The organism is Geodermatophilus telluris (assembly GCF_900102745.1).
Lineage (GTDB): Bacteria > Actinomycetota > Actinomycetes > Mycobacteriales > Geodermatophilaceae > Geodermatophilus > Geodermatophilus telluris.
In genome coordinates, this window is record NZ_FMZF01000002.1 from 1 (window position 1) to 56958 (window position 56958).

A 56958-nucleotide genomic window follows, 5' to 3' on the forward strand; every position below is an offset into this window, starting at 1 on the left:
CCGGAAGTGGAAGCACCGCGAGGTGTGGAGCTGACCGGTACTAACAGGCCGAGGGCTTGACCACACATCCCCACCCGTCAAGCAACCAAGAAGAAGTCTCGCGTCCACTGTGCGGTTCTGAACGCACCCAACCCACCCTCCGAGCAGGCCTCGGCGGGGCCGGTGTGGGTACATGTTCACAGTGTTACGGCGGTCATGGCGAGAGGGAAACGCCCGGTCCCATTCCGAACCCGGAAGCTAAGCCTCTCAGCGCCGATGGTACTGCCCCGGGAACGGGGTGGGAGAGTAGGACACCGCCGGACAACCATTTCCGGAAGGGCCTCCACCACACGGTGGAGGCCCTTCCGCATTCCTCCACCCCGTGCACTGTCCCGGGTGACGGCCGCGTCGCTACGGTGACGCCGTGGACGACGCCGTCAGGCCCTTCACCGTCGACGTGCCGCAGGACGACATCGCGGACCTGCGACGCCGGCTGCGTGCCGCGCGCTGGCCGGAGCCGGCGACCGTCGACGACTGGTCGCAGGGCGTCCCGGTGGCCTGGCTGCGCGAGGTCTGCCGCTACTGGGCGGAGGACTACGACTGGACCGTCGTCCAGTCCCGGCTGAACGCGGTGCCGCAGGCGACCACGGTGGTCGACGGCCTGTCCGTCCACTTCCTGCACGTGCGGTCCCCGCACGAGGGCGCGCTGCCGCTGGTGCTGACCCACGGCTGGCCGGGTTCGGTCCTCGAGTTCCTCGACGTCCTGGGGCCGCTCACCGACCCCGAGGACCCCCGCGACGCCTTCTCCGTCGTCGTCCCGTCGCTGCCCGGTTACGGGTGGAGCGGGAAGCCGACCACCCCGGGCTGGGGGCCGGCGCGCACCGCCGACGCCTGGGCCGAGCTCATGAGCCGGCTCGGGTACGAGCGATTCGGCGCGCAGGGCGGGGACATCGGCTCCTTCGTGTCGGCCAACCTGGGTGCCCGCCACCCCGACCGGCTCGTCGGCGTGCACCTCAACATGGTGGTGACCGGCCCCCCGGAGGGGCAGACGCAGTTCGACGAGCGCGAGCAGCACGCGCTGGACCGGCTGCGCACCTTCCGTACCGAGGGCTCCTCCTACAGCCAGCAGCACCGGACCCGGCCGCAGACCCTCGGCTACGGGCTCACCGACTCGCCGGTCGGTCAGGCCGCCTGGATCCTCGAGAAGTTCGCCGCCTGGACCGACTGCGACGGGGACCCGGTGACCGCCCTCGGCATCGACCGCCTGCTCGACGACGTCTCCGTCTACTGGTTCACGCGGACGGCGACGTCGTCGGCGCGGATGTACTGGGAGATGGCGCGGGCACCGCAGGAGCGCGAGCCGCAGGTCGGGGTGCCGACGGGTGTCTCGATGTTCCCGCACGAGATCTTCCAGCCGCCCCGCGCCTGGGTGCAGCGCCAGCTCACCGACCTGCGCGCTTGGCGCGAACACGACAGCGGCGGTCACTTCGCCGCCCTGGAGCGCCCGGCGGAGCTGGTGGCCGACGTCCGGGAGTTCTTCCGGCCGCTCCGGTAACCGCCGTGACACATCCGGCGCATAGCGTCGGGCTCCGCTGACCCCCGGAGGACCACGCGTGCACCTCTCCCCGCACGAGCAGGAACGGCTGCTGCTGTCCTACGCCGCCGAGCTGGCACGACGACGGCGCGCGCGGGGACTGCGGCTGAACCTGCCCGAGGCGACGGCGATCGTCACCGACCACGTGCTCGAGGGCGCCCGCGACGGCGTGCTGGTCGCCGAGCTCATGCAGTCCGGGCGCACGGTGCTCACCCGCGACGACGTGATGGACGGCGTCCCCGAGCTGCTGGAGGAGGTGCAGGTGGAGGCGACCTTCCCCGACGGGACCAAGCTCGTGACCGTCCACCAACCGATCCCGTGATCCCCGGCGAGGTGATCCCCGCGGAGGGGACGATCGAGACCCGGGAGGGCGTGCCGCGGGCCGAGCTCGAGGTGACCAACACCGGCGACCGGCCGGTGCAGGTGGGCTCGCACGTCCACTTCGCGCAGACCAACCGGGCGCTGGCCTTCGACCGGGCGGCCGCCCGCGGGCACCGGCTCGACGTCGCCGCCGGGACCGCCGTCCGCTTCGAGCCCGGCATCACCCGCACGGTGATGCTCGTGCCGCTGGCCGGCGCCCGCGTCGTCCCGGGCCTCACCGCCGAAGGAGGCCTGCGCTAGTGGTGCAGCTGTCCCGCGAGCGCTACGCCCAGCTGTACGGCCCCACCACCGGCGACCGGGTCCGGCTGGCCGACACCGACCTGCTGATCGAGGTCGAGGAGGACCGCTGCGGCGGCCCCGGCCGGGCCGGCGAGGAGGCGGTGTTCGGCGGCGGCAAGGTGATCCGCGAGTCGATGGGCCAGGGGCGCGCCACCCGCGCCCAGGGCGCGCCCGACCTGGTGATCACCGGCGCGGTCGTCCTGGACCACTGGGGCGTCGTCAAGGCCGACGTCGGCGTCCGCGACGGGCGGATCGTGGCGCTGGGCAAGGCCGGCAACCCCGACACGATGGACGGCGTCCACCCCGACCTGGTGATCGGCCCGGGCACCGAGGTGATGGCCGGCAACGGCAGGATCCTCACCGCCGGCGGCATCGACTGCCACGTCCACCTCATCTGCCCGCAGATCGTCCCCACGGCGCTCGGCTCCGGGGTCACCACCCTCATCGGCGGCGGCACCGGCCCGGCGGAGGGCTCGAAGGCCACCACGATCACCCCGGGCGACTGGTACCTGGCCCGCGTGCTCGAGGCCATGGACGCGTTCCCGGTGAACGTCGCGCTGCTGGGCAAGGGCAACACCGTCTCGCAGGAGTCGATGGAGGAGCAGCTCCGCGGCGGGGCGAGCGGCTTCAAGCTGCACGAGGACTGGGGCTCGACGCCCGCGGCGATCGACGTCTGTCTCACGGTCGCCGGGCGGCACGGGGTCCCGGTGGCCCTGCACTCGGACACCCTCAACGAGACCGGCTTCGTCGAGGACACCCTCGCCGCCATCGCCGGGCGGAGCATCCACGCGTACCACACCGAGGGCGCCGGGGGCGGTCACGCGCCGGACATCATCACCGTCGCCGGGCACCCGAACGTGCTCCCCAGCAGCACGAACCCGACCCGCCCGCACACGGTGAACACCCTCGACGAGCACCTCGACATGCTGGTGGTCTGCCACCACCTGGATTCTTCGGTGCCGGAGGACCTGGCCTTCGCGGAGAGCCGGATCCGGCCGACGACGATCGCCGCCGAGGACCTGCTGCACGACCTCGGCGCCATCTCGATGATCGGCTCCGACGCCCAGGCGATGGGCCGGGTGGGCGAGGTCGTGCTGCGCACCTGGCAGACGGCGCACGTGATGAAGGGCAAGCGCGGGTCCCTGGCCGGCGACGGCGCCGCGGACAACCTGCGCGCCCGCCGCTACGTCGCCAAGTACACGATCTGCCCGGCGGTGGCGCACGGCATCGACGCCGAGGTGGGCTCGGTGGAGCCGGGCAAGCTCGCCGACCTGGTGCTGTGGGACCCGCGGTTCTTCGGCGTCCGCCCGCACGCGGTGCTCAAGGGCGGCATGGTCGCGTGGGCGCAGATGGGCGACGCGAACGCCTCCATCCCGACGCCGCAGCCGGTGCTGCCGCGGCCGATGTTCGGCGCGTACGGGAAGGTGCCGGCGCGGACGTCGCTGCACTTCGTCGCGCCCGCCGCGCTGGAGGCGGGACTCGCGGACCGCCTCGCCGTCGACCGGCGGCTGGCCGCGGTCACCGACACCACCCGGTTGACCAAGGCCGACCTGCCGGAGAACACCGCGCTGCCGGAGATCCGCGTCGACCCGGACACCTTCACGGTGACCGTGGACGGCGAGGTGTGGGAGCCCGAGCCCGTGCGCGAGCTGCCGATGGCGCAGCGGTACTTCCTGTTCTGATGACGGCCTCCCTGCTGACGCTGGCCGACTCGCGGCTCCCCGCGGGTGGGCACGCGCACTCCGGCGGGGTGGAGCAGGCGGTCGCGGCCGGGCTCGTGCGCGACCCGGCGTCCCTGGCGGCCTTCCTGCTCCGCCGGCTGCAGACCGCCGGTGCCGTGGCGGCCGGGCTCGCGGCGGCCGCGACGACACTGTCGTCCTCCGGACGACACCGCGGCCAGGTGCCGTCCCCGGTGGCGCCGAGCCCGACCAGCCCCTCCTCGGAGGAGCCTCCGGCCCCGTCCTCGTCGGGACTCGTCGCTGCGCTCCTGGCACTGGACGCGGAGGCCGACGCGCGGACGCCGTCGCCGGCGCTGCGGGCCGCGTCCCGGCAGCAGGGGCGCGGGCTGGTGCGGGTGGGCCGCCGCGCCTGGCCCTCGCCGCCGTGGGACGCGCTGCCGGCCGCACCGCACCACCCGGTCGCGCTCGGTGTCGCCGCGGCCGCCGGTGGGCTGACGCCCCGCGACGCCGCCGCAGCCGCGGCCTACCTGTCGGTCAGCGGCCCGGCGACGGCGGCGCAGCGGCTGCTCGCGATGGACCCGCTCACCGTCGCCGCCGTCACCGCGCGGCTGGCCCCGGAGATCGACGCCGTCGCCGACGCGGCGGTCCGGGAGGGGCTGCCCGCCGACACCGACCCGCTCCTCGACCTGCTCGCCGAGGTGCACGTCGTACGGAAGGGCAGGTTCTTCGCGTCATGACCACCACCGGGAGCGCACGTGCCACCTGACCACGACCTGCAGGACTACGTCGACGCGGAGGCCCCGCACCGGCACGGCGGGCCGCTGCGCGTCGGCCTGGGCGGCCCGGTCGGCTCGGGCAAGACCGCGCTGGCCGCGGCGTTGTGCCGCACGCTGGGCGGCGAGTACGACCTCGCCGTCGTCACCAACGACATCTACACGACCGAGGACGCCGACTTCCTGCGCCGCCACGCCGTCCTCCCCGACGACCGGATCGAGGCGGTGCAGACCGGCTGCTGCCCGCACACCGCCATCCGCGACGACATCACCGCCAACCTCGACGCCGTCGAGCTGCTCGAGGCCCGCCACCCCGGGCTGGAGCTGGTGCTCGTCGAGTCCGGGGGCGACAACCTGACGGCGAGCTTCAGCTACGGGCTGGTCGACGTGCAGGTGTTCGTCGTCGACGTCGCCGGCGGGGACAAGGTGCCGCGCAAGGGCGGGCCCGGGGTCACCGCGAGCGACCTGCTGGTGGTGAACAAGACCGACCTCGCGCCGCTGGTGGGCGCCGACCTCGACGTCATGCGGCGCGACTCGGCCCTCGTCCGGGGGGACAAGCCGACTCTGTTGATCTCGCTGCGCGAGGACCCGGCCGCCACCGAGGTGGCCGCGTGGGTGCGCGAACGGATCAGGGTGCGCGCGGCCGCGTGATCACCCGGGTCGAGGTCGTCGCGCGGCGGGGGCCCGGCGGGCGCACCGTGCTGCCGGTGGTCCGCAGCTGCGGGCAGCTGGCGGTGCGCCGGACCGGTCCGTCCACGGTCCACCTGGTGGCGACGGCGTTCGGCCCGCTCGGTGGCGACGACGCCGAGATCCGGCTGGTGGTCGAGGAGGGCGCCACGCTGGCGGTCCGCACGGTCGCGGCCGCCATCGCGCTGCCCGACCGCGCCGGCGACCGGCCCTCGGCGCAACGGGTGGTCGCCGAGGTGGCCGGGGAGCTCGACCTGCGGCCGGAGCCCACCGTGGTGACCGCCCGCGCCGACCACCGGGCCTCGGTGACGGCCACGCTGGCGCCCGGCGCCGTCCTCACCGCCACCGAGCAGGTGCTGCTCGGCCGCACCGGCGAGGAGCCCGGCCGGTGGACCGGCACGACGCGCGTGGTCGTCGGCGGGCGACCGCTGCTGCACACGACCGTCGGCCTGGGGCCGGGGGCGCCGGCCTGGCTGCCGCCGGTCGCGCCGCGCGCCTGGGCGTCCACCGTGCACGTGGGGCAGGCTGCCGGGGTGCGCACCGCCGAGGACGCCGTCCGCCTGCCGCTGGAGAACGGCTGGGTGGCCACCGCGTGGGGCGCCGAGCTGCACACCGTGGTGCGCGCGGTGGAGGCGGTCGCGTGAGCCTCGTCGTCCGGGCGCGGCGGGTGGTGCTGCCCGACGGGGAGCGGGCCGCCGCCGTGCACACCGACGGAGGCGTGGTCACCGCGGTCACCGGCTTCGACGACGTCCCGGCCGGCGCGGTCACGCTGGCCGACGACGAGGTGCTGCTGCCGGGGCTGGTCGACAGCCACGTGCACGTCAACGAGCCGGGCCGCACGGAGTGGGAGGGGTTCGCCACCGCCACCCGCGCCGCGGCCGCCGGCGGGATCACCACGATCGTGGACATGCCGCTGAACTCCGTGCCGGCCACTACCACGCTCGAGGCGCTGCGGGCCAAGCGGGCGGTCGCGGCCGGGCAGGTCGCCGTCGACGTGGCGTTCTGGGGCGGCGCGGTACCGGGCAACGCCGGCGAGCTGCGGGGCATGCACGAGGCCGGCGTCGTCGGGTTCAAGTGCTTCCTGCTCGACTCCGGCGTCCCGGAGTTCCCGCCGCTGGACGACGCCGGGCTGCGCGCCGCGCTCGCCGAGCTCGCGGCGTTCGACGGGCTGCTGATCGCGCACGCCGAGGACGCCACGGTGATCGACGCGGCGCCGGAGCCCGCGGGGGCCAGCTACGCGGCCTTCCTCGCCTCCCGGCCGCCCGCGGCGGAGGAGACGGCGATCGGCCGGCTGGTCGCGGCCACGCGGGACACCGGCGCGCGCAGCCACGTCGTCCACCTGGCCGACGGCGACGCGCTGCCGCTGCTGCGCGCCGCCCGGGCGTCCGGGGTGCGGGTCACCGCGGAGACCTGCCCGCACTACCTGACCTTCGCCGCCGAGGACGTCCCCGACGGCGACACCGCGTACAAGTGCTGCCCGCCGATCCGCGAGGCGGCGCACCGGGAGGCGCTGTGGGCCGCGCTGACGGCCGGCGACGTCGACCTGGTGGTCAGCGACCACTCGCCGTGCACGCCCGAGCTCAAGCGGCCCGACGTCGGCGACTTCGGGCTGGCGTGGGGCGGCATCGCGGGCCTGCAGGTGACGCTGCCCGCGGTGTGGACCGGGGCACGGGCGCGGGGGATCGGGCTGGCCGAGGTGGTGCGCTGGACGGCGGCGGCGCCGGCGCGGCTGGCGGGGCTCCGGGACAAGGGCGTGATCGCGGTGGGGAAGGACGCCGACCTGGTCGCGTTCGCGCCCGACGAGCGGTTCACGGTCGGCCGGCTCGAGCACCGCAACCCGGGAACGCCCTACGCGGGGCGGGAGCTCACCGGCGTCGTCCGGCGGACCTGGCTGCGCGGGCGGGAGGCCGACGGCAGCCCCCTCGGCCGGCTGCTGCGCCGAGGGGGCCGCTGACGGTCAGGAGTCCCGCTCCTCCTCGGCGGCCTGGTCCATGACCTTCGGGTCGTCGGTGGAGCCGCCGGCGGGATCGGCGTTGCCCAGCGCGGTCTCGGCGGGCATCTGCTGCACGTGCTGGCGGGCGCGCTCCCGCAGGTCGTCGGTCGGCTCGGACACGGGTCCTCCTCGGGGTGGGCGTGAGACGCGGGACCCCTACCCCGGGCGTGCGACAGTGACCCCCGCGACCGAGCTCGCGAGGTCGCGCACGGACACAGCAGCGCTGTCGGTCACGACGCCGACGAGCGCCAGCGAGGAGGAGTCGTGAGCGACCCGTTCGACCTGCCCGACCTCGCCGTCCGCACGCAGGGCGGCGCCGTGGTGGCCGCCAACGACGAGTTCTTCGCCGGCAAGGAGAACCTCGTGCTGCCCGGTCCGGCACGGGCCCGCGACGACTTCGGGGCGCGCGGCAAGGAGTACGACGGCTGGGAGACCCGCCGCCGCCGCGAGCCCGGGCACGACTGGGCGGTCGTGCGGCTCGGCATGCCGGGCGTGGTGCACGCCGTCGTCGTCGACACCGCGTTCTTCCTCGGCAACTACCCGCCGCGAGCGTCGCTGGAGGGCGCCTCGGTGGAGGGGCACCCGCCGGCGTCCGCCCTGGCCGACGTCGACTGGGCGCCGCTGCTGCCGCTGTCGGACCTCGCGGGCGGCACGGCCAACCGGTTCACCGTCGAGCCGGGGCCGCGGGTCACCCACGTGCGGCTGTCCATCCACCCCGACGGCGGCGTCGCCCGGCTGCGGGTGCACGGCGAGGTCGTGCCCGACCCGCGGCTGCTCGACGCCGGCCCGTGCGACCTGGCCGCGCTGGAGAACGGCGGCCGGGTGACCGGGGTGAGCAACGCCTTCTACGGCAGCCCGCACCAGCTGATCGGCCGCGGCGAGGCCCGCTCGATGGGCGAGGGCTGGGAGAACGCCCGGCGCCGCGACGACGGCAACGACTGGGTCGAGGTGACGCTGGGCTGCGAGGGCACGGTGACCCTCGCCGAGCTGGACACCTCGTGGTTCCTCGGCAACGCGCCCGGAGCGGCCTCGCTCACCGGCACGACGGCGGACGGCACGGAGGTGGAGCTGCTGCCGGTGACGCCGCTGCAGCCCGACACCCGCCACCGGTTCCGGCTGCCCGGGGACGCCGCGGTGACCGCGGTGCGGGTGGACGTCCTCCCCGACGGCGGCATGGCCCGGCTGCGGCTGTGGGGCCGCCCGACCGAGGCCGGCCGGGCCGCCCTGCAGCAGCGGTGGGAGGCCACGGCGCGCGGGTAGGGGCCGTCGGTGGCGACGATCGCGATCACAGGGTCCACCGACGGCATCGGCCGGGCGGCCGCACGGCAGCTGCTCGGCGACGGGCACACCGTCGTCCTGCACGCGCGCAGCGTGGTGCGGGGCGAGCCGGTCGCCGAGGAGCTGGGCCGGCTCGGCGACGTCCGGCTGGTCACCGGCGACCTGGCCGACCTCGACGAGGTGCGCGCCCTGGCCGACCGGCTCGGCGACGTGGACGCCCTCGTGCACAACGCCGGCGTGTGGCCGTCGGCGGGGGCGGCGCCCAGCGCGCAGGGCCACGAGATCGCGTTCGCCGTCAACGCGCTCGCCCCGCACCTGCTCACCGCGCTGGTGCACGAGCGGGTGCGTGGGCGGCTGGTGTTCCTCGGCAGCGGCATGGTCGGCTCCGGGCGCGTCGACCCGGACGACCTCGGCACGCCCCGCGAGCCGCGGCGCGCGTACGCCGACTCCAAGGCGCTCGACGTCGTCCTCTCGCTCGGCTGGGCCCGCCGCCTGCCCGCCCTGCGCGTGGGCGCCGTCGACCCGGGCTGGGTGCGCACCAAGCTGGCCTCCGCGGGCGCGCCCGGTGACGTCGAGGACGGCGGTGCGCGGGTGGCGCTGGCCGCGGCCGGGGACTGGCCGGGCGGCTACACGGCCGGCCGCCGCCCGGCGCGCACCCCGCGCGCGCTGGAGGACACCGGCCTGCAGGACCGGGTGCTCGCCGCGATGGACGAGCTCGCCGGGATCCGGGACTGAGCGCTGTTCGGCCCCCTGCAGGGTCCCGCCGCGAGCCTGCGAGTGGCGGGGGGCAGGGGGTCCTTCGTCACGTCCCGGTGATGTGCTCCGGGCGGACCGGGACGCGGGTCAGCGGCAGGCCGGTGGCCTGGCGGATCGCGGCCAGCACCGCCGGGCCCGACGAGATGTTGGGCGCCTCGCCGACGCCGCGCAGGCCGTAGGGCGCGTGCGGGTCGGCGTACTCCAGCACCTCGATCCGCATCGGCGGCACGTCGAGCACCGTGGGGATGAGGTAGTCGGTGAACGAGGGGTTCTGCACCCGGCCGTCGCGCACCAGGACCTCCTCCATCACCGCCAGCCCGAGCCCCTGCGCGGTGCCGCCCTGGATCTGGCCGACCACCGCCTGCGGGTTGATCGCCTTGCCCACGTCCTGGGTGCAGGCCATCTCCACGACCTTGAGCAGGCCGAGCTCGGTGTCGACGTCGACCACGGCGCGGTGCGCGGAGAAGGCGTACTGCACGTGCGCGAAGCCCTGGCCGGTCTCCGGGTCGAGGGCCTGGGTGGGCCGGTGCCGCCACTCGAGGGTCTCCTCGACCGCGTCGTCGCCGAGCACCTCGGCCAGCGGCAGCTCCAGGCCCTCCGCCACGACGGTGCCGTCGAACAGCCGCAGGTCGCCCACCGGCCGGCCGGTCAGCCCCGCGGCCCGCTCCAGCACCCGCGCCCGCACCGCCTCGCACGCGGCCTTGACCGCCCCGCCGGTGACGTAGGTCTGCCGGGACGCCGACGTGGAGCCGGCCGACCCGACGTCGGTGTCCTTCGGGTGGATGACGACCCGGTCGACGCCGAGCTCGGTGCGGGCGATCTGCTGCTCGACGGTGACCAGGCCCTGGCCCACCTCGGCCGCCGCGGTGTGCACCGTGACGGTCGGCTCGCCACCGACCACCTCCAGCCGCACGCGGGCGGTGGAGTGGTCGTCGAAGCCCTCGGAGAAGGCGACGTTCTTGTAGGCCACCGCGTAGCCGACCCCGCGGCGCACGCCCTCGCCGTGGGTGGTGTTGGAGACCCCGCCGGGCACCTCCCGCAGGTCGAGGGTGCCGGGCGGTTCGGGCAGCGGCATGGCCGCCAGCCGGCGCAGCAGCTCGGCCACCGGCGCCGGGCTGTCGACGACCTGGCCGGTGGGCGTCGGCGAGCCCTGCTCCATCGCGTTGCGGCAGCGCAGCTCGACCGGGTCCATGCCGAGCTCCGCGGCCAGGGCGTCCATCTGCGCCTCGTAGGCGAAGGCGGTCTGCACCGAGCCGAACCCGCGCATCGCGCCGCACGGCGGGTTGTTGGTGTAGGCGCCGTAGCAGTCGACGTGCACGTTGGGGACGACGTAGGGGCCGATGCCCATCGTCCCGGCGTTGCCGACGACGGCCGGGGTGCTCGAGGCGTAGGCGCCGCCGTCGAGGTGGATCTGCGCCCTCACGTAGACCAGGTCGCCGTCGCGGGTGGCGCCGTGCTCGTAGCGCATGGTCGCCGGGTGCCGGTGCACGTGGCCGAAGAAGGACTCCTCGCGGTTGTAGGACATCTTCACCGGCTTGCCGGTGCGCAGCGCCAGCAGGCAGGCGTGCACGTGCATCGAGAGGTCCTCGCGGCCACCGAAGGCGCCGCCGACCCCGGCGAGGGTCAGCCGCACCCGCTCGGGCGGCAGGCCCAGCGCCGCGCACACCTGCCGCTGGTCGACGTGCAGCCACTGGGTGGCGACGTGCAGCTCCACGCCGCCGTCCTCGGCCGGCACCGCCAGCCCGGACTCGGGACCCAGGAAGGCCTGGTCCTGCATGCCGACCTCGTACTCGCCGGTGACGACGACGTCGGCGGTGGCGTGGGGGTCGCCCTTGCGCACCTTCAGGTGGCGCACCAGGTTGCCCTGCGGGTGCAGGTGGGCGCTCTCCCGGCTCAGCTCGGTGACCGGCGCCTCCGTCTCGTGCACCTGGTTCCAGGTGGGGTGGCCCAGCGCCTCGCGGGCGTCGGTGACCGGCTCCCACACCTCGTAGTCGACGACGATCCGCGCCGCGGCCCGGCGGGCGGTCTCGGGGTGGTCGGCGGCGACCAGCGCCACCGGCTCGCCCTGGTAGCGGACGACGTCGACCGCCAGCACCGGCTGGTCGGCGAGCTCCAGGCCGTAGGTCTTGGAGCCGGGCACGTCGTCGGAGGTGAGCACGGCGTGCACGCCGGGGACGGCCAGCGCCGGGCCGACGTCGACCGAGCGGATGCGGGCGTAGGGGTGCGGGCTGCGCAGGGTGACCCCCCACAGCATGTCGTCCATCCACAGGTCGCTGCCGTAGGCGAACTCGCCGCGCACCTTGAGGACGCCGTCGGGGCGCGCGGCGTCGTCGCCGACCCGCCCACTGCCGGGGCCGGTGAGGTGTGCGGGCGCGCCACTGGGGGTGCGGGTGGGGGCGCTCACCGGGCGTCCCCCGCCGTGCGGTCGGCGGCCAGCCGGACGGCGTCGAGGATCTTCTCGTAGCCGGTGCAGCGGCACAGGTTGCCGGCGAGGGCCTCGCGGATCTCGGCGTCGGCCGGTGTGCGGCCCTCGGCCCGCGCGCGGGCGAGGAGGTCGTCGGTGGCCACCAGCAGCCCGGGCGTGCAGAAGCCGCACTGGACGGCGCCGGCGTCGAGGAAGGCCTGCTGCACCGGGTGCAGCTCGCCGGGCGCGGCCAGCCCCTCCACGGTGCCGACCTCGCGGCCCTCCGCCTGCCCGGCGGCGACCAGGCAGGCGCAGACCGGCAGCCCGTCGAGGTAGACGGTGCACGAGCCGCACTCGCCCTGCTCGCAGGCGTTCTTCGAGCCGGGCAGGCCCATCCGCTCGCGCAGCACGTAGAGCAGGCTCTCGCCCTCCCAGACGTCGTCGACCTGCTGCTCGGTGCCGTTGACGGTGCACGTCAGGCGCACGTCGTCGCCTCCTTCCGGTAGTCGGCCCACGCCCACGTGAGGGTGCGGCGGGCCATGACCGACAGCGCGTGGACGCGGTAGCGGGCGGTGCCGCGGACGTCGTCGATCGGGGCGGCGGCCGCGGACACCAGCTCGCCGAAGCGGGTGGCGGTGCTCGCGGGCAGCTCGCCGCGGGAGTCCCAGAGCCCGTCGAGCTCGCCGGCGAGGAACTCCTCGGCCTCCGGGGCCCGGCGCGGGGTGGGTGCGGCCGACCCGATGCCGGTGCCGACGGCGCGGCGGTCGGGGTGCAGCGCCAGGCCGAAGGCGGCGACGGCGATGACCATCGCGTTGCGGGTGCCGATCTTGCTGTACTGCTGCGGGCCGCTCGGCGGGCGGATGCGGATCGCCGCGATCAGCTCGTCGTCGGCCAGCGCGGAGCGCTTGACGCCGGTGTAGAAGCCGGTGACCGGGATGCGACGGGTGCCGCGGACGCTCGCCACCTCGACCTCGGCGTCGGCGGCCAGCAGCGCGGGGTGGGCGTCGCCGGCGGGGGAGGCGGTGGCCAGGTTGCCGCCGACGGTGCCGCGGTTGCGGATCTGCGGCGAGCCGATGGTGCGGGCGGCCATCGCCAGGCCGGGCAGCCGGTCGCCGAGCTCGGTGATCACCCGGGCGTAGGGGACGCCGGCGCCCAGCCGCACCACGCCGTCCTCGGTGTCCCACTGCTGCAGCTCGGGGACGCGGGTGAGGTCGAGGAGCAGCGACGGGCGCAGCCGGCCGAAGTTCACCGCGACCATCACGTCGGTGCCCCCGGCGACGGGGACGGCGTCGCGGGAGGCGGCCTTCGCCTCCAGCGCCTCCGCCCACGTCGCGGGCTGCAGGAACTCCATGGGCACTCCTCGGGCGGTGTGGGGACGGCCACGGTAACGCCGCCGCGTCACGGGGAGGTCGCACCTCGCGGCGGGCAGGATGCGCCCGTGGAGACGACTGCCGACCTGCTGGTGCACGACGCCGACCTGGTGGCCACCGTCGACGACGGCCGCCGCGAGATCGCCGGGGGCTGGGTGGCCGTCACCGGCGGGGTGGTCAGCGGGGTGGGCGGGCCGGGCGACCCGCGTCCGGCGGCGGCGCGGGCGGTCGACGCGCGCGGCTGCCTGGTGACGCCGGGGCTGGTCAACACCCACCACCACCTGTACCAGAACCTCACCCGCTCCTACGCCCCGGCGCTGACCGGCGGGCTGTTCGACTGGCTGGTGACCCTCTACCCGCTGTGGGCGCGGCTGGACGAGGAGGCCGCCTACGTGTCGGCCTACGTGGGGCTCACCGAGCTCGCGCTGGCCGGGTGCACCACCTCCACCGACCACCTCTACGTGCACCCGCGCGGCGCCGGCGACCTGATCGGCGCCGAGGTGCGGGCCGCGCAGGACCTGGGGGTGCGGTCGCACTTCACGCGCGGGTCGATGTCGCTGTCGGAGAAGGACGGCGGGCTGCCGCCGGACTCCGTCGTCCAGGACGACGACGAGGTGCTCGCCGAGTCCGAGCGCCTGGTGGCGGCCCACCACGACCGCTCCCCGCACGCGCTGACCCGCATCGCGCTGGCGCCGTGCTCGCCGTTCAGCGTGTCGACGTCGCTGATGACGCGGACCGCGGAGCTCGCCGAGCGGCTCGACGTCCGGCTGCACACCCACCTGGCCGAGACGCAGGACGAGGACGCGTTCTGCCTGGAGCGCTTCGGCCGCCGCCCGGTCGACCACCTCGCCGACGTCGGCTGGATGACCGACCGGACGTGGCTGGCGCACGTCGTGTGGCCCTCCGCCGACGAGGTGGCCCGGCTGGGCGCGGCGCGGGTGGGGGCGGCGCACTGCCCGTCGTCGAACATGGTGCTGGGCAGCGGGCTGGCCCCGGTGGCCGAGCTGCGGGCGGCGGGGGCGCCGGTCGGGCTGGGCGTGGACGGGTCGGCGTCGGCCGACGCGGCCTCGCTGTGGCTGGAGGCCCGCACCGCGATGCTGCAGGGCAAGCTGCGGCACGGCGCGGCGTCCTTCAGCGCCCGCGACGCGCTGGAGCTGGCCACCCGCGGCGGCGCGGCCTGCCTCGGGCGCACCGGCGAGATCGGGCAGCTGTCGGTGGGCGCCTGCGGCGACCTGGCGGTGTGGCCGCTGACCGGACCCGCGTTCGCCGGGGCGCTGTCGGACCCGGTGGAGGCGTGGCTGCGGTGCGGGCCGGTGGCGGCGCGGCACACCGTCGTCGGCGGGCGGTTCGTCGTCGAGGACGGCGTCCCGGTGCACCCGGGCCTCGACGCGCAGCTCGCCGTCCACCGACGGGTGTCCGAGCGCGTGCAGGCGCCCCGCTGACCGTGCACATCTGCGGAAGTGGACGACTAGAGGGCGGCGGCGAGGGCCTCGAGGTCGTCGACGGTGGCGTCCAGGTGCGGGGACACCCGCAGGACGGGTGAGGTCATCTCCTCCGGCGCCCGCTCGGGCAGCGCGGCGGTGGTGACGATGCCGTGCTCGGTGAGCAGCCGCGCCCGGGTGGCGACGACGTCGACGCCGTCGGGCGGGCGCAGCGTGGTGGTGGCGGTCGGCTCGTCGAGGGGCTCGACCACCCGCCAGCCCGCCGCGCCGTCGAGCAGCTCCCGCGAGACCCGGCCCAGCGCCGCCAGCCGGGCGCGCACCCGGTCGGGCCCGGCCGCCAGGTGCTCCCCGACGGCCAGCACCAGCCCGACGCGGCCGGCCACGTGCGCCTCGCCGCTCTCCAGCGCGCGCAGCGGCGGCAGGTCGGCCGGCGCGGGCAGCACCGGCCGCAGCTCGGCGGTCACCGGCGGCCGCACGCACAGCACCCCCACCCCGCGGGGCCCGGCCAGCCACTTGCGGGAGGTCGAGTAGACGACGTCGGCGCCGAGGTCGACGTCGAGGTGCCCGAGCGACTGCGCGGCGTCGAGCACCAGCGGCACGCCGTGCGCCCGGCACAGCGCGGCCACCTCCGCGGCCGGCTGGACGACGCCGCGGTGGCTGGCCACGTGGGTCAGGTGCACGAACCGCGGCGGGTCGCCGGCCAGCAGCCGCTCCAGCGCGGCCAGGTCGGCCCGGCCGTCGCCGTCCACGGCCAGCGGCACGGTCTGCAGGCCGGCGTCGCGCAGCATCGCCGCGTTGGGCGCGTACTCGCCGGGCAGCCGGGCCACCCGGGAGCCGGCGGGCAGCCGCCAGGCCGCGAGCAGGGCCGCGAGCGCCGCCTGCGCGGACTCGACGAACACCACGTCGGCCGCGGCCATCCCGGCGAGGCCGCCGAGGACGCTGCGGCCCTGCTGGAGCAGGTCGGCGGCGGTGGCCTCGGCGACGTACCCGCCCAGCTCGGCCTCGTGCCGCGCGTGGTGGGCCACCGCCTCGAGCACCCGGTTGCTCTGGCGGCTGCACGCCGCGGTGTCCAGGTGCCGCCCGGCCGGCCGCGGGCGCGCGGCCCGCCAGGAGTCGCCGAGGTCCTCGTGCGGGAGCAGCAGGTCGAGCGCGGTCACGACCCGACGCTAGGCCAGCTGGCCGCGGGCCACCGAGACGCCGGAGTGCGTCGGGTCGCCGTCGAGCTGCTCGATCGAGACGTCGACCACCGGGTACTCGCCGAGGTCGAGGCCGGCGGGCAGCTCGAACTGCTCGGAGCCGGTGCGCACCACGCCGAGCGGGATCAGCCCGGAGACCGACTCGGTGAGCAGCCACGCCTCGTAGTAGCCCTCGGCCGGGGCCCCGGCGGCCAGGTCCACCTCGAGCACCAGCGTGCCGTCGGCCCGCTCGACCACCTCCGCCCGGCCCGACGCGTCGCTCTCGGCGAGCGGGTCGAGGGTGGCGGCGGCCACCGGGACGCCGCTGCCCCCGGCGTCGTCGCCGCCGCGGAGGGCGACCGCGCCGGCCCCGATGGCCAGCCCGGCCACCAGCGCGGCGGCCGCGGCCAGCAGCACCCGGGAGCGGCGGGGCCGCAGCGGCACGACCGGGGCGAGCGGGGGGTCGGCGGGCGGCGGGACGGGACCGGCGCCCACCGGCAGCGGCGGGCTGTCGGGCACCCCGGCGGGCGGCGCGGAGGCGGCGACGACGTGGGCCCGGGGCGCGACACCGACGCCGGTGGCCGCGGCGATGCCCGCCCACAGCCCCGGCGGTGGCGCCACCGGCGGGCCGGGCGCGGCGAGCTCGGGGACGGCGAGTGCCTCGACGCCGCGGCGCAGCGCGGCCACCTCGTCGCCGCACCGGGCGCAGCCGGCCAGGTGCGCGGCCTCGTCGGCGGGCAGCGGCTCACCCAGCGCCGCCAGCCCCAGGTCCTCAGGCGTGCAGTGCCGCACCGTCCACCTCCAACCGGTCCCTCAGGCGCTCCAGCGTGCGCCGGATGTGGCTCTTGACCGTCCCCAGCGGCAGCCCGGTGCGCTCGGCGATCTGGGTGTGCGTGAGGTCGGCGAAGAACGCCAGCTCGATGATGCCGCGCTGGGGCTGGCCCAGGCGGTCCAGCTCGCCGAGCAGCAGCACGCGGTCGGCGACGGCGGAGTCCACCGGCGCCGGGCCGACGGCCGGCAGGCGCTGCGCCTCGGCCGCGGCGGCCTCCGCGGCGCGGCGCTGGCGGTCCCGCCGCGCCCACGTGTCGGCGATCTTGTGCCGGGCCACACCGACCAGCCAGGCCGGCAGCGGACCCTGCTCGGGGCGGAACCCGCTGCGGCCGGTCCAGGCGGAGACGAAGGTCTGCTGGGTGACGTCCTCCGCGTCGGGGCCGGGGCCGAAGGCGCGCACCGCCATGCCGTGCACCTGGGCGGCCCAGCGCTCGTAGGCCCAGGCGAGCGCCTGCTCGTCGCCCGCGGCGAAGCGCCGGCCGACCTCGGCGTCGTCCGGGCCGGAGGCGTCCGGCGCGGCCGGCGTCGCCTCGGTCGTCACCCACCCGACAGTACGGGGCCGCTGGGAGGTGCGGGGCCCGAGCAGGTCAGTCATGACGGGCCGGCTCGGCGACGACGACCACGTTGTCGCGGTAGCCGCCGACCTCGGGGAGGAACGGTCCACCGCAGGTGACCAGGGTCAGCCGCGGCGGCCCGTCGCGCCGGAACAGGGCGTCCACCGGCAGCGCCTGCTTGTCCAGCAGCTCTCGGCCGACGACGACCCAGCGGGTCACCGTCCCGGCGGCGTCGGTCACCAGCACCTCGTCGCCGGGCCCGGTCTCCCGCAGCGGCGCGAGCGCCCCGAGACCCTGCTCGACGTCGTCGACGTGCCCGGCGACCACCGCCGAGCCGGGTGCGCCGGGCGCCGGGCCGAACCGGTACCAGCCGGCGCGGTCGACGTCGCCGGGCAGCTCCATCTGGCCGTCGCCGGTGACCCCCGTGGCGTCGACCGGCGCGTCGATGCCCCGGGCCGGCACCTCGAGCCGCACCGGCGGGACCACCTCGGCGGGCGGGGCCGGCGCGGCGTCACGGGCGGCCACCGTCGGGCCCGTGGGAGGGGCTGGGGGCGGCGTGCCCAGGGCCTCCTCGACGGGGGCGCCCGCCGCCGCGGCGGGCCGGGTCAGCTCCCACGCGGTGGGCACGCCCACGGCGAGGGCCAGGCCCAGGGCCACGCCGGCGGCGGCGGGTCGCACCGTCGTCCTCCCGTCAGGCGCGGGTCGTGGCCAGCCGGCGGGCGGCCAGGCCGGCACCGAGCAGGCCGAGGGCGGACACACCGAGCAGCGGCAGCGGCAGGCCCTCGTCGGCGGCGCCGTCGACGAGGCCGGCGGTGCCGCCGGGGACGCCGGAGGGCGCCGAGCCCGGGCCGCCGATCGTCTGGACGGCGAGCTGGTAGCCGGCGTCCTGCGAGCCCCACGCGTAGACGACGGTGGTGGCGCCCTCGGTCACCGTCAGGTCGGCCGGGCCGATCGCGACGGTGTCGGTCCCGGCGAGGACGACGTCGGCGCTCACCGTGCCGGCCGGGACGGTCAGTGCCGCCTCGTTCGGGTTGGTCAGGCCCGGCGCGACCACCTGGCCGCCGGCGCGGACGTCGACCGCCGGCGCGGCCGCCGTGTGCCGGACGACGACCCGGCCCTCGCCCGCGGCCACCGCCGAGGTGTCGTTGACGAACGGCGTGAGCACCGGCTGGCCGGACTCGGTCAGGTGCGCGGCCACCGTGGCGTTCGCGCCCGCGGGCACCTGCACGCCGTCGGCCGAGACCAGCGGCGTGCCCGAGCCGTCGGCGGCGTCGGCCGGGAACAGCGCGAGGTCGTAGCTGCCGGCGGGCAGCTGCAGCGGGTCGGTGAGCGTGCCGGGCTGGAAGTCGTCGATCAGCCGCTCGCCGTTGGCGTACACGTCGACCGGGGTGTCCGGTACGGCGTGCAGGACGGAGACGGTGGCGGTGTCGGCCGCGCTGGCGGGGGCCACGCCGAGCGCGAGCAGCGCGCCGGCGCCGACGACGGCGGTGGTGCCGAGGGTGCGGGTCCTGGTCACGGGGTCCTCCGGGGTCTCGGGGGTTGCTGACACCCCCTCTTCCGCAGGACCCCCGCGACCGGATGCAGGCGGGTCAGGCGGGCCCGGAGAGGGAGACGCCGAAGTCGCCGTCGGGGTCGGTCCACCAGTGCGTCATCCGCAGGCCGGCGTCGGCGAGCTCGGCCTCGACCCCCTCGCGGCGGAACTTGGCCGACACCTCCGTCCGCAGCTCCTCGCCCGCGGCGAAGCGCACCGCCAGGTCGAGCGCCGGCACCCGCACCACCTGGTCGGTGCGCGAGCGCAGCCGCATCTCGATCCACTCGTCGGCCGCGTCCCACAGGGCGACGTGGTCGAAGGCGTCGGGGTCGACGTCGGCGCCGAGCTCGCGCCGGAGCACCCACAGCACGTTGCGGTTGAACTCCGCGGTGACGCCGGCCGCGTCGTCGTAGGCCCGCACCAGCCGGTCGGGGTCCTTGACCAGGTCGGTGCCGAGCAGCAGCGAGTCGCCGGGCTGCAGGCCGGCGGCCAGGTCGCGGAGGAAGGCCGCCCGCGGCCGCGGCTCCAGGTTGCCGATCGTCGAGCCGAGGAAGGCCACCAGCCGCCGCCCGGAGCGGGGCAGCAGCCCCAGGTGCCGGGTGAAGTCGCCGACGACGGCGTCGACGCCGACCCCCGGGTACTCGGCCGTGATCGCCGCGCCGGCCGCGTCGAGCACCGACGGGTCGACGTCGACCGGCACGAACCGGCGCAGCGTGCCCGCGTCGCGCAGCGCGTCGAGCAGCAGCCGGGTCTTCTCCGAGGTGCCGCTGCCCAGCTCCACGAGCACGTCGGCACCCGACACCGCGGCCATCTCCCCGGCGTGCGCCTCGAGCACCGCCCGCTCGGCGCGGGTGGGGTAGTACTCGGGCAGCCGGGTGATCTCGTCGAAGAGCGCGCTGCCGCGGGCGTCGTAGAACCAGCGCGGCGGCAGCGTCTTCGGCGTCGCGGTCAGCCCGGCGAGGACGTCGGCGCGCAGTGCGGCCGCGGTGTCGTCGGGGGCCAGGTGGCGGGTCAGCGAGTCGGTCACGGAGCTCCTCTGCTCGGCGTCGGCGCCAGTGCGGTGACGGTCAGGCCGTCGGGGGTCACCTCGACCAGCGAGCGGTCGGGCAGGTCGGTCCAGGCGGGGTCGTCGTCCCAGGGCTCGCTGGCCAGCGCCGTCCCCTCGTCGGTGACCAGCGCCGAGAGGGTGTCGCCCCAGGTGGTGGCCAGCAGCCGGGTGCCGTCGGCGGCCAGCAGGTTGAGCCGGGCGGCGGGGTCGGCGGCGCCCACCTCGCGGACGACGTCGCCGAGCGCGTCGGCACCCCGGTCGAAGACCAGCGCCGCCAGCAGAGCGCTGTCGACGGTGGACTCGGCGTCGCGCACCGCGGGCAGCACCGCGCGGTCGACCCGGCCGTTGTGCGACAGCAGCCAGCGGCCGTCGGTGAACGGGGCGACGGCGCTCTCCTCCAGCGGCATGCCGACCGTGGCCGAGCGGACGGCGGCGACCACGCAGCCCGACGACAGCACCGGCGCCACCGAGGCGAACGACGGGTCGCCCCACAGCGGCCGCGCCGAGCGCCACCGGGCCGGCTGCGGGCGGCCCGGCGCGAAGAAGCCCACGCCCCAGCCGTCGGCGTTCACCTTGCCGTACCGCTGCCGCCGCGGCGCCCAGGACTGCACCAGCAGCGACGACGGCGGCTCGAGCACCAGCTGCGCCAGCGTGCGCGGCCGGCCCAGCCAGGCGAGGTGGCGGCACACCGCTACGCGTCCCAGGCCAGCCGGAAGCCGCTGAAGACCTGCCGGCGCACCGGGTGGTCCCAGTTGCGGAAGCCCGGCCGCAGGATCGACGACGCCACCGACCACGCGCCGCCGCGCAGGACCCGGTAGTCGCCGCCGAAGAACGGCGCGGAGTAGTCGGCGTAGAGCATCGGCGTGAAGCCCGGCCACGGGGCGAAGCCCGACGACGTCCACTCCCAGACGTCGCCGACCAGCTGCTCGGCGCCGTAGGCCGACGCCCCGGCCGGGTAGGCGCCCACCGGGGCCGGCCGCAGCGCGGTGCCGTCGAGGTTGGCCAGCGCCGGCGTCGGGTCGGCGTCGCCCCACGGCCAGCGGCGCCGCCGCCCGGTGACCGGGTCCCAGGTGGCGGCCTTCTCCCACTCGGCCTCGGTGGGCAGCCGCGCCCCGGCCCAGGCGGCGTACGCCTCGGTCTCGAAGAACGTCACGTGCTGCACCGGCTCGTCGCCCGGGATCTCCTCCAGGACGCCGAAGCGGGTCCGCACGGTGCCCTCGGGGCTCCAGTACAGCGGCCGCTGCAGCCCGGCCTCCTGCCGGTGCGCCCACCCGCGCGCCGACCACCACCGGGGGGTGTCGTAGCCGCCGTCGGCGACGAAGGCGGCGTACTCGGCGTTGGTCACCGGCACCCGGCCGAGGCGGAAGGCGGGCAGGTCGACGACGTGCGCCGGCCGCTCGTTGTCCAGGGAGAACGGCTCGTCCGCGGCGTCGACGCCGAGCACGAACGGCCCGCCGGGCACCGGGACCGACGTGCCGGCCACCCCCGGCCGGCCCGGCGGCAGCGGCGTGCCCGCGCCGAGCAGCGGCGGTCCGGTGCGGATGGCCAGCGCCTGCAGCATCGTCTCGTCGTGCTGCTGCTCGTGGCTGACGACCATCGCGAAGTCGAACGGGTCGCCGTCGTCGTCCCGGCCGAGCCGCTCGAGCCGGTCGAGCACCCGGCCGCGCACCTCCCGGCCGAAGGCGCGGGCCTCCACCGGCGGCAGCAGCGGCAGCCGGGCGCGCACCGCCCGCGGCTGGGCGAACGCGTCGTAGAGCGCCTCCACCGCCGGCGGCAGCAGCCCGGGACGGCGGGCGTCGCCGCGGCGCAGCAGCCAGAGGTCCTCCTGCTGGGCGACGTGCGCGAGGTCCCAGACCAGGGGGCTGAGCAGCGGGGTGTGCTGGCGCAGCAGCTCGGGCTCGTCGTGGTCGGTGAGCAGCAGGGTGCGCGCCCGGGCGGTCTCCAGGTCGCGGGCGAGCCGGTCGCGGGTGTCGGTCACCGGGGGGCCTCCGTGGCGGCGAGCAGGGCGGCGGCCGGCCCGCCGGTGCGCGCCGCGTCGAGCAGCGCGTCGCCCGGGCAGCGGCCGCGCCGGGCCAGCTCGGCGAGCGCGGTGACGTCGTCGCGCAGGGACGGGTCGACGGCGGGCAGCGCCGCGGTCAGGCAGCGCAGCGCGGCGGTCCGCAGCTCCGGGTCGGCCAGCCCGTCGCGGGCGGCGCGGTCCCAGGCGCCGGCCACGGGGGCGGTGGCGTCGGCCGCGGCGTCGGCGGCGGCGGGGTCGTCGAGGAGGGCGGCGGTGACCGCGGCCAGCGCCGGCCACCAGGGCTCGGGCGCGGCGTCGAGGTAGCGGATCTCCAGGTAGCCGCGGGGGTGCACCGGCGGGAACAGCGTGGAGAGGTGGTAGTCGAGGTCGGCAGCCGTCGGCCGGCGCCCGCCCAGGGGAGCCGCCCCGGTGACCCAGTCGGCGAAGCGGGTGCGGCCGGGCACCGGCTCGGCGTCGCCGGTGACGGGGTCGCGCACCAGCATCACCGGGGCGGCCAGCGCGTACGCGGCCCACTCGCCGGCCGGGTCGGCGCCGCCGAGCAGCGGTCCGCAGCGGGCCTGGTCCAGCGCACCCCACACCTGCTGCCGGGAGGAGCGCCAGCCCGTGGCGCGCCCGGCGAGCAGCGGGGAGCAGGCGGAGACGGCGACCAGCACCGGGCCGAGCTGGTGGGCCAGCGCCACCCGGCGGCTCCACCCGGTGGTGGGGCCGGCGTCCACGTTGACCTGCAGCGACGCGGTGGCGGTCATCATCGCCGTCCCCGGGTCGCCGCAGCCGACGGCGGTGAAGTGCCGCTCCATGGCGCGGTACCGGGGCGCCGGGCACACCCGGGCCGGGTGCCGCAGCGGGTCGCTGCCCACCGGCGCCAGGCCCAGCCGGAGCGCGGCGAGCGCCCGGGCCAGCACGGCGCGGTCGGCCCGCAGCGCGGCGACCGCCGTCCCCGCGCCGGGTGCGGGCGGACCGGAGAGCTCGACCTGCCCTCCGGGCTCCACCGTGAGCCGGCTGCCGCCGGGCAGCGCCGGGACGGTGGCGAGCGCGGCGGTCACCCGGCCCCACGGCACCCGCGCGGCGGGGCGGTCGAGGTCGACGAGGTGGGCCTCGAGCTCCAGGCCCACCCTGCCGAGCGGTCCCGGCCGCAGCGCGGCACCGCTGACGTGCGCGACGGCGGCGTCCAGGTCGAGCGCCGTGCGCTCCTGCACCACGGGCGTCACGGGTCCACCCCCCTCCAGGTCCGGACCGGTCGACGGGCGACCGCGGGTCGGTGCGGGGGCGGCCTCTCGCGGCCGTCCTCGACTCCCATCCACGCACGCTCCGGAGCCGGTGACAACCCCTCCGGGCGGCCGCTCCCGTGCCGGGTGACGGCGTCCGCGGGACGATGCCCCGGTGGAGGGACCCCGGGACCGGGACACCGAGGGGCGCGCCCGCAACGCCCGGCCGCGCGACGCCCTGGGCCGCCCGCTGCCCCGCGGGGCGCAGGGGGAGGAGCGCGCGCCCGAGGGGGTGCCGCGGACGCCGGACGAGGCGCTGGCCGAGGCCCAGCGGCTGCTCGACGCCGGCCGCCCCTTCCACGCCCACGAGGTGCTCGAGGACGCCTGGAAGGCCGCGCCCGAGGCCGAGCGGCAGCTGTGGCGCGGCCTGGCCCAGCTGGCCGTGGGGCTCACCCACGCCGCCCGCGGCAACGACCGCGGGGCCGGGCGGCTGCTGGAGCGCGGTGCGGGCAACGTGGCGGCCTACGCCGGGGCGCCGCCGCACGGGGTCGACGTCGCCGGGCTGGTCGCCTGGGCCCGCGCGCTGGCCGCCGCCCCGTCGTCGCCGGGCAGCGCCGTCCCCGGCCCGCGGCTGCGCGTGGCGGACCCGCGGGGCCGGGTAGGAGGAGGGGCGTGACCGGTACCCGACGCGCGGACGGCGCGCGCGCCGCGGCGGCGGTGGTGACGGCGGCCCTGGTCGTCCGGGCGGCCGGCCGGCGCGAGCGCGGCGCGCTGCTGGTCGGCTGACCCTCGGCTCTCGACCCGTGACGGCGACCCGGGCATCGTGGTCGTCGGGCATCGTGGTACCCGACACCGACCGGCAGGCGAGGGCCGGGTGAGGAGGAAGCCGTGAGGAGCTACGAGGCGGTCACCCGCATCGACGCGGGCCCGGACGAGGTCTGGCGGCACCTGGTCGACGTCGGCAGCTGGCGGGACTGGGACTCCGGCGTCGACCGGGTCGAGGGCCGGGTCGCCCTCGGCGAGCGGCTCACGCTGTACGCGACCATGATCCGCAGCCGCCCGTTCGGCGTCACGGTCACCGAGCTCCGGCCGCGGGAGGCCATGCGCTGGCGCGGCGGGCTGCCCCTCGGCCTGGCGGTCATCGAGCGGACCTACGGCCTGGACGCGCAGGACGACGGCACGACCGTGCTCACCGTCCGCGAGGACCAGACCGGCCCGCTGGCGTGGGTGACCGAGCGCGCGACACCGGACCTCAACCCCTCGTTCCGCCAGTTCTGCGCCGGTCTCAAGGCCCGCGCCGAGGCGGCCACCCGCGCCTCGGGCTGAGGAGCGCGCCCGGCCGGGGCGAACTCTGTGACCGCAACGACGCCCCACCCCGGCCTCCGGTGCAGGATGGGGAGCCGTGAGCAGCGTCACGCAGACCGGATCCGGACCGCAGCCCGCCACCGGCGACGCGTCGCCCGGTGAGCCCGCCGCCGTGCCCCGCGGGCCGGTCACCTCGGCGTCCTACTCGATCACCGTCCGGCTCACCGCCGACGGCGACCCGGCCTCGATCGGCCGGATCGCCACCGCGGTGGGCCAGGCCGGCGGCGCGGTGACCGCCATCGACGTCGTCGAGTCCCGGTCCGACGGGCTCACCGTCGACGTCACCTGCTCGGCGGCCGACGCCGCGCACTCCGAGGAGATGGTCGACGCGCTGCGCGCCGTCCCCGGCGTGACGGTGCGCAAGGTCAGCGACCGCACGTTCCTGCTGCACCTGGGCGGCAAGCTCGAGATCGCCTCGCGGGTGCCGCTGAAGACCCGCGACGACCTCTCGATGGCCTACACGCCGGGGGTCGCGCGGGTCTGCCTGGCGCTGGCCGAGCACCCCGAGGACGTGCGCCGGCTGACCATCAAGGGCAACACGGTCGCCGTCGTCACCGACGGCTCGGCGGTCCTCGGGCTCGGCGACCTGGGCCCGGGCGCGGCGCTGCCGGTGATGGAGGGCAAGGCCGCGCTGTTCAAGCGGTTCGCCGACATCGACGCCTGGCCGATCTGCCTCGACACCCAGGACGTCGACGAGATCGTGCGCGCCGTCGAGCTGATCGCCCCGGGCTTCGGCGGCATCAACCTCGAGGACATCGCCGCGCCGCGCTGCTTCGAGATCGAGGCCCGGCTGCGCGCCAAGCTCGACATCCCGGTGTTCCACGACGACCAGCACGGGACGGCGATCGTCGCCCTGGCCGCGCTGCGCAACGCCCTGCGCGTGGTGGACAAGCAGCTGCCCGACGTCCGCATCGTCGTCGCGGGGGCCGGGGCGGCCGGGTCGGCGATCGTGCACCTGCTGCTGGAGGCCGGTGCCGGCCAGGTGCTGGTGTGGGACCGCGAGGGCATCCTCTCGCCCGACGACGACCGGCTCTCCCCGGCCAAGCGGTCGCTGGCCGAGCAGACCAACCCCGCGTGCACCCGCGGGGAGCTGCCCGACGCGCTGGCCGGCGCCGACGTCTTCATCGGGGTGAGCGCGGGCAACGTGCTGCCGGTGGAGGCGCTCGCCGGGATGGCCGAGCGCGCGGTGGTCTTCCCGATGGCCAACCCGACGCCGGAGGTCGACCCGGTGCGGGCGCGCCAGCACGCCGCCGTCGTCGCCTCGGGCCGGTCGGACCTGCCCAACCAGATCAACAACGTGCTGGCCTTCCCCGGCGTCTTCCGCGGGCTGCTCGACGCCCGCGCCACCGAGATCAGCGACGGGATGCTGCTGGCCGCGGCCGAGGCGCTCGCGGCGGTGGTGCGCGACGACCAGCTCAACGCCAACTACATCATCCCGAGCGTGTTCGACCCCGCGGTGACCCCGGCCGTCGCGGCCGCCGTCGCCGAGCAGGCCCGCACCGAGCCCGGCGCCACCGCGCCGGTCACCGACCGCACCAGCCTGACCGGCTGACCCGGGCACTTCCGCGGAAGTGCCCGGTGCGACTCCGCGGAAGTGCACCCGGACGGGGACGACGGACGGCGGCGACGGCGGGGATCATGACGGGGTGCCCGAGTTGCCCGAGGTGGAGGCGCTGGCCGCGTTCCTCCGCGAGAACGCCGTCGGCCGCGTCGTCGCCCGCGTGGACCTGGCCGGCCTGCAGGCGCTGAAGACCTTCGACCCGCCGCTGTCGGCGCTGGCGGGGCTGGAGGTCACCGGCGCCGCGCGGCACGGCAAGTTCCTCGACCTCGACGTCTCCGGCCTGCACCTCGTCGTGCACCTCGCCCGCGCGGGGTGGCTGCACTGGCGCACCGGCCTGCCCGCCGCGCCGCCCAAGCCGGGCAAGGGGCCGCTCGCGCTGCGGGTGCACCTCGATGACGGCAACGGCTTCGACCTCACCGAGCAGGGCACCCGCAAGGGCCTGGCCGTCCACGTCGTCCGCTCGCCGGCGGAGGTGCCCGGCGTCGCCCGGCTGGGCCCCGACGCCCTCGAGGTCGACCGCGACACGTTCGCCCGGCTGATGGCCGGCCGGTCCGGGCAGCTCAAGGGCGCGCTCACCGACCAGACGGTGCTCGCCGGCATCGGCAACGCCTACTCCGACGAGATCCTGCACACCGCCCGGCTCTCGCCGTTCAAGATGGCCGACAAGCTCACCGACGACGAGGTGCTCCGCCTGCACGACGCCGTCCGCGCCACGCTCACCGACGCGCTGCAGCGCCAGGTCGGGCAGCGGGCGGCCACGCTCAAGGGCGAGAAGCGCTCCGGCCTGCAGGTGCACGCCCGCACCGGCCTGCCCTGCCCGGTGTGCGGCGACACCGTCCGCGAGGTGAGCTTCGCCGACACCTCGCTGCAGTACTGCCCGACCTGCCAGACCGGCGGCAAGCCCCTGGCCGACCGCCGGATGTCGAAGCTGCTGCGCTAGTCGGGGAGCAGCGAGACCAGGCGGGAGAGCGTGCGGGCCAGGGCCGCGCTGGCCAGGCCGCCGTCGCCGTGCGGGTGCGGCCGGTCGGCCGCCGAGCCCACCGCCGTCCACCAGTCGGTGAGCGGCGGCGGGGCCAGCACGTCGACCCGCTCGCCGGGCCGGGGGACGACGACCTGCACGCCCCGGGCCGCCGCCGCGACCAGCGTGCGCTGCACCGGCTCGGCCCAGCGGTGGAACGCCAGGTTGAACGTGGCCCAGTGGATGGGCAGCAGCACCCGGCCGCCGAGGTCACCGTGCGCGCGCAGCGCCTCCTCGGGGTCCATGTGGATCGAGTGCCAGGCGTCGTTGTAGGCGCCGACCGGCAGCAGGGTGAGGTCGAAGGGGCCCAGCTGCGCCCCGATCCGGCCGAACGCCGGGTGGTAGCCGGTGTCGCCGCCGAAGAACACCCGGTGCCGCGGGCCGGTCACCGCCCACGACGCCCACAGCGTGGTGTCGCGGTAGAAGTAGCGCCCCGAGAAGTGCCGGGCCTCGGTGCAGGTGAGCGTCAGCTCGCCGACCGTCGTGCTGCCGTGCCAGTCCAGCTCGACGATGCGCTCCTCCGGCACGCCCCACCGGCGCAGGTGCTCCCCGATGCCCAGCGGGACGACGAACGGCGCCGCCTGCTCCTCGACCAGCGCGCGCACGGTCGGCAGGTCGAGGTGGTCGTAGTGGTCGTGGGAGATGACGACGGCGTCGACGGGCGGCAGCTCGGCCAGCGGGACCGGCGGCTCGTGCAGCCGGGTGGGCCCGATCAGCGGGGACGGCGAGACGCGGTGGCCCCACACCGGGTCGAACAGCACCCGGGCGCCGTCGACCTCCACCAGCGCGCTGGCGTGCCCGAACCAGGTGACGGCGAGCTCGGCGGCCGCGGCGGGCAGCTGCGCGTGCGCCAGCGGGATGGGGCCGCCGGGCAGCCCGACGTGCCGCTCCTCGTGCCACTGCCGCATCAGGCCGTCGCGGGTGTTGGCCGGCGCGAGCGCGGGCGTCTCGAGCGTGTTGTGGAACTTGCCGTCGGAGAACTGCGGCGAGGCGGCGACCACCGGCCGCAGCCGGCGGCGGTGCGCGCCCAGCGCGGTCGGCAGCCCCCACGCGGCGCGGGCCACCCAGGCGGCCGGGACGGCGAGGACGGCGGCGGTGAGGGCGGTGCGGCGGCGGGCTCGGCTGCGGGGTGGCACGCCCTCCAGCATCCCAGCCGTCCGCGGGCGGGGGCGCGGGTGCCGGGGGTCAGGGCGTGGGGTCCTCGGCCGGGTCGGCGAAGTCGAACGGCGGCGTGGGGTCCTGACCCTCCGCGGCGACGACGGCGTCGACGGTGACCGCGCCGGCCTGCGCGAAGACGAACGTCAGCGGGATCGACTGCGACGAGCGCAGCGACTCCGCCAACCCGGTCAGCGTGATCGACGGCGCGCCCTCGGCGCCGACGTAGACGTTGTCGTCCTCGGGCACGGCGACGGCGAACTCCCCGCCGTCGCCGTCGACCGCGTCGGCGAACGGGCCGGTCACGTCGACGAGCACGTCGGGGGTGTCCCCGCTGTTGGCGATCCCGAGGAACAGCCGGGCGTCCTCGCCCTCCTCGTAGACGCCGTCGAGCGGGTACTCGAGCTGGACCTGCAGCACCGACAGGTCGTCGCTGAGCCGCTGGTCGGGGCCGACCGCGCCGCCGCGGACCTCCGGTCCGGGCACGGACAGCGGCTCCTCGGCGCTGCAGGCGGGCAGCGCGACCGCCAGCAGGGGCGCGGCCAACCAGGCGCGACGACGGCGGGGGGTGCTGGACACGGGCGTCCTCCTCGACATCGGGGTGCGGTGCCGTACGGTTACCCGGCACCGGTGGAGGGACGCCAACTGTTGCCGTAATGCAACATCGGAGGGCACGTGGACGCCGCGGACGAGGTGCTCGTCGGTCTGGCCCGCACGGTCGTCGGGATCTCCACCCGCGCCGCGGCCGAGCTCGGCGGGGTGTCACTGGTGCAGCTGCGGGCGCTGACCGTGCTGGCCGAGCTCCCCGACGCGCCGCTCGCCGACCTGGCCCGCGGCGTCGGCGGCAGCGTGTCGACCACCAGCCGGCTGGTGGACCGGCTGGTCTCCGCGGGGCTGGTCGACCGCCGCCCCTCCACCGCCAGCCGCCGCTCGATCAGCCTGCGCCTGACGCCCGAGGGGGCGCAGCTGCTCGACCGCTACGACCGGCTGCGGCTCACCGAGCTGCGCGCGGGGCTGGCCGGGGTGCCCACCGGCCGGCGCGAGGCCGTGCTGGGCGCGCTCGCGGAGTTCGCGTCGGCCGCGAGCGGAACCGCCTCCCCGGAGCGGCGGGACGAGGGCGGGGAGTCCGCGTGCTTCCTGCACCTGGTCTGTCCCGAGTGCGGCCGGGTGGCCGACGAGGCCCCGCCCACCCGCTGTCCCGGGTGCGCCGCCGAGCTGACCGGCGACTGACCCGCGCCCCGACGTCCTCCCGCACCGCAGCGCGTCCTACCCGACGGTGGGCGGTCAGGGAGGACGCGCGGTGATCAGGTGACCTGATCACCGCCACCCCCCACCGCGGTCGCGCCCCGTGCCGGGCCCCGGCACCCCCGCGGGGCCACGCCGTTCGCCCGGTCAGGTCACGTTCTCGTCCCGTTGCGCACAATCGGACGGAGTCGATCGCTATGGTGAGCGCGCTCACACCCGTGGCGACACGTCGACCACGGTCCACGACGACGAGGGAGCGACCCGTGACCCCACCCGCCGAACGGCGGTTGCTGACACCGGAGGAGTACCGGCAGGCGCAGGACTCCCCGGAGTTCACCGAGCTGCGGCGGCGGTTCCGCCGCTTCGCCTTCCCGATGACGGTGGCCTTCCTGGCCTGGTACCTGCTCTACGTCCTGCTCTCCACGTACGCGCCGGACTTCATGGCGACGCCGGTCTTCGGCAACGTCAACGTCGGCATCCTGCTCGGGCTGGGGCAGTTCGTCTCGACCTTCGTGATCACCCACCTGTACGTGGCGCACGCCGACCGGCGGACCGACCCGATCGCCGACGAGATGCGCGAGCGGCTCGAGCACCACGACTACGCCCCCGGCGCCCGCGGCACGACCGGCGGCACCGATCTGAGCAAGGGCGGTGCCACCCGTGGCTAGCGTGATCGCGGCCGACGGCGGCGCGACGGGGACCATCGGCAGCCCCGCGATCAACATCTCCATCTTCGGCGTCTTCGTGCTGATCACGCTGGTGATCACCTTCCGGGCCAGCCGGAACAACACCAGCGCGGCCGACTACTACGCCGCCGGCCGCAACATCAGCGGCACCCAGAACGGCCTGGCCATCGCCGGCGACTACCTCTCGGCGGCGTCCTTCCTGGGCATCGCCGGCGCCATCGCCGTCTACGGCTACGACGGGTTCCTCTACTCGATCGGGTTCCTCGTCGCCTGGCTGGTGGCGCTGCTGCTCGTCGCCGAGTTGATGCGCAACACCGCGCGGTTCACCATGGCCGACGTCCTGGCCTTCCGGATGCGGCAGGGTCCGGTGCGCACCGCCGCGGCCATCTCCACGCTCGCGGTGTCGCTGTTCTACCTGCTCGCGCAGATGGCCGGCGCCGGCGGTCTGGTCACCCTGCTGCTCGGCGTCACCGGCGAGGCGGCGCAGGCGCTGGTCGTCGTCCTCGTCGGCGCGCTGATGATCGTCTACGTGCTGGTCGGCGGCATGCGCGGCACCACCTACGTGCAGATCATCAAGGCGTCGCTGCTCATCGCCGGCGCCCTGGTGATGACGCTGTGGGTGCTCACCGAGTTCGGCTTCAACCTCTCGGCGCTGCTCGGCGACTCCGCGGCCAACGCCGTCGAGGGCCGCGACGTCCTGGCGCCCGGCGCCCAGTACGGCGCCACCGGCACCTCGAAGCTGGACTTCGTCTCCCTGGGCCTGGCCCTGGTGCTGGGGACGGCGGGCCTGCCGCACGTGCTCATGCGCTTCTACACCGTGCCGACGGCGAAGGACGCCCGCCGCTCGGTGGTCTGGGCCATCTGGCTGATCGGCATCTTCTACCTGTTCAGCCTGGTGATCGGCTACGGCGCCGGCGCGCTGGTCGGGCCGGAGACCATCCTCGGGGCTCCCGGTGCGGTCAACTCCGCCGCTCCGCTGCTGGCCTTCGAGCTCGGCGGGACGGTGCTGCTCGGCATCATCGCCGGCGTCGCCTTCGCCACGATCCTCGCCGTGGTCGCCGGACTGACGATCACCGCGTCGGCCTCCTTCGCGCACGACGTCTACGCGTCGGTGATCAAGAAGGGCAACGTCCCGCCGAACGGCGAGGTGCGGGTCGCCCGCATCACCGCCGTCGTCATCGGCGCGATCTCGATCGGCCTGGGGATCCTGGCGCTGCAGGCGGGGCTCAACATCGCCTTCCTGGTGGCGCTCGCCTTCGCCGTCGCGGCGTCGGCGAACCTGCCGACCATCCTCTACACGCTGTTCTGGCGCCGGTTCACCACGCAGGGCGCGCTGTGGTCGATGTACGGCGGGCTGATCGCCTGCATCGTGCTGATCGTCTTCTCGCCGGTCGTGTCCGGGGCGCCGGTCAACCCGGCCACCGGGCTGTCCCCCTCGCTGTTCCAGGACGTTGACTTCCACTGGTTCCCGCTGAACAACCCGGGCATCGTGTCCATCCCGCTGTCGTTCTTCCTCGGCTGGCTGGGCACGGTCCTGTCCAAGGAGAAGCCGGACCTGGACAAGACCGCGGAGCTCGAGGTGCGCTCGCTCACCGGGATCGGGGCGGAGAAGGCCGTCCAGCACTGAAGGAGGACCCCCGTGCCCCCCACCGCTCGCACGCTCGCGGCGGGGCCCTGCACGGGGGCCGTTCCAGCACGTCACCAGCCGAGGCGCGCGTCCCCTGTCCGGGGGGCGCGCGCCTCGCGCGTCCGGGCGCCGGGTGGCGTCCTCCCTCACCGCAGCGCGTCCCACCCGACCGTGGGACGTCAGGTAGGTCCTCTCCCTGATCGTGGCGCGGCGGGCTCAGGCGGCCCGGACGGCGGCCGGGGCGGGGTCGGCGGCCAGGGGCTCGGCCGGGAGGGCGGCGTCGACCGCGCGGACGGCGGCGGCCGTGCCGGGCGCGGTGCGGCGGGAGCGGCGCAGCGTCCAGCGGGCGACCAGCGCGGTGAGCACGACCAGCCCGGCTAGGGCCTCGCGGGCCGAGCCGGTGGCGGCGGCGGCCACCGCGACCGCCAGGGCCGTGGCGTAGACGGCGGTCAGCAGGACCGCGGGGGTGGGCAGGTGCACGGGGACCTCCGGGAGGAGGCGCCCGCCGGGCCGGCGGCCGGGCGGAGAGGAGCCCGGACGCCGGCGCGGCGACGGCGCGGTGGATCGCGGTCAGCGGGTCACTTGAGCAGGTCCTTGGCCTTCTGCAGCATCGTGTGGGCCTCGGTCTGCGGCGTGCTGTAGAGGCGCGGGTCGCCGGGCGGCAGCGTCGGGGCGTCCGCGGTGGCCTCGATCGCCGCGGCGCGGAAGGTGCCCTTGCCGTCGATCGACGGGCCCGAGGCCCAGCGGCCGTTGGCGGCCTCGGGGCCGTCGGAGGCCTGGATGAAGGTGAAGCCCAGGTCGCCGACCTCCTCGTCCAGCGGGAAGGCCTCCGGCACCGGCAGCCCCTCGATGCCGTCCTCCTTGAGCTGCTCGAGGGCGGCCAGCCACTGCTGCTGGTGCATGTGGTCACGGGTGATGAGGAAGCGGAGCATGTCCTTCACGCCCGGGTCGTCGGTCATGTTGTAGAGCCGGGCGACCTGCAGCCGGCCCTGCATCTCCGCCGTCGCGTTGTACATGAAGTCGGCGTAGAGGTTGCCGCTGGCGGTCACGTACGCGCCGGTCCACGGGTTGCCCATGCTGTCCATGTAGGACGCCGCCTGGCCGTTCTGGATCAGGTGCTGCGGGTTGTGCTGCCCGTAGCCCGCGGCGGCCTCCTTGGTGCGGTCGGCGGCGTCGGGCTTGAGCGGCGCGTGGTCGAGCAGCCGGTCGATCATCGTGATGATCATCTCGACGTGCGCCAGCTCCTCGGTGCCGATCGAGAGGAGCATGTCCTTGTACTTGCCGGGCAGCCGGCAGTTCCAGCCCTGCAGCAGGTACTGGGTGGCGACGGTCATCTCGCCCCACTGACCGCCGAGGATCTCCTGCATCTTGCGGGCGAAGTCCGGGTCCGGGCCGTCGGGCTTGGCCTCGTACTGCAGGGCGTGGGTGTGCGTGAACACGGGCTCTCCTCGGTGCGTCGTCGCGTCGCCGCCGCTGCGGTGACACCCCGGATCTGCCCGTGGCCCGTGGCCCACCCGTGCCGTCCCCTGGCCCGCCGGTGCCATTCCGTCCGTCGGCTCGCGTCCGGTGCCGCGGCCGTGCCCGGCCTCGCGGTACGGCGGCCGACCTCGCGGTGTGCGGCGAGGTCGGCGTCCGTACGGCGAGGTCGGGCGGGCACCCCCGGGCGACCGGTGCCGCGGGGACCTCCGCGGTCAGCGGTCGGGGAGGGCGACGGTGAGGGTGAGGCCGGCGCCGGTGAGCGCCCAGACGACGTGACCGCCGAGGTCCCGGGTGTGCCGCTGCACCGACCACAGGCCCAGCCCGGTCAGGTCGACCGGTGGGACGTCGCGGCGCAGGTACTGCACCACCCGGTCCGGGTGGGCGACCTCCTGGGTCAGGGCCAGGCGCACCCAGCCCGACCGGCAGGTCACCGTCAGCAGCACCGGCGCCCCCTCGCCGTGCCGGTGCGCGTTCTCCAGCAGGTTCGTGAGGATCCGCTGCACCCGAGCGTCGCCCACCGCGACGTCGGAGGCGCGGTCCTGCACCGCGACGGTGAGCAGGACGGCGGGCAGCCCCGCGGCGGCGGCGGACGCGCGGACGACGTCGCCGAGCGGCCGCCGCACCGGACCGCGCCGCTCGGCCCCTCCCGTGGCGTCGGCGGTGCGCAGCATCGAGGACAGGTGCGCGGTCTGGGCCCGGGCGAGGTCGAGCACCTCGCCCCGGTCGGGGCCGGCGTCCGGGACGGGCCGGTCGAGGGTGCGCAGCAGCGCCTCGAGCGCGGCCAGGGGGCTGCGCATGTCGTGGCACATCGCCCGCAGCAGGGCGGACTCGGGCGTCGGGGGTGGCTCCGGCTCGGGGCGGGGAGCGTCCGCGGTGCGCCGCAGGTGGGCGCGCAGCACGGAGGCCAGGTCGGTGAGCAGCCGACCGGACCGGTCGGTCCGCGGTGTGTCGGGGGCCAGGGTCACGGGCACCTCCGGGGGTGCGCTCGGCCAGTCCCGCCGGGCGCGACGGGTCGGACGAGGAGGGTCGTGTCGACCGACGCCGCTGCTGAGCGTCCGAGTCACGTGGACGTGGTCGTCGTGGACGACCACCCGCTGTTCAGCCGGGGGCTGTCCCTGCTGCTGCCGGGGGTGAGCGAGGGCCGGGTGCGCGTCGTCGCCACCACCGACGACGCGTCGGCCGCCGCCGCGCTGGTGCGCCGGCACCACGCCGACGTCGCCGTCGTCGACCTGCACATGCCGCCGCCGGGCGGGGTGCGGGCGATCGCGGCGATCCGCCGGGCCGACCCGGTGGTCCGCGTCGTGGCGCTGTCGGGGCTGGCCGAGGCGGACGCGGCGCTGGAGGCGCTGCGCGCCGGGGCGGCCGGGTTCCTGCCCAAGACCGCCGACCCCGAGTCGCTGGTGCGGCCGCTGCTGGCCGTCCTCGACGGCTGGTCGGTGCTGCCCGAGGCGCTGCTGCGCCAGCTGCTGGCGGACGCCGCGCCCACCGGCGAGCAGACCGTCGCCGACCGGCTGACCAGCGACGAGCGGCGGCTGTGGCGGCTGGTGGCCGACGGCACGAGCACCCTCGACATCGCCACCACGCTGCACGTCTCCGAGCGCACCGCCAAGCGGCTGGTCGCCTCCCTGCTGCGCAGCCTGGGCGTGGCCACCCGCGTGGAGGCCGCAGCGCTGGCCGGCCGCGTCGGCCTGGGGAAGGGGACCGGCGGACTGCGCTGAGCGGCCGGCGGGCCGCGGAGCGGGCGTCATCGCGGGCTCGGCTACCCGCACCGGAGATCGACACGCTGCCGTTCCGCAGACCTGGCCCCGAGGGGCCAGCCGGTCAGCCCTCCGGGCCGCCCGCGGTGGCCCAGGGTTCGGAGGCGGCCTCGGTGAACGGCCCCACGTCGGCCGCGGCCACGTCGACCGCCGCGTAGCCGCCGGTGCCCGCGCCGACGCAGGCGACCACCGTGGCCAGCCCCGCGCGGCGCTGGAACAGGCTCTGCCGCACCTGCCAGCCGACGACGGCGCGCCGCTGCAGCACCGTCTGCTCCCGCACCAGCAGCCCACTGCGGACGGCGAACGACCGCGGCCCGGCGGCGTGCCCGAGCGCGGCGTAGCGGCCCAGCCCGAGCGGCACGCCCAGCACCGTGAGGACGACGCCGGCGGCCAGCAGCCCCCACCACCCGGTGCCCGCCGTCAGCAGCGCGCCGGCCGCGGTCACGACCAGCCCGGAGCCGATCGCGCGGGCCAGCCGTCGCCGCCGCGCGGCCGGCGGGTGGGCCACCAGCGGCCCGGGGTCGTCGACCAGCAGGCCCAGCAGCCGCACCGCCTCCCCGCGCGGCCCGAGCGGCAGCACCTGCCCGCGCCGGTTGGCCGCGCCGAGTCCGGTGACGAGCGCGCCGACCCGCGCGGCCCGCACCACCCGCATGCCCAGCCCCTCCGAGAGGGTGCCGCCGCGCACCCGGTCGACCTCGAGCTCGGTGTGCCGCCGGGTCACCAGTCCGCGGACGGCGACCAGCGAGCCGCCGCGGCGGACCAGCCGGAACCCCCAGTTGACGACGGCGGCCCCGAGCACCGCGCCGAGCGCGAGCAGCAGCAGCGCCACGACCAGGGTGAGCAGCAGCACGCGGGTGTCGGTGAGGTCGGGCCCGGTGAGGTCGGGGCGCAGGCCGGGCGGGAGCTCCTGCAGCAGCCGCGACAGCGCGCCCACCGCGGCCAGCGGGACGGCGAGGTAGCTGGCCACCAGCGGCGCGTAGAGCAGCCAGCGCGGGTCGAAGCGGGCCAGTTCCTCCTCCGCCGGCGCCTCCTCCGGCAGCGGCGGGGCGGACGGGTCCGCCGCCGCGCCGGACCGGCGGTGGGTGAGCACCGAGGTGCGCAGCCGGTCGCCCTCCGCCCGGGTCAGCCCGTCGACGACGACCTCCTCGTCGCCGCCGGTCACCGAGCCGGCCGCGGCGTCGACGCGCACCCGCACCAGGCCGAACAGCCGGTGCAGCGCCGGCGCCTCGACCTCCACGCCGCGGATCCGGTCGTTGGGCACGGTGCGCACCGAGCGGGCCAGCAGGCCGCGGGTGACCACCACCGCGCCGGGGGTGTCGGCGTAGGTGGTGCGCCACCAGGTGAGCGCGGCGAACAGCAGCGACAGCGCCGTCACCGCCAGCACGAGCCCGACGACGACGCCCGGGCCGTCGACCCCCACCGCGGCCACCACCGGGATCGCGGCCGGCACCACCTGGCGGGCCTGCCGGAAGGTGATCGTGTGCACCAGCACGACCAGCGGGGAGGTGCGGCGCGGGGCGGTGACCTCCGGCGCCGTCTGCCAGGGGGCCGTCGTCACGTCGCCTCGTCGCGGACCTGCTCGGCCCGCCGGGCGAGGTCGTCGGCGACCCGGTGGGCGACCGCGACCTCCAGGTGCGGCACCCGCACGGTGCCCTGCGAGGAGGCGGTCAGCACCGCGACGCTGGCCAGGCCGTAGAGCTGCTGCAGCACGCCGCGGGTGACGTCGACGGTCTGGATGCGCGCGACCGGCACCAGCGTCCAGGTGCGGGTCAGCCAGCCGGTGAGGGCGTGCACCGTCTCCTCGGTGACCTCCCACCGGTGCACGCGCCAGCGGATCCACGGCCGCACGCCGATGGCGACCACCGCGTAGACGGTCAGCAGCACCGGCAGCAGCCAGCGCAGCAGCGGGACCGGCCCGCCGGCCGACGCGGGCACGGCCAGCACCAGCACGGCCACCAGGACGCCGTAGACCAGCGTGCCGAGCACCCCCTGGGTGACCCACAGCCAGATCGCGGAGCGGGACAGCGACCAGGCCGGCACGCGGACCGGCGGCGCGGGGGGAGCGGACATCGCCGCCCATCCTCCCAGCCCGCACGCGGTCCGGCCGGTGCCCGCCACACCTGGGACAGTGGGGTCGTGATGCCGCAGCAGGTCCCGACCGTGCCCGCCGACGAGGTGCCCGAGGACGCCGTGCTGCTCGACGTCCGGGAGGACGGCGAGTGGGTGGCCGGCCACGCCGAGGGCGCCACCCACATCCCGATGGGCGACGTCCCCGCGCGGCTGGACGAGGTGCCCGAGGCGGACCCGGTCTACGTCGTCTGCCGCAGCGGCGGCCGCTCCGCGCGGGTGGCGGCCTGGCTCAACCAGAACGGCTACGACGCGGTGAACGTCGGCGGCGGGATGGGCGCGTGGGAGGCGGCCGGCCGGCCCCTGGTGAGCGAGACCGGCCAGCCGCCCTTCGTGCGCTAGACCCTCAGCTGGACGGCGCGCGGTCGGCGAACCGGCTGCGCAGGTCCTTCTTGGAGAACTTGCCGACGCTGGTCTTGGGCACCTCGTCGATGAACTCCACCGCGTCGGGCATCCACCACTTGGCCACCAGCGGCTTGAGGTGGTCCAGGATCTCCTGCTCGGTGGCGTCCTCGCCCTCCCGCAGCACGACGCAGGCCAGCGGCCGCTCGTCCCACTTCGGGTGCGGGATGCCGACGACCGCGGCCTCCTTCACCTTCGGGTGGCTCATGATCGCGTTCTCCAGGTCGACCGAGCTGATCCACTCGCCGCCGGACTTGATCAGGTCCTTGGTGCGGTCGGCGATCCGGATGGAGCCGAAGGAGTCCATGGCCGCGACGTCGCCGGTGCGCATCCAGCCGTCCTCGGTGGTGAGCTCCACGCCGGCGTCGGGGTTGTAGTAGTCCTGCGCGCACCACGGGCCGCGCACCTGCAGCTCGCCGGTGGCCTGGTCGTCCCACGCCTGCGGCTCGAGGCTGTCGGCGTCGACGATGCGCGCCTCGACGCCGAGGAACGGGATGCCGGCGCGGGCGCGCTGGTCGGCCTTGGCCGCGTCGTCGAGGTCGTCGAAGCGGGGCGGCAGGATGCCCGAGGAGGCGACCGGGTGGGTCTCGGTCATGCCCCACGCCTGCAGGATCGGCAGCCCGACCTGCTCGCGGTAGGCCTCGCTGAGCGCCTTGGGCACCGCCGACCCGCCGCAGCCGATGTCGCGCAGCTTGTGCGGCTTGCCGGCCAGGTGCGGCAGCACGCCCTGCCAGATCGTCGGCACGCCGGCGGTGAAGGTGACGCCCTCGTCGAGGATCAGCTTGGCCAGTGCCTCGGGCTGCATCATCGAGCCGGGCATGACCAGCGAGGAGCCGGCGGCCGGCGCGGCCTGGGCGATGCCCCACGCGTTGGCGTGGAACATCGGCACCACCGGCATGGCGACGTCGCGGATGCCGAGCCCGAACGCGTTCGGCGCCATCACGCCGGTGGTGTGCAGCCACGTGGACCGGTGCGTGTAGACGACGCCCTTGGGGTTGCCGGTGGTGCCGCTCGTGTAGCACATCGACGCGGCGCGGTACTCGTCGGTGACGTGGAAGTCGACGGGGGAGGCCTCGGCCAGCAGCGCCTCGTAGTCGAGCACGCGGGGGTCGTCGGGGATCTCGTTGTCCCCGCCGTCGTCCATGACCACCACGTGCCGGACGGTCTTCATCGTGTCGATCAGCGGCCACAGCAGCGGCAGCACCGTGCGGTCGACGAAGACGACCTCGTCCTCGGCGTGGTTGGCGATGTAGGTCAGCTGCTCGGGGAACAGCCGGATGTTGAGGGTGTGCAGCACCCGGCCGGACGACGGCGCGGCGAAGTACAGCTCGAGGTGGCGCTGGCTGTTCCAGCCGAAGGTGCCCACCCGGCCGTCCTCGCTGATGCCGAGGTCGTCGAGCACGCCACCGAGCCGGCGGGTCCGCTCGGCCCACTCGGCGTAGGTGACCCGGGTGACGCCGTTCGGGCCGTTGGTCGCGATCGTCCCGTCGCCGTAGTGCTGCTCGACGTGCCGGAAGATCGCGTCGATCGTGAGAGGGAAGTCCTGCATGAGCCCGCGCATGGCCGCATCGTGCCAGTGACCGGGCTCACGCTCCACAGCTGGGCGGACCGTCCCGTCCGCTGCCTCAGGTCGGCAGCGGGTACTCCGCGAACCGGCTGCGCAGGTCCTTCTTGCTGAACTTGCCGACGCTGGTCTTGGGCACCTCGTCGATGAACTCCACCGCGTCCGGCAGCCACCACTTCGCCACCAGGGGCCGCAGGTGCTCCACGAGCTCCTCGGCGGTGAGCGTCGCGCCCGGCCGCAGCACGACGCAGGCCAGCGGTCGCTCGTCCCACTTGGGGTGCGGGATGCCGACGACGGCGGCCTCGGCGACCGCCGGGTGGCTCATGATCGCGTTCTCCAGGTCGACCGAGCTGATCCACTCGCCGCCGGACTTGATCAGGTCCTTGGTGCGGTCGGCGATCCGGATGGAGCCGAAGGAGTCCATGGCCGCGACGTCGCCGGTGCGCATCCAGCCGTCCTCGGTGGACAGCACCACGCCCGGGTCGGGGTCGTGGTAGTCGGCGGCGCACCACGGGCCGCGCACCTGCAGCTCGCCGGTGCTCTCGTCGTCCCAGGGCAGCGCGTCGGTGGTGCCCGGCTCCACGACGCGGGCCTCGACGCCGAACACCGGGATCCCGGCCCGCGCCCGCTGCGTCGCCTTGGTGTCCTCGTCGGCGTCGGCGAAGCGGTGCGGCACCAGCGCCAGGGAGGCCACCGGCGAGGTCTCGGTCATGCCCCAGCCCTGCAGCAGCGGCAGGCCCACCTGCTCCCGGTAGGCCTCCGACAGCGCGCGCGGCACCGCGGAGCCGCCGCAGGTGATCCGCCGCAGCTTGTGCTCGCGGCCGGCCAGGTGCGGCAGCACGCCCTGCCAGATCGTCGGCACGCCCGCGGTGAACGTCACGCCCTCGGCCACCATCAGGTCGGCCAGAGCCTCGGGCTGCATCACCGGCCCGGGGAAGACCAGCCCCGCGCCCGCCGCGGGGGCCGCGTAGGGGATGCCCCAGGCGTTGGCGTGGAACATCGGCACGATCGCCATCGCGACGTCGTCGACGGACAGCGCCAGCGCGTTGCCGCTGAGCACGGCCATCGTGTGCAGGTACGTGGAGCGGTGCGAGTAGACGACGCCCTTGGGGTTGCCGGTGGTGCCGCTCGTGTAGCACATCGAGGCGGCCCGCCACTCGTCGCGGACGCCGAACTCCGCCGGGGACGCCTGCGCCAGCAGGTCCTCGTAGTCGAGCACCCGCGGGTCGTCGGGGACCTCCGCGTCGCCGCCGTCGTCCATGACCACCACGTGCCGGACGGTCTTCATCGTGTCGACCAGCGGCCACAGCAGCGGCAGCAGGCTCCGGTCGACGAAGACGACCTCGTCCTCGGCGTGGTCGGCGACGTGGGTGATCTGCTCGGGGAACAGCCGGATGTTGAGGGTGTGCAGCACCCGGCCGGTGCAGGGGGCGGCGAAGTAGAGCTCCATGTGCCGGGTGGAGTTCCAGGCGAAGGTGCCCACCCGGCCGTCGTCGGTGACGCCGAGGGTGTCGAGCACCCCGCCCAGCCGCCGGGTCCGCGCCGCCCACTCCGCGTAGGTGGTGCGCCGGACGCCGCCGGGGCCGTTGCTGACCAGCTCCCGGTCGCCGTGGTGGTCCTCGGCGTAGCGGAAGATGGCGTCGATGGTGAGCGGGGTGTCCTGCATCAGGCCGCGCATGGCCGCATCCTGGCAGTGACCCAGGTCACCCGGTAGGCCCCGGTCGGGTGCTCACGGGGTGAGGACGACGGGCAGCTCGGCCAGGCCGCGGATGACGAACTCCGGACGGCGCCGCGCCGGGCGGGCCAGCTCGAGGTCGCGGGTGCGGGCGAGCAGCGCGCCGAAGGAGGCCTGCAGCTCCACCCGGGCCAGCGGGGCGCCGATGCAGAAGTGCACACCGGCGCCGAAGGAGACGTGCGGGTTCTCGGTGCGCCCGACGTCGAGGGTGTCGGGGTCGGGGAAGACGGCGGGGTCGCGGTTGGCCGCGCCGAGCAGCGCGGCGACCTTCTGGCCCGCCCGCACGGTGACCCCGCCCAGCTCGACATCGGCGGTGGCGGTGCGCTCGAACAGCTGCAGCGGCGAGTCGAAGCGCATCAGCTCCTCGACGGCGGTCGGCAGGAGGGCGGGGTCCGCCCGCAGCCGCTGCAGCTGGTCGCGGTGCTCGAGCAGCGCGAGCAGGCCGTTGCCGCTGACGTTGACCGTCGCCTCGTGGCCCGCGTTGAGCAGCAGGACGCAGGTGGTGACCAGCTCGTCCTCGGTCAGCCGGTCGCCCTCGGCGTCGCGGACGGTCACCAGGTGGGTGAGCAGGTCCTCGCGCGGGGTCCGGCGCCGCTCGGCGGCCAGCTCCCGGAGGTAGCCGACGAACTCCGCGGCGGCCCGCTCGGCGGCGTCCTCGACGGCCTCGGTGCGGCCGTACTCGTACATCTTCACGATGGCGTTGGACCACGGCCGCAGCAGCGGCCGGTCGGCCTCCGGGACGCCGAGCAGCTCGGCGATGACGCCCACCGGGAGCTGCTCGGCCATCCCGGACAGGACGTCGACGGGTTCGCTGCCGCTGGAGCGCTCGACCAGGCCGTCGGCCAGCTCGGCGGCGTAGCGCTGCACCCACGGCCGCAGCCGCTCCACGTGCCCGCGGGCGAACGCGGCGCTGACCAGCCGGCGCAGCCGGGTGTGGTCGGGTGGCTCCATCTCCAGCAGCGCGTTGCGGTGGACCAGGTTGAACGCGCCGAACCGGTCGGCGGGCTCCCGGTCCCGCCAGATGCGGCCCAGCCGCCGGTCACGCAGCACGGCGTTGCTCTCCGCGTGGGTGAACGCCAGCCACAGCCCCAGGCCCTCGTGCCACTGCACCGGCGCGACCGCGCGGGCGGCGGCGAAGGCGGGGTAGGGGTCGGCGACGACGGCCGGGTCGGTGAGGTCCAGCGGTGCCACGGACGGCACCCTAGGCGGCGCGGAGCGGCGCCGAGGCCCACCTACGCTGGGCCGCATGGCCCGATCCGCGACCCGCCGCCGTCCCGCGTCCGCACCCGTCGCCGAGGGGATCAACCCCAAGGCCCCGTGCCCGTGCGGGTCGGGCCGCCGGTACAAGCACTGCCACGGCTCGGGCTACGCGCCGCCGGTGACCCGTCCCTTCGAGGGCCTGCCCGGCGAGCCCGACTGGGTGGCGCTGCGCGAGCTGGTGCCGGCCGCCACCGCGCCCCTGAGGACGACCGGGGGGCGGGACGTCACCCTCGCCAGCGTGCTGCCCGGCGGCGCTCCCGCGCTGGTCCGCAGCAACGGCGAGATCCTGCTCGGCGTCCAGCTGCAGGCCGCCTCCGACGACGTCAGCCGTGACATCGGCACCGCGCTGGCCGCCGCCCTGGAGGCCCCGGCGGGCGCGCCGGTGGACCCGGGCCCGGTCGGCGCGGCCGGCTCCTCCGGGCCGCGGCTGCAGGAGCTGCTCGACCTGTCCGCGCCGCTCGAGGTCACCGTGCACGAGGACTTCGGCTTCTGGCTCGAGGGCACCGACGCCGGTGCCGCGGCCCGGGCCGGCCTGGAGCGGGCCAACGAGGCCGTGCTGCCCACCGAGCGGCTCGAGGGCCTCGGCGCCGCCTACTGGGTCCGGCCCGGCAGCGAGCGCGCCCACCTGCGCTGGGTGCGCCCGGAGGCGGAGGAGCCGCTGCTCGACGCGCTCGCCCGGCTCTCGGCGTCCGAGCAGCTGCTGCTGGGGGAGGGCACCCGCTACGCCGGTGCCTTCCGTGCGCACGGCCTGGTCGTGCCGGTCTGGGACCTGCCCGCCGACACCCCGGCCGCGGAGTGGACCGGCCCGGCCGCCGAGTTCGGCGCCCGGCTGGAGCAGGCGCTCACCGTGACCGACCCGCTCACCGCCGACGAGCGCCGCGCCCGCGCCGGCCTGCTGTCCCGCCAGGTCACCCTCCGCTAGGACCGGCCGCAGGGTCTCCCCGCCGCAGGTCGTGCTCTGCCCCGCCAGGCGGGGCAGAGCACGACCCTCCGTGGGACCACCCGTGCCCGCTCCTTCGTGCTCTGCCCCGCTCCCGAGGGCAGAGCACGACCTGCGGCCGGGGTGACCTGGCCCGGGCTAGGGGAGCGGGTCGCGCGCCACGGGGCAGGACATGCACCGCGGCCCGCCGCGGCCGCTGCCGAGCTCCGAGCCCGCGATCCGGACCACCTCGATGCCGGCGGCCTCGAGCGCGGCGTTGGTGACCGTGTTCCGCTCGTAGGCGACCGCCAGCCGCGGCGCCAGCGCCAGGGTGTTGTTGCCGTCGTCCCACTGCTCGCGCTCGGCGGTCACCGGGTCCAGGCCGGTGTCGATCACCCGCAGCCGGTCGATGCCCATCGCTGCCGCGGCGGCGGCGAGGAACGGCTGCGGCCCGCGGACGACCAGGTCGGTGGTGTCGTCGTCGTCCGGTGCGGTGTCGGCGGTGACGGTCCAGGCGACCAGCGAGCCGGCGACGGCGGGGTAGACGACCATCGCGTCGACGTCGACCATCGTGGCGACGGTGTCCAGGTGCATCGTGGCCCGCTGCTGGGCGATCGGGACGACGAGCACCGTGTGCGCCAGCCCGCGGGCGAACACCCGCCGGGCCAGCCGCTCCGCGCCACCCGGCGTCGTCCGCTCCCCGACGCCCACGGCCAGCACCCCGGGCGCCAGCAGCAGCACGTCGCCGCCCTCGAGGTGCTCCAGCGACGCGTCGTAGAGCTGCTCCACCCCGGCGAAGCGCGGGTGGTGGGTGGCCACCGCCCGGGCGATCGTCGCCTCCCGGTGCCGCGCCGGCATGGCCAGCGAGGCCACCGCGACCTGGTCGCCCACCCACACCGACGAGTCGCGGGTGAACAGCAGGTTGGGCAGCGGCGGGACGACGAAGTCCCCGCGCTCCATGAGCCGGTAGGCCAGCCCGCTGCCGCCGCGCAGCTCGTCGTGGGCCAGACCGGCGATGAGCGTGGTGGCCAGGTCGCCGGGCGCCAGGCCCGACAGGTGCGCCACCGCGGCCCGCCGCAGGGTGGCGCCCAGCCGCGGGTCGTCGACCGCGGCGGCCACCAGCTCGTCGCGGGCCCCGGGGTGCTCGAGGACGTCGGTCAGCAGCCGGTCGAGGTGCAGCACCTCGACGCCGCGCTCGGCCAGCGCGGCGGCGAAGGCGTCGTGCTCCTCCTGCGCCCGGGCCACCCACGGCACCCCGTCGAAGAGCAGCTCGTCGGTGTTGCGCGGCGTGAGCCGGCGCAGCTCGGCGCCGGGCCGGTGCAGGACGACGGTGCGCAGCCGCCCGACCTCGCTGGTCACGCCGAGCGGACGGGGGCCCATGCCGCCCGAGGCTGGCACAGCCGGGGTCCCGCTGCCGGGCGGCGCCACCCGATCGGGCACAGTGGCCGGCGAGGGGACACCGCCGTCCCACGACCCCGGGAGGACCCGCGTGCACCTGTTCGACCTCACCGGGAAGGTCGCCGTCGTCACCGGCGGCACCCGCGGCATCGGCCTGATGATGGCCCGCGGGCTGCTGCAGGCCGGGGCGTCGGTCTACGTCAGCTCGCGCAAGCCCGAGGCCGGCGAGCAGGCCGTCGCGGAGCTGTCGGAGCACGGCCGGGTCGAGTCGATCCCGGCCGACGTCAGCACCGAGGCCGAGTGCGTGCGGCTGGCCGAGGAGGTGGGCCGGCGCGAGGAGCGCGTCCACGTGCTGGTGAACAACGCCGGCGCGACGTGGGGCGAGCCGTTCGAGACCTTCCCGGCCTCGGCGTGGGACAAGGTGCTCGACCTCAACGTCAAGGCGCCGTTCTTCCTCACCCGCGCGATGGTGCCGCTGCTCGAGGCGGCCGCCAGCGACGACGACCCGGCTCGGGTGGTCAACGTCGGCAGCATCGACGGCCTGCACGTGCCGCAGCTGCCCACGTACTCGTACTCGTCGAGCAAGGCCGCGGTGCACCAGCTGACCCGGCACCTGGCCAAGGAGCTCGGGCCGCGGCGGATCACCGTCAACGCCGTCGCCCCGGGCCCGTTCGAGTCGAAGATGATGGCCGCCACGCTGGCCGCCCGCGGCGACGAGATCGCCGCCAGCTCGCCGCTGGGCCGCATCGGCCGGCCCGACGACATGGCCGGCGTCGTCGTCTACCTGGCCAGCCGCGCCGGCGCGTACGTCACCGGTGCGGTGATCCCGGTCGACGGCGGGCGGGCCACCACCCTCTGAGGAAGGCCCCGACGGTACGGCTGCCCTGAGCCGTCAGGCCGTGCGAGCGGGACGGCGGCGCGGCGGGCGGTGCGCGGTCTCGGCCGGCACCCGCGCCAGGTGCGCCTCGGCCAGCGCGACCTGCGGCGGGGAGCCGACCCGGCGCCCCTGCTCGCGGGCGCCGGTCCACCAGTCGCGGGCGGCCACGGTGTCGCCGGTGCGCTCGGCGACGCGGCCCAGCAGCTCGTCGTAGGCGCCCAGGCTGAACGCCGTCGTCCCGAGGACCGCCTGCCGGCCGCGGAAGGGCAGCAGCTGCACCGTCGCCACGGTCAGCTCGGCCTCGTCGCCCAGGTGCAGCGCCGTCTCGGCCCGGAGCAGCACCGCCACGTCGCTGGCCCAGTCGCGGATCACCGTGCGGCCCCAGCGGGCCCGCAGCCGCCGCGCCCCGGCGAGGTCCCCGGACTCCGCCGCGGCCAGCACCGCCATGAGCTGCAGCAGCGGGTTGCCCTCGTCGCCGGCGGACACCAGCAGGTCGAGCGCCTCGGGCAGCCGGCCGTCGGCGCGGCGCAGCGCGAACAGGTGCGCGGCGTGGACGTGCCGGGCGTGCGGGGTGACCCGCCGGTAGAGCTCGTGCGCCTCGGTGGTCAGCTCCTCGGCGCGGCCGGCGTCCCCGGCCAGCCAGGCGGCCCCGGCCTGCTGCCACAGCACGTGCGGGCGCACCTCGGGCCCCGACAGCGAGGACGCCAGCCGCCGTCCCGCCTCCAGGTCGGCCTCGTAGCCGGCCCGGTCGGTCAGGTGCAGCCGGATCGCCGCGCGGTGCAGCCGGGCGTAGAACTCGGTGCGCCGCGGCAGCCCGCGCCCGGCCAGCGCCAGCGCCTCGTCGGTGGCGGCCAGCCGCCGCTCGGCGGCGTCGGGCCGGCCCCACACGGCCAGCGTCTGGTTGTTGAGCACCCGGCCCAGCAGCTCCGGGTCACCGACGCCGCGCGCGAGCTCCACCGCGCGCTCGGCGTACCGGACGCCGCGCTGCAGGTCCTCGCTGTAGGCCAGCTCGACCCCCAGGGTGCCCAGCAGCCGGGCGGTCAGCCGGTCGCGCTCGGCGTCGTCCGGCGCGAGCTCCTCCCGGTGGGCGAGCAGGTCCTCCAGCAGCGCCACCATCTCGGGATCGACGACGCCGTGCGGCCGCCAGTTCTCCAGCGTCGGCGAGCCCCAGACCGCGGCCGACTCCAGCAGGCAGCGCCGGTCGCCGAGCTCGCGGGCGACGGCGATGGCCTCGGCCACCACCTCCCGCGCCTCGGTGCGCTGACCGCTGCGCAGCAGGTCGTTGCCCAGCGCGGTGAGCAGGTCGTGCCGGGTGCGGGCGGCGTCGGGCACGGCCGGGTCGACCAGCCGCAGCGCCCGGCGGGTGTGCGCCGCGGCCTCGTCGTCGGCCAGCCGGGTGCGGGCCACCGCGGCGGCCGCCGTCGACCACCGCAGCCCCGGCTCCGGGCCGGCCACGGGTGCCGCCGCCACCGCGTGGTGCGCCAGCCGCTCGACGAGGGCGTCGTCGGCCCGGCCGGCGGGGGCGCGCCGCTCCAGCGCGGCGGTCAGCCGGGCGTGCAGCCGCGCGCGCCCCAGCGCCGGCAGGTCCTCGACGAGCACCTCCTGCACCAGGGCGTGGCAGAACCGCCAGCTCCACGGCGCGCTGCCCGCGGTCAGCAGCCCGGAGGCGACCGCCGCGTCCAGGGCGCCCAGCGCGGTCTCGGCGGTCTCCCCGGCGGCCTCGAGCAGGTCCAGGGTCACCTCCCGCCCGGCGACGGCGGCCAGTTCCAGCACCGGCCGGGCGCCCGCGGGCAGCCGGGCGAGCCGGCCGCGCAGCACCTCGGCCACCGACGGCGGCACCGGTGCGCGGTCCAGCCCGCCGGCACCGCGCAGCCACCGCGACAGCTCGACGACGAAGAACGGGTTGCCGGCGGTGCGGTCGTGCACCGTGGCCGCCAGGGCGGCGTCCCCGCCCTGCGCGGCCAGCAGCCGGCCGACGTCCCCGGGCGGCAGGCCGGACAGCGGGAGCGTCGTGACGGCGGGCTCGCGGGAGAGCCGGGCCAGGCCGTCGGCGACCGCGGGGGGCAGCTCCTCGCCGGCGGTGCGCACGGTGACCAGCACCAGCAGCGGCACCCGCGGCAGGTGCCGGGCGAGCAGGCCGAGCAGCTGCACCGAGGTGGCGTCGGCGCCCTGGAGGTCCTCCAGCACCACCAGCAGCGGGCGGTCGGCGGTGGCGGCGACCAGCCGGGCGCGCAGGTCCTGGAAGAGCCGGAACCGGGCGGCGTCGGCGTCGGCGTCCCCCTCGGCCGCCGCCACCGGGTCCTGCCCGAGCTGGTCGAGCACCTGCGCCCACGGCCACAGCGGTGGTGCGCCGCCGTCGTCGGCGCAGCGGCCCTCGGCCACCGCCCAGCCGGCCGACCGGCCCATCGCGGCCACCGCCTCGGCCAGCCGGGTCTTGCCGATGCCGGCCTCGCCGCCGAGGACGACCACGCCGGCCCGCCCCGCGGCGGCCCGCTCCGCGACCTCCCGCAGCCGGGCCAGCTCGCCGTCGCGGCCGACCAGGCCCGCGTCGTCCGGGACGGCCAGCGGCGCCGGAGCTGACGGCGGCGCGACCACCGGTCGCGGTGCCCGGCGGGCCAGCCCGGGGTCCTGCCGCAGCACCGCGCGCTCGAGCTCGCGCAGCTCCGGACCGGGGTCGATGCCCAGCTCGTCGCGCAGCAGCGCGGTGCAGCGGCGCAGCGCGTCGAGGGCGTCGGCCTGCCGGTCGGCGGCGTAGAGGGCGGTGACCAGCCGGGCCCACAGGCGCTCGCGCAGCGGGTGCTCGGCGACCAGCGGCTGCAGCTCGCCCACGGCGGCGTCGGCGCGGCCCACGCCCAGCAGGGCCTCGCCGCGGCGCTCCCGGGCGTGCACGTGCAGCTCGGCCAGCCGCATCCGCTCCGCGGCGCCGGGGCCCTCGCCCAGCTCCGGCAGGGGCTCGCCGCGCCACAGCTCCAGCGCACGGTCGAGCACGGTGAGCGCGCGGGCGGGGTCGCCGCCGTCGAGGGCGCGGTCGCCGTCCTCCACCAGGGCGGCGAAGCGCAGGCTGTCGAGGTCGGCGGCGTCGACCTGCACCAGGTAGCCCGGTGCGCGGGTCAGCAGCACCCGGGCCGCCTGCCGCGGGCCGCGCTCGGGTTCGAGCACCCGGCGCAGGTGGGACACGTAGGCCTGCAGGGTCCCGGTGACCGTGGGCGGCGGGTCGTCGTCCCACAGGGCGGTGACGATCCGCTCGACGGGCACCACCCGGCCGGCCTCGGCGAGCAGCAGGGCCAGCAGCGCGCGGGGCTTGGCGCCGCCGACGTCGAGGGGCCGGCCGTCGGGGCCCGTGACCTCGAGTGGTCCGAGGACGCGGTACCGCACGGGCCGGATCCTGGCAGGTCCGGGCGGGTGGCGGGAGGGGGTGCACCGCCAAGCCGGCCGCAAGCGGCGGCCAAGTCGCCCCCGCCAGGGTCGGCGCCGTCCCCGACCCGTCCCTCCCAGGAGCCCCCGTGACGCAGGCCGCCGACCCGGTGCGGCACCGGCTGCCCAAGAACCTGCGCCGGCGGGCCGCCACCCCACCGGCCCTGCCCCCTCCGGGCTGGGACGCCTCGCGCGACGACCAGGTGACCTGATCGTGCGGTGTCCCACCCGACCGTGGGACGTCGGGGAGGACGCGCCATGACCAGGTCACCTGGTCATGGCGCAGACGGCTCAGGCGGGGACGGTGGCCGCCGAGACGAAGCCCTGCAGCGGGTGGATCTCCGGCGGGTCGGTGATGCCGACCTCCTCGAGGACGGGCGCGAGCTGCTCGCCGAATCGCCGGCAGGAGTCCTCGGACTCCCACACGTCGATGATGCGGAAGCCCTGCGGCCCCTGTCCCGCGAGGTGCACGAGCAGGCCGCCGACCGGCCAGTCGGCCGGTTGCTCCATGCGGTCCCGGCCGCCGGTGAAGCGCCGGACGGCGTCTTCGTACCGCTGCTGCGTGACGGTCGGTCCCTGGAGCACGAGCACGATGGGCACGGCGACCTCCTCGTCGGTCCTGCGGGTGCGGGGACCGTAGGACCGGGCGAGGCGCCGTCGACCGGACGGGTCCGTCCGCCCGGGAGCGTCCCGCGTGCCACCACCCGCCGGAGTCGCCGCGCCCGCCGGAGGACCTCCTACGCCTCGGCGGCAGCGGGAGCGGTGGTGAAGCCGGTGCGCGGCATCGCCGTCCACACCGGGTCCCAGCGGGCCAGCGCGGCGAGCAGCCCGCGCAGCCGGAACCAGGCGTGCAGCTGCCGGTAGCCGACGTTCTCCAGGGCGCCGGCCAGCAGCAGCGCGCGCAGGTCGGCCCCGCTGCGGTAGCGGTGGAAGGTGAACTCCTCGACGGCGACCACCGCGGTGGACACCAGCACGCCCAGCGCCAGCGCGACGGCCACCATCAGCGTGGCCGTGCCCGGGTCGAGCAGCCCGAGGACCGCGGCCACGACGACCGAGGCCAGCCCGAGCACCTCGACCACCGGCCCGAGCAGCTCGAAGACCAGGAAGAACGGCAGCGCCAGCAGCCCGACCGGGCCGAAGCGCGGGTTGCCCACCATCCGGCGGTGCTTCCACAGCAGCTGCGCCAGCCCGTGCGACCAGCGCTGCCGCTGGCGGCCGAGCACCGCCCAGGTCTCGGGCACCTCGGTCCAGCACACCGTCTCGGGCACGAAGACCATCCGCGAGGGCCGGCCCGCGCGGCGCAGGTGCTCCTGCAGGGTGACGACGAGCTCGGCGTCCTCGGCCAGCGACCGGGGGTCCAGCCCGCCGACCTCGACGACGGCGTCGCGGCGGAACAGCCCGAACGCGCCGGAGATGATCAGCAGCGCGTCGGCGTCGGCCCAGCTGGTGCGGCCCAGCAGGAACGAGCGCAGGTACTCCACGGCCTGGATGCGCACCAGCCAGCGCGTCGACAGCCGGGGCTCGAGCACCGCGCCGCGGTCGGTCAGCGCGGCGTTGGCCGTGCGGATCACACCGCCGGCGCCCACCACGTGGTCGGGGTCCTCGATGAAGGGCCGGGCCACCTTGAGCAGCGCGTCGGGCTCGAGCAGCGAGTCGGCGTCGACCATGCACACCAGCGGGTGGCGGGCCAGGTTGAGCGCCACGTTGAGCGCGTCGGAGCGCCGCTTGACGCTGGTCTTGCGGACGACGGTCAGCGGGTCGCCGGTGGTGGCCCGGTGCACCGAGAGCACCCGGCCCTCGACCGGGGTGTCGGCCGTCCAGCGCGGGGTGACCGGGGTGAGGCCGTAGCGCTCGGCGACCAGCTCGAAGGTGCGGTCGGTGGACCCGTCGTCGACCAGCACCACCTCCAGCAGCGGGTAGCGCTGGGAGAGCACCGCGGCCAGCGTGTCGAGGACACCGGCCTCCTCGTCGTGCGCCGGCACGAGCACCGAGACGCCGGGGGTGAGCGGGCTGGCGAACACCCGGTCGAGGCCCTCGGCGCCGATCCAGCGCAGGTTGGTCACCACCCGGCGGGCTCCGACGAGCACCAGCAGCAGCATCGAGGTGTCGAGCACCAGGACGTAGCCGAGCACCGTCCAGTTCATCGTGGTGACGGCGGAGGTCAGCGCCTCGCGCATCAGGCGGCCCTCCGCAGCCGGGCGTCGCGGGGGCGGGGCCGGTTGGACAGCGCGGCGCGCGCGGCCTCGCCGACCCGGCCGGCGTGCCAGGCGTGCGCGGCCAGCCGGGCGCGGCCCTCCTCGCCGGCACCGGCCAGCGCGTCGGCGCACTCGGCGCGGACGGCGTCGTCGCCGTCGGCGAACCGCGCGGCGAGCAGGTCGATCGCCTCGTCGTCGCCGATCCGGCCCAGGGCCTCGGCGGCGGCCCGGCGCAGCGCCGGCACCGCGGTCTGGGCCAGCGCCGCGCCCAGCGCCGGGGTGGCGGTGGGCACGCCGATCCGGCCCAGCGCGGTGGCCGCGCTGCCGCGGACGGCGGCCGGGCGGCGGGTGTCGGCGACCAGGCCGAGCAGCAGGGGGAGCGCCTCGACGTCGCCGTGCAGGCCGAGCAGGTCGGCGGCCAGCGCCTGGGCGGCGGGGGAGGGCGGGTCGGTGACCGCGGCGCGCAGGTCGGGCAGCACCGGGGTGCCGAGGTCGAGCAGGGCCATCCCCACGACGCCGGCGGGCACCCGCCGCGAGCGGGCCAGGGCGCGCAGCAGGGGGCCGGCGGCGCGGGTGTCGCCGGCCTTGCCCAGGGCGCGGGCGGCGGCGCAGCGGACGTCGGCGGCGCGGTCGGTGAGCAGCGCGGTGAGCGCGTCGGTCTGTCCGGGGTCGCCGGCGTTGCCCAGCAGGGCGGCCGCCCGGCCCCGGCGCCACGGCGCGCGGGCCGACAGGTCGGCGGCGGCCCGGGTGACCACGCCGCGGCGGGCGAGCAGCCGGCCCAGCGCGGCCCGGTCGGCGCCGCGCAGCTGGGGGAGCAGGTCGAGGACGAGGTCGTCGAGCGCCGCGGGGGCGGCGTCCAGGCCGGCCAGCGCGGCGGCGCCGTCCTCGTCGTCGTCCAGGGCGGCCCAGACCTGCGGCGTGAGCTCCGCCCGGCGCCGCTCCTCGCGGGCCAGCCGCCGGCCGCGGCGGGCGTGCTCGACCGCGACCGCGGCCAGCAGGAGCAGCACCGCGGCGGTGAGCAGCAGGGTCGCCACCAGCGCCGCCGTCGTCAGGGTGGTCACGGGGTGAGCGCTCCCGGTGGCAGAGCGGCGGTGACCCGGCTGACCAGCTCCCGGGGGCTGAAGGGCTTGACCACGTAGTCGGTGGCGCCGGCGACGAAGCCGCGCTCGACGTCGCTCTCCTGCGCCTTGGCGGTGAGCAGGACGACCGGCACGGAGGCGACCTGCGGGTCCGGGTCGGCGCGCAGGGCCGCGCAGACCTCCAGGCCGTTCATCCGCGGCATCATCCAGTCGAGGACGACCAGGTCGGGGCGCAGCTGGCGGGCGGCGGCCAGGCCGGCCTCCCCGTCGGACTCGACCGAGACGCGGGCGCCCAGCCGGCCGATCTTGAAGGCGACCAGGCTGGCGATGGCGGGGTCGTCGTCGACGACCAGGACGTGGGTCACGCGGGGCTCCCGGCGAGGTGGGTGGGGGTGGTGACCGCCGGCAGGCGGACGGTGAAGACGGCGCCCTGGGGGCCGGACTCGGCCGACACCGTGCCGCCGTGCGCGGCGACGGTGTGCGCCACCAGCGACAGGCCCAGGCCGGTGCCCGGCAGCGCCTGCGCGCCGGCGTGGGCGGTGCGGTAGAAGCGGTCGAACACGTGCGGCAGCTCGACCTCTGGGATGCCGGGGCCGCAGTCGGCGACGGCGACGAGTACCTCGCCGCGGTCGGGGCCGCAGGACAGCCGGACGGCGGCACCCTCGGGGCTGACCTTGGCGGCGTTGGACAGCAGCTCGGCGATCACGCCGCGCAGCCCGCCGGCGTCGCCGCGCACCCAGGCCGGGCCGGTCAGGTCGGGCACCAGCCGCTGCCCGCGCCGGGTCAGCTGCCCGGCGACCTCCTGCGCGGCGGCCGCGGCGACGGCGGCGAGGTCGACGTCGGCGTCGTCGAGCACCACCAGGCCACCGGAGTCCAGGTGCGCGGTGGTCAGCAGGTCCTCGATGAGCCGGCGCAGCCGCTGCGACTCCCGCTCGACGGTGGCGAGCATGAGCGCCTGCAGGGGGGTGAGCGGCCCGGCCTCGCCGTCGAGCAGCACCTCCAGGTTGCCGAGGATGCCGGTCATCGGCGTGCGCAGCTCGTGGGAGACGGCCGCGACGAAGTCGCCGCGGAGGGTCTCCAGCCGCCGCTGGTGCTCGGCGGCCCGCCGCTCACCGGCCAGCGCCTCGGTGAGCGCCCGGTGGGTGGCCAGCTCGGCGGAGGTGTCGCGCAGCAGCAGCACCAGCTCGGTGCGCTCGCTGCCGTCGGGGGCGGTCGCCGGCACCGGCGGGGAGCTGGCCGCCGACACCGGCACGAGGGTGCCGTCGGCGTGCCGCAGCCAGGTGTCGACGGCGAGGTCGGTCTCGCCGCGCAGCGCCCGCTCGACCAGGCCGGCCAGCCCGCCGCCGGCCAGGCCGTCGGCGACGGCGGCGCGGGCGAGGTCCCACTCCAGCCGGGTCCCCGGCGTCCGGCCGACCAGCCGGGCCAGGGCCGCGTTGACCCGGCTGACGGCGGCCGGGGCCGGCCCGGCGGCGGTGGCCAGCAGCGCCATGGGCGTGGGCGCGGTGTCGAACGCCGTCCGGAACCGCCGCTCGCTGGTGGACCGGGCCGCGTCGATCGCCCGGAGCCCGACGACGTCGCGGCAGGTGACCAGGGCCAGCGGGGCGCCGTCCGGTCCGGTGGCCGGCGCCGCGGAGATCTCCCACACCGCGCCGGGCGCGCCGGTGACCGCGGCGTAGTCGACGGCGAACTCGGCCGTGCCCGCCCGGCCGGCCAGGGCGGCGGCGACCAGGCCGTCGACGTCGGCGGCGAAGGAGGCCAGCACGACCTCGGTCACCGTGCGGCCGAGCACGTCGGCCTCGGTGAGCCCGCGCCGGGACAGCCAGGTCCCGCGGCAGAGCAGGAACCGGTGCCCGGAGTCGAACAGGCAGACCGTCAGGTCGGGCAGCTGCCGGGTCAGCGCGCCCAGCAGCGCCGGCCAGCCCGGCGGGGGAGGGGTGGTCACGACGCCCGTCCCAGCGGGGTCGCGGCGGCCAGCTCGGTGAGCCCGGGCGCGAGCGCGGCCGCCGCGGCGGCCAGCCGGTCGGTGAGCGGCGCGAGGTCGGCGGCCGGGGTCGCGGCGCGCTCCTCGAGGGCGGCGGCGAGCGCGGCCAGGGAGCCCGCGCCCACGCTGCCGGCGCTCCCGCGGAGGGCGTGCGCGGCGGCGGCGACGGCGGGGCGGTCGCCGGTGGCCACGGCGAGGGCGGCGTCGGTGACCAGCACGGCCGCGCGGTCGCGGAAGGTGGTCAGCAGCGAGGCGCGCACGGGCGCGACCTCCTCGGGGTCGTCGTCCTCGAACAGCTCGTCGAGGCGGGCGCGGACGGTGGTCAGGTCGTCGTCGACCGGGGGGAGGGCGGCGGCCGGGCGGGGGGAGGGCACCGCGGCGCCGACCAGCTCGAGCACCGCCTGCAGCTCCTCGGGCGTCCAGGGCTTGGGGAGGAAGCCGTCCATGCCGGCCTCGCGGTAGCGGGCGCGGTCCTCGGTGAGCGCGCTCGCGGTCAGCGCGACGACGGTGGTCCGGGCGCGGCCGTCGGCCGCCTCGGCCGCGCGGATGCGGCGGGTGGCCTCCAGGCCGTCGACGCCGGGCATGTGGCAGTCCATGAACACCGCGTCGTAGCCGCCGGCGCGCACGGCCTCGACCGCCCGGGCGCCGTCCGGGACGACGTCGACGGCCAGGCCGCGGGCCTCCAGCGTCACGCGGGCGACGAGCCGGTTGACCTCGTCGTCGTCGGCGACGAGCACCCGCAGCCCGGGGACGGCGGCCGCCACCGGTACCGGGACGGGGTCCTCGGCCGGGCGGGCCTGCCGCAGCGGCAGGACGACGCGGAAGGTGGTGCCCGCACCGGGCTCGCTGCAGGCGGTGATCCGCCCGCCCATCCGCTCCACCAGGCCGGCGGCGATGCTCAGCCCCAGGCCGGTGCCGCCGAAGCGGCGGGTGGTGGAGGCCTCGGCCTGGGTGAACGGGGTGAACAGGCGGCCGAGCTGGTCGCCGGTCATGCCGATGCCGGTGTCGGTGACGGCGAGGACCACGGTCGCGGCGTCGCCGTCCACGGTGAGGGTGACCGAGCCGGACTCGGTGAACTTGACCGCGTTGGACAGCAGGTTGCCCACGACCTGGCGCAGCCGGCCGGGGTCGCCGGTGCGGTGCCGGGCCAGCCCGGGCGCGGGGGCGACGACGAGGGACAGCCCGCGGTCGGCCGCGGCGCCGCGCACCGGCAGCGCCGCCTCGTCGAGCACCTCCAGCAGGTCGAGCGGGACCTCCTCGAGCTCGACGGCCCCGGCCTCGACCTTGGCGGAGTCCAGGACGTCGTTGACGATCCGCAGCAGCGTCCGGCCCGAGCGCTCGGCGGCGCCGGCCCACTCGCGCTGCCGGTCGTCGAGGTCGGTGTCCAGCAGCAGCGAGGTCAGGCCCAGGACGCCGTTGAGCGGGGTGCGGATCTCGTGGCTCATCACGGCGAGGAAGGCCGAGGTGTGCGCCATGGCCTGCTCGGTCAGGCGGGCCTGCTCGTCGGCGTCGGCGCGGGCCCGCTCCAGGCCGGCGATGAGGCGCCGCCGCTCGTCGTGGTGCAGCGCGACGACCAGCGCCACGATGCCGGCGACGACGACGTAGGCCTGGGCCAGCCCGGCGCGCAGCCACAGGTCGGCGACGGCGAAGGGTCCCCGCCCGCCGAGCGTCGTGACGACGACGAAGACGCCGGCCAGGGTGACCTGCGCCGCGGCGACGGTCGGGTCGAAGCGCAGGGCGAGCCACATGCCGAAGGGCAGCAGCGCGAAGGCCACCGGGACCGGCGTGCCGACGCCCAGGACCAGCACGTAGGCGCCGGTGGTGAGGAGGGCGACCCCGGCCAGCTCGGCGAGGCGGGCCCGGCCCAGCGGGACGCGGACGGTGCCGGGGTCGACCAGCAGCAGGGCCAGCGGGGCGAAGACCAGGATGCTCGCGGCGTTGCGGACCGCCCAGGTGGCCACGGTGGCGAGCAGCGGCCCGCCGTCGAGCAGCCAGAGACCCACCGGGCCGAGCCCGCCGGTCACCAGCGCGGAGCCGACGGCGGCGGCGGCGAGCGCGCCGAGGTCGGTGGGGCGCCGCAGCCGCCACACGTCCGGGGTGCCCCACCGGCGCTGCAGCCGGGAGAAGACCGCGCAGGCCACGACCGCCTGCACGGCGTTGGCGACGCCGAGCACCGCCGCCTCGGCCGGCCCGAGACCGGTGAGCCCGTTGACCGTCCCGGCCACCGCGGCCAGCACGACGGCGTCGACCAGCAGCCGGCGCGGGTGCACCCAGGAGGCGGCCAGCCACAGCACGCCCACGGCGGCGGCCGGCCACACCAGCGCGAGCTGGGAGCCCTCGAGCCGGGTGGCCCGGCCGAGCACGCTCGCGGCCGCGTACACGGCGGCGGCGCCGACCGTGACGACCGGCCAGGGCAGCCGCGCGGCGGTGGCCGCGAGGCGCCCGGCGGTGCCCCCGGGGCCGCTGGGGCTGCTGTGACTCACGGGTCGGTCATCGGCGGTCCCGTCCCGGTGCTGAAGCGTTGTGTCCGACTGGTTGACCGACCGGCGGATCACCGTCCCGCGGCGGTCGACTTGTGCCTGCCCGCGCCCGTGCCTCCCGGGGTGTCCCCCGTGCTCCGGGGGTCCTGCAGGACCCCCGGAGCACGCGGAACGCCCCCGGTGCGGCCGGGGTCAGGCGCCCTGGCGCGCGGCGTTGGCCTGCACGGCGGTGCTCACCCACCCCGCCAGGCCGGGGGTCCGCCGCTCGTAGTGGGCGGTGAACCGCTCGTCCTCGACGTACATGCGGCCGAGTCCGGCGTGCATCTCCGGCGGGCAGTCGTAGAAGTTGCGGCTGATCTGCTGCCGCGCCTCCTCGGCGAGGTCCATGGCCTGCGGCGAGTCCGGGGCCACCCCGGCCTGCAGCGCCGCGGCCATCCGCGCCTCGACGTCCTCGCCCTCGGCCTTGATCCGGACCCAGTCCTCCTTGGTGTACGCGCGGGTCCTGGCCTGCGACTGCGACCACGCCTCGGTGTCGCCCCAGCGCTCCTCGGCCTCCTGCTCGTACTCCTCGGGCAGCCAGTCCCCGAACAGCTCGAACCGCTCCTCCGGGGTCAGCGAGATCCCCATCGCCATCGCCTCCATCTCCTTCTCGACG

At 76.7% G+C, this 56958-nt stretch carries 55 protein-coding genes and 1 rRNA gene (1 of these 56 only partly in view); 24 read left to right on the forward strand and 32 right to left on the reverse strand.

Features of this window, described 5'->3' with window-relative positions; translation table 11 throughout:
• The first annotated feature begins 185 nt into the window (after positions 1–185).
• The 9 genes from rrf to allB all read left to right on the forward strand — a co-directional run bounded on the left by rrf (position 186) and on the right by allB (position 7326).
• Positions 186–302 (forward strand): 5S ribosomal RNA (rrf, locus tag BLQ97_RS05235).
• A gap of 101 nt (positions 303–403) precedes the next feature.
• Positions 404–1534 (forward strand): epoxide hydrolase family protein, encoded by a 1131-nt coding sequence (locus tag BLQ97_RS05240; protein WP_091364024.1) that lies wholly within the window; start codon positions 404–406, stop codon positions 1532–1534.
• A gap of 58 nt (positions 1535–1592) precedes the next feature.
• Complete coding sequence (locus BLQ97_RS05245; RefSeq protein ID WP_091364026.1) at positions 1593–1895, forward strand: urease subunit gamma; 303 nt, start codon at positions 1593–1595, stop codon at positions 1893–1895.
• Positions 1892–2194 (forward strand): urease subunit beta, encoded by a 303-nt coding sequence (locus BLQ97_RS05250; RefSeq protein WP_091364028.1) that lies wholly within the window; start codon positions 1892–1894, stop codon positions 2192–2194. The genes BLQ97_RS05245 and BLQ97_RS05250 overlap by 4 nt, the downstream gene beginning before the upstream one ends.
• Positions 2194–3915: an urease subunit alpha gene (locus tag BLQ97_RS05255; RefSeq protein WP_091364029.1), complete on the forward strand. Its 1722-nt coding sequence runs from the start codon at positions 2194–2196 to the stop codon at positions 3913–3915. Before BLQ97_RS05250 ends, BLQ97_RS05255 begins: the two co-directional genes overlap by 1 nt.
• Positions 3915–4649, forward strand: a complete 735-nt coding sequence (locus BLQ97_RS05260) for an urease accessory protein UreF (protein WP_091364031.1) — start codon at positions 3915–3917, stop codon at positions 4647–4649. Before BLQ97_RS05255 ends, BLQ97_RS05260 begins: the two co-directional genes overlap by 1 nt.
• A gap of 18 nt (positions 4650–4667) precedes the next feature.
• Positions 4668–5336, forward strand: coding sequence for an urease accessory protein UreG (gene ureG, locus BLQ97_RS05265; RefSeq protein WP_091364033.1), 669 nt, complete (start codon positions 4668–4670; stop codon positions 5334–5336).
• Entirely contained in the window at positions 5333–6016 is a 684-nt protein-coding gene (locus BLQ97_RS05270) for an urease accessory protein UreD (protein WP_091364034.1), read from the forward strand. Before ureG ends, BLQ97_RS05270 begins: the two co-directional genes overlap by 4 nt.
• The gene (gene allB / locus BLQ97_RS05275) at positions 6013–7326 is read left to right on the forward strand and encodes an allantoinase AllB (RefSeq protein WP_091364036.1); all 1314 of its coding nucleotides are present in this window, start codon (positions 6013–6015) and stop codon (positions 7324–7326) included. Before BLQ97_RS05270 ends, allB begins: the two co-directional genes overlap by 4 nt.
• A 3-nt stretch (positions 7327–7329) precedes the next feature.
• On the opposite strand, the gene BLQ97_RS23230 is transcribed toward allB, so the two are convergent.
• Positions 7330–7485 carry a hypothetical protein gene (locus BLQ97_RS23230; RefSeq protein WP_175471601.1) on the reverse strand — a complete coding sequence of 52 codons (156 nt, stop codon included), beginning with the start codon at positions 7483–7485 and terminating at the stop codon, positions 7330–7332.
• Between the two features lie 144 nt (positions 7486–7629).
• On the opposite strand from BLQ97_RS23230, the gene alc reads away from it, so the two are divergent.
• Complete coding sequence (gene alc, locus BLQ97_RS05280) at positions 7630–8625, forward strand: allantoicase (RefSeq protein WP_091364038.1); 996 nt, start codon at positions 7630–7632, stop codon at positions 8623–8625.
• A gap of 9 nt (positions 8626–8634) precedes the next feature.
• A complete protein-coding gene (locus tag BLQ97_RS05285; protein ID WP_091364039.1) occupies positions 8635–9378 on the forward strand; it encodes an SDR family NAD(P)-dependent oxidoreductase in 744 nt (247 codons plus the stop codon).
• Between the two features lie 67 nt (positions 9379–9445).
• Here BLQ97_RS05285 and pucD read toward each other — a convergent pair whose 3' ends face one another.
• The 3 genes from pucD to BLQ97_RS05300 are packed head-to-tail and all read right to left on the reverse strand — an operon-like array spanning position 9446 to position 13154.
• Entirely contained in the window at positions 9446–11803 is a 2358-nt protein-coding gene (gene pucD / locus BLQ97_RS05290) for a xanthine dehydrogenase subunit D (protein ID WP_091364041.1), read from the reverse strand.
• Entirely contained in the window at positions 11800–12288 is a 489-nt protein-coding gene (locus tag BLQ97_RS05295; protein ID WP_091364043.1) for a (2Fe-2S)-binding protein, read from the reverse strand. Before BLQ97_RS05295 ends, pucD begins: the two co-directional genes overlap by 4 nt.
• A complete protein-coding gene (locus BLQ97_RS05300) occupies positions 12279–13154 on the reverse strand; it encodes an FAD binding domain-containing protein (RefSeq protein WP_091364044.1) in 876 nt (291 codons plus the stop codon). Before BLQ97_RS05300 ends, BLQ97_RS05295 begins: the two co-directional genes overlap by 10 nt.
• Before the next feature lie 87 nt (positions 13155–13241).
• Here BLQ97_RS05300 and BLQ97_RS05305 point away from each other — a divergent pair, with 87 nt between their 5' ends.
• Complete coding sequence (locus BLQ97_RS05305; RefSeq protein WP_091364046.1) at positions 13242–14615, forward strand: 8-oxoguanine deaminase; 1374 nt, start codon at positions 13242–13244, stop codon at positions 14613–14615.
• Between the two features lie 26 nt (positions 14616–14641).
• Here BLQ97_RS05305 and egtE read toward each other — a convergent pair whose 3' ends face one another.
• The 9 genes from egtE to egtA form a co-directional block, all read right to left on the reverse strand.
• Positions 14642–15772, reverse strand: a complete 1131-nt coding sequence (gene egtE, locus BLQ97_RS05310; RefSeq protein WP_091364048.1) for an ergothioneine biosynthesis PLP-dependent enzyme EgtE — start codon at positions 15770–15772, stop codon at positions 14642–14644.
• Between the two features lie 9 nt (positions 15773–15781).
• Positions 15782–16582 carry an anti-sigma factor gene (locus tag BLQ97_RS05315; RefSeq protein ID WP_091364051.1) on the reverse strand — a complete coding sequence of 267 codons (801 nt, stop codon included), beginning with the start codon at positions 16580–16582 and terminating at the stop codon, positions 15782–15784.
• Positions 16563–17162, reverse strand: a complete 600-nt coding sequence (locus tag BLQ97_RS05320; protein WP_245691872.1) for an RNA polymerase sigma factor — start codon at positions 17160–17162, stop codon at positions 16563–16565. Before BLQ97_RS05320 ends, BLQ97_RS05315 begins: the two co-directional genes overlap by 20 nt.
• A 46-nt stretch (positions 17163–17208) precedes the next feature.
• Positions 17209–17853, reverse strand: coding sequence for a class F sortase (locus tag BLQ97_RS05325; protein WP_091364055.1), 645 nt, complete (start codon positions 17851–17853; stop codon positions 17209–17211).
• A gap of 13 nt (positions 17854–17866) precedes the next feature.
• Positions 17867–18691, reverse strand: coding sequence for a DUF4397 domain-containing protein (locus BLQ97_RS05330; protein ID WP_091364058.1), 825 nt, complete (start codon positions 18689–18691; stop codon positions 17867–17869).
• 73 nt (positions 18692–18764) lie between these two features.
• On the reverse strand, positions 18765–19733 hold the full coding sequence (gene egtD, locus BLQ97_RS05335; protein ID WP_091364061.1) for an L-histidine N(alpha)-methyltransferase: 969 nt from the start codon (positions 19731–19733) through the stop codon (positions 18765–18767).
• Positions 19730–20443, reverse strand: coding sequence for an ergothioneine biosynthesis protein EgtC (gene egtC, locus BLQ97_RS05340; protein ID WP_091364063.1), 714 nt, complete (start codon positions 20441–20443; stop codon positions 19730–19732). The genes egtD and egtC overlap by 4 nt, the downstream gene beginning before the upstream one ends.
• 2 nt (positions 20444–20445) lie before the next feature.
• The gene (egtB, locus tag BLQ97_RS05345) at positions 20446–21732 is read right to left on the reverse strand and encodes an ergothioneine biosynthesis protein EgtB (RefSeq protein WP_091364065.1); all 1287 of its coding nucleotides are present in this window, start codon (positions 21730–21732) and stop codon (positions 20446–20448) included.
• Positions 21729–22982 (reverse strand): ergothioneine biosynthesis glutamate--cysteine ligase EgtA, encoded by a 1254-nt coding sequence (gene egtA / locus BLQ97_RS05350; protein ID WP_091364067.1) that lies wholly within the window; start codon positions 22980–22982, stop codon positions 21729–21731. The genes egtB and egtA overlap by 4 nt, the downstream gene beginning before the upstream one ends.
• A gap of 172 nt (positions 22983–23154) precedes the next feature.
• On the opposite strand from egtA, the gene BLQ97_RS05355 reads away from it, so the two are divergent.
• The 4 genes from BLQ97_RS05355 to BLQ97_RS05370 all read left to right on the forward strand — a co-directional run bounded on the left by BLQ97_RS05355 (position 23155) and on the right by BLQ97_RS05370 (position 26845).
• On the forward strand, positions 23155–23655 hold the full coding sequence (locus tag BLQ97_RS05355; protein ID WP_091364069.1) for a DUF309 domain-containing protein: 501 nt from the start codon (positions 23155–23157) through the stop codon (positions 23653–23655).
• 212 nt (positions 23656–23867) lie between these two features.
• Positions 23868–24305, forward strand: coding sequence for an SRPBCC domain-containing protein (locus BLQ97_RS05360; RefSeq protein ID WP_091364071.1), 438 nt, complete (start codon positions 23868–23870; stop codon positions 24303–24305).
• 76 nt (positions 24306–24381) lie between these two features.
• Positions 24382–25896 (forward strand): NAD-dependent malic enzyme, encoded by a 1515-nt coding sequence (locus tag BLQ97_RS05365; protein WP_217637072.1) that lies wholly within the window; start codon positions 24382–24384, stop codon positions 25894–25896.
• 94 nt (positions 25897–25990) lie between these two features.
• The gene (locus tag BLQ97_RS05370) at positions 25991–26845 is read left to right on the forward strand and encodes an Fpg/Nei family DNA glycosylase (RefSeq protein ID WP_091364073.1); all 855 of its coding nucleotides are present in this window, start codon (positions 25991–25993) and stop codon (positions 26843–26845) included.
• Here BLQ97_RS05370 and BLQ97_RS05375 read toward each other — a convergent pair.
• The gene (locus BLQ97_RS05375) at positions 26842–28059 is read right to left on the reverse strand and encodes an MBL fold metallo-hydrolase (RefSeq protein ID WP_245691873.1); all 1218 of its coding nucleotides are present in this window, start codon (positions 28057–28059) and stop codon (positions 26842–26844) included. The genes BLQ97_RS05370 and BLQ97_RS05375 overlap by 4 nt on opposite strands.
• A gap of 49 nt (positions 28060–28108) precedes the next feature.
• On the reverse strand, positions 28109–28657 hold the full coding sequence (locus BLQ97_RS05380) for a copper chaperone PCu(A)C domain-containing protein (protein WP_139173454.1): 549 nt from the start codon (positions 28655–28657) through the stop codon (positions 28109–28111).
• A gap of 96 nt (positions 28658–28753) precedes the next feature.
• Between BLQ97_RS05380 and BLQ97_RS05385 the strand changes: the two genes are divergently transcribed.
• The 3 genes from BLQ97_RS05385 to BLQ97_RS05395 all read left to right on the forward strand — a co-directional run bounded on the left by BLQ97_RS05385 (position 28754) and on the right by BLQ97_RS05395 (position 31636).
• A complete protein-coding gene (locus BLQ97_RS05385) occupies positions 28754–29308 on the forward strand; it encodes a MarR family winged helix-turn-helix transcriptional regulator (RefSeq protein WP_091364079.1) in 555 nt (184 codons plus the stop codon).
• A 278-nt stretch (positions 29309–29586) separates the two neighbouring features.
• Positions 29587–29991 (forward strand): DUF485 domain-containing protein, encoded by a 405-nt coding sequence (locus tag BLQ97_RS05390; RefSeq protein ID WP_217637073.1) that lies wholly within the window; start codon positions 29587–29589, stop codon positions 29989–29991.
• Positions 29984–31636, forward strand: a complete 1653-nt coding sequence (locus tag BLQ97_RS05395; RefSeq protein WP_091364083.1) for a solute symporter family protein — start codon at positions 29984–29986, stop codon at positions 31634–31636. The genes BLQ97_RS05390 and BLQ97_RS05395 overlap by 8 nt, the downstream gene beginning before the upstream one ends.
• A 216-nt stretch (positions 31637–31852) precedes the next feature.
• Here BLQ97_RS05395 and BLQ97_RS05400 read toward each other — a convergent pair whose 3' ends face one another.
• From BLQ97_RS05400 to BLQ97_RS05410, 3 genes are all read right to left on the reverse strand, one after another.
• Positions 31853–32116, reverse strand: a complete 264-nt coding sequence (locus tag BLQ97_RS05400; RefSeq protein WP_091364085.1) for a hypothetical protein — start codon at positions 32114–32116, stop codon at positions 31853–31855.
• A 98-nt stretch (positions 32117–32214) separates the two neighbouring features.
• Positions 32215–33075, reverse strand: coding sequence for a manganese catalase (locus BLQ97_RS05405; protein WP_091364087.1), 861 nt, complete (start codon positions 33073–33075; stop codon positions 32215–32217).
• Between the two features lie 252 nt (positions 33076–33327).
• Positions 33328–34080 carry a sensor histidine kinase gene (locus BLQ97_RS05410; protein ID WP_091364089.1) on the reverse strand — a complete coding sequence of 251 codons (753 nt, stop codon included), beginning with the start codon at positions 34078–34080 and terminating at the stop codon, positions 33328–33330.
• Positions 34081–34179: 99 nt separating this feature from the next.
• Between BLQ97_RS05410 and BLQ97_RS05415 the strand changes: the two genes are divergently transcribed.
• A complete protein-coding gene (locus BLQ97_RS05415; protein WP_091364091.1) occupies positions 34180–34833 on the forward strand; it encodes a response regulator in 654 nt (217 codons plus the stop codon).
• A gap of 103 nt (positions 34834–34936) precedes the next feature.
• On the opposite strand, the gene BLQ97_RS05420 is transcribed toward BLQ97_RS05415, so the two are convergent.
• Complete coding sequence (locus BLQ97_RS05420; RefSeq protein ID WP_091364092.1) at positions 34937–36430, reverse strand: PH domain-containing protein; 1494 nt, start codon at positions 36428–36430, stop codon at positions 34937–34939.
• Positions 36427–36942, reverse strand: coding sequence for a PH domain-containing protein (locus BLQ97_RS05425; protein ID WP_091364094.1), 516 nt, complete (start codon positions 36940–36942; stop codon positions 36427–36429). Before BLQ97_RS05425 ends, BLQ97_RS05420 begins: the two co-directional genes overlap by 4 nt.
• A gap of 69 nt (positions 36943–37011) precedes the next feature.
• Between BLQ97_RS05425 and BLQ97_RS05430 the strand changes: the two genes are divergently transcribed.
• Positions 37012–37341: a rhodanese-like domain-containing protein gene (locus BLQ97_RS05430; protein WP_091109690.1), complete on the forward strand. Its 330-nt coding sequence runs from the start codon at positions 37012–37014 to the stop codon at positions 37339–37341.
• A 4-nt stretch (positions 37342–37345) separates the two neighbouring features.
• Here the strand turns inward: BLQ97_RS05430 and BLQ97_RS05435 are convergent, their stop codons facing one another.
• From BLQ97_RS05435 to BLQ97_RS05445, 3 genes are all read right to left on the reverse strand, one after another.
• Positions 37346–38962 carry a long-chain fatty acid--CoA ligase gene (locus BLQ97_RS05435; RefSeq protein ID WP_091364095.1) on the reverse strand — a complete coding sequence of 539 codons (1617 nt, stop codon included), beginning with the start codon at positions 38960–38962 and terminating at the stop codon, positions 37346–37348.
• 64 nt (positions 38963–39026) lie between these two features.
• Complete coding sequence (locus BLQ97_RS05440) at positions 39027–40643, reverse strand: long-chain fatty acid--CoA ligase (protein ID WP_091364097.1); 1617 nt, start codon at positions 40641–40643, stop codon at positions 39027–39029.
• A gap of 51 nt (positions 40644–40694) precedes the next feature.
• Positions 40695–41891 carry a cytochrome P450 gene (locus BLQ97_RS05445; protein ID WP_245691875.1) on the reverse strand — a complete coding sequence of 399 codons (1197 nt, stop codon included), beginning with the start codon at positions 41889–41891 and terminating at the stop codon, positions 40695–40697.
• Positions 41892–41946: 55 nt separating this feature from the next.
• Here BLQ97_RS05445 and BLQ97_RS05450 point away from each other — a divergent pair, with 55 nt between their 5' ends.
• The gene (locus BLQ97_RS05450) at positions 41947–42882 is read left to right on the forward strand and encodes a DUF5926 family protein (RefSeq protein WP_091364100.1); all 936 of its coding nucleotides are present in this window, start codon (positions 41947–41949) and stop codon (positions 42880–42882) included.
• Between the two features lie 156 nt (positions 42883–43038).
• Here the strand turns inward: BLQ97_RS05450 and BLQ97_RS05455 are convergent, their stop codons facing one another.
• Positions 43039–44259 carry an arginine deiminase gene (locus BLQ97_RS05455; protein ID WP_091364102.1) on the reverse strand — a complete coding sequence of 407 codons (1221 nt, stop codon included), beginning with the start codon at positions 44257–44259 and terminating at the stop codon, positions 43039–43041.
• 109 nt (positions 44260–44368) lie between these two features.
• Here BLQ97_RS05455 and BLQ97_RS05460 point away from each other — a divergent pair, with 109 nt between their 5' ends.
• Positions 44369–45136: a glucose 1-dehydrogenase gene (locus BLQ97_RS05460; protein WP_091364104.1), complete on the forward strand. Its 768-nt coding sequence runs from the start codon at positions 44369–44371 to the stop codon at positions 45134–45136.
• A 33-nt stretch (positions 45137–45169) separates the two neighbouring features.
• Here BLQ97_RS05460 and BLQ97_RS05465 read toward each other — a convergent pair whose 3' ends face one another.
• Positions 45170–48529, reverse strand: a complete 3360-nt coding sequence (locus BLQ97_RS05465; protein ID WP_175471602.1) for an ATP-binding protein — start codon at positions 48527–48529, stop codon at positions 45170–45172.
• Between the two features lie 128 nt (positions 48530–48657).
• Between BLQ97_RS05465 and BLQ97_RS24155 the strand changes: the two genes are divergently transcribed.
• A complete protein-coding gene (locus tag BLQ97_RS24155) occupies positions 48658–48780 on the forward strand; it encodes a hypothetical protein (protein ID WP_281181370.1) in 123 nt (40 codons plus the stop codon).
• 79 nt (positions 48781–48859) lie between these two features.
• On the opposite strand, the gene BLQ97_RS05470 is transcribed toward BLQ97_RS24155, so the two are convergent.
• The 7 genes from BLQ97_RS05470 to BLQ97_RS05500 all read right to left on the reverse strand — a co-directional run.
• Complete coding sequence (locus tag BLQ97_RS05470) at positions 48860–49168, reverse strand: hypothetical protein (RefSeq protein ID WP_091364107.1); 309 nt, start codon at positions 49166–49168, stop codon at positions 48860–48862.
• Between the two features lie 137 nt (positions 49169–49305).
• Entirely contained in the window at positions 49306–50745 is a 1440-nt protein-coding gene (locus BLQ97_RS05475) for a glycosyltransferase family 2 protein (RefSeq protein ID WP_091364108.1), read from the reverse strand.
• Positions 50745–51824 carry a HEAT repeat domain-containing protein gene (locus tag BLQ97_RS05480; RefSeq protein WP_091364111.1) on the reverse strand — a complete coding sequence of 360 codons (1080 nt, stop codon included), beginning with the start codon at positions 51822–51824 and terminating at the stop codon, positions 50745–50747. Before BLQ97_RS05480 ends, BLQ97_RS05475 begins: the two co-directional genes overlap by 1 nt.
• Positions 51821–52207, reverse strand: a complete 387-nt coding sequence (locus tag BLQ97_RS05485) for a response regulator transcription factor (RefSeq protein WP_091364113.1) — start codon at positions 52205–52207, stop codon at positions 51821–51823. The genes BLQ97_RS05480 and BLQ97_RS05485 overlap by 4 nt, the downstream gene beginning before the upstream one ends.
• A complete protein-coding gene (locus BLQ97_RS05490; protein WP_091364115.1) occupies positions 52204–53784 on the reverse strand; it encodes a PAS domain-containing sensor histidine kinase in 1581 nt (526 codons plus the stop codon). The genes BLQ97_RS05485 and BLQ97_RS05490 overlap by 4 nt, the downstream gene beginning before the upstream one ends.
• Positions 53781–56306 carry a hybrid sensor histidine kinase/response regulator gene (locus tag BLQ97_RS05495; protein WP_175471603.1) on the reverse strand — a complete coding sequence of 842 codons (2526 nt, stop codon included), beginning with the start codon at positions 56304–56306 and terminating at the stop codon, positions 53781–53783. The genes BLQ97_RS05490 and BLQ97_RS05495 overlap by 4 nt, the downstream gene beginning before the upstream one ends.
• 189 nt (positions 56307–56495) lie before the next feature.
• Positions 56496–56958, reverse strand: partial view of a MerR family transcriptional regulator gene (locus tag BLQ97_RS05500; RefSeq protein ID WP_091364118.1) — the 3' portion only. Its footprint extends 293 nt past the window's final position; the window shows 463 of its 756 coding nt (coding positions 294–756); its start codon lies off the right edge, out of view; its stop codon occupies positions 56496–56498.

Bases quoted from the DNA above. Each gene is read 5' to 3' on its own strand.
- BLQ97_RS05440 (WP_091364097.1), bottom strand. From the start codon at position 40,643: ATGCGCGGCCTGATGCAGGACACCCCGCTCACCATCGACGCCATCTTC.
- BLQ97_RS05475 (WP_091364108.1), bottom strand. From the start codon at position 50,745: ATGCGCGAGGCGCTGACCTCCGCCGTCACCACGATGAACTGGACGGTG.
- BLQ97_RS05455 (WP_091364102.1), bottom strand. From the start codon at position 44,259: ATGGGCCCCCGTCCGCTCGGCGTGACCAGCGAGGTCGGGCGGCTGCGC.
- BLQ97_RS05430 (WP_091109690.1), top strand. From the start codon at position 37,012: ATGCCGCAGCAGGTCCCGACCGTGCCCGCCGACGAGGTGCCCGAGGAC.
- BLQ97_RS05260 (WP_091364031.1), top strand. From the start codon at position 3,915: ATGACGGCCTCCCTGCTGACGCTGGCCGACTCGCGGCTCCCCGCGGGT.
- BLQ97_RS05300 (WP_091364044.1), bottom strand. From the start codon at position 13,154: ATGGAGTTCCTGCAGCCCGCGACGTGGGCGGAGGCGCTGGAGGCGAAG.
- BLQ97_RS05435 (WP_091364095.1), bottom strand. From the start codon at position 38,962: ATGCGCGGGCTCATGCAGGACTTCCCTCTCACGATCGACGCGATCTTC.
- BLQ97_RS05425 (WP_091364094.1), bottom strand. From the start codon at position 36,942: ATGTCCGCTCCCCCCGCGCCGCCGGTCCGCGTGCCGGCCTGGTCGCTG.
- BLQ97_RS05450 (WP_091364100.1), top strand. From the start codon at position 41,947: ATGGCCCGATCCGCGACCCGCCGCCGTCCCGCGTCCGCACCCGTCGCC.